At 71.4% G+C, this 56,313-nt stretch carries 49 protein-coding genes, 1 tRNA gene and 2 pseudogenes; 27 read left to right on the forward strand and 25 right to left on the reverse strand.

Features of this window, described 5'->3' with window-relative positions; genetic code table 11:
- Window positions 1–95: 95 nt before the first annotated feature.
- The 4 genes and pseudogenes from ACZ6IM_RS21740 to ACZ6IM_RS21755 form a co-directional block, all read right to left on the reverse strand.
- Window positions 96–563 (reverse strand): annotated as a pseudogene (locus tag ACZ6IM_RS21740) (GntR family transcriptional regulator); the annotation flags it as partial.
- A gap of 8 nt (window positions 564–571) precedes the next feature.
- Window positions 572–796: a hypothetical protein gene (locus ACZ6IM_RS21745; protein WP_053637609.1), complete on the reverse strand. Its 225-nt coding sequence runs from the start codon at window positions 794–796 to the stop codon at window positions 572–574.
- Window positions 797–995: 199 nt separating this feature from the next.
- The gene (locus tag ACZ6IM_RS21750) at window positions 996–1,160 is read right to left on the reverse strand and encodes a hypothetical protein (RefSeq protein WP_469558299.1); all 165 of its coding nucleotides are present in this window, start codon (window positions 1,158–1,160) and stop codon (window positions 996–998) included.
- 159 nt (window positions 1,161–1,319) lie between these two features.
- Window positions 1,320–1,598 (reverse strand): hypothetical protein, encoded by a 279-nt coding sequence (locus ACZ6IM_RS21755; RefSeq protein WP_469558302.1) that lies wholly within the window; start codon window positions 1,596–1,598, stop codon window positions 1,320–1,322.
- 79 nt (window positions 1,599–1,677) lie between these two features.
- On the opposite strand from ACZ6IM_RS21755, the gene ACZ6IM_RS21760 reads away from it, so the two are divergent.
- Together ACZ6IM_RS21760 and ACZ6IM_RS21765 are read left to right on the forward strand one after the other, a co-directional pair.
- Window positions 1,678–2,433 carry a GntR family transcriptional regulator gene (locus tag ACZ6IM_RS21760; protein ID WP_469558304.1) on the forward strand — a complete coding sequence of 252 codons (756 nt, stop codon included), beginning with the start codon at window positions 1,678–1,680 and terminating at the stop codon, window positions 2,431–2,433.
- Window positions 2,434–2,468: 35 nt separating this feature from the next.
- Complete coding sequence (locus tag ACZ6IM_RS21765; RefSeq protein WP_469558307.1) at window positions 2,469–2,816, forward strand: hypothetical protein; 348 nt, start codon at window positions 2,469–2,471, stop codon at window positions 2,814–2,816.
- 153 nt (window positions 2,817–2,969) lie between these two features.
- On the opposite strand, the gene ACZ6IM_RS21770 is transcribed toward ACZ6IM_RS21765, so the two are convergent.
- Both ACZ6IM_RS21770 and ACZ6IM_RS21775 read right to left on the reverse strand, forming a co-directional pair.
- Window positions 2,970–3,056 (reverse strand) — tRNA-Ser (locus tag ACZ6IM_RS21770).
- Between the two features lie 48 nt (window positions 3,057–3,104).
- Entirely contained in the window at window positions 3,105–3,686 is a 582-nt protein-coding gene (locus tag ACZ6IM_RS21775) for a TetR/AcrR family transcriptional regulator (protein ID WP_052836854.1), read from the reverse strand.
- A gap of 71 nt (window positions 3,687–3,757) precedes the next feature.
- Between ACZ6IM_RS21775 and ACZ6IM_RS21780 the strand changes: the two genes are divergently transcribed.
- On the forward strand, window positions 3,758–4,651 hold the full coding sequence (locus ACZ6IM_RS21780) for an NADP-dependent oxidoreductase (RefSeq protein ID WP_052836853.1): 894 nt from the start codon (window positions 3,758–3,760) through the stop codon (window positions 4,649–4,651).
- Between the two features lie 121 nt (window positions 4,652–4,772).
- On the opposite strand, the gene ACZ6IM_RS21785 is transcribed toward ACZ6IM_RS21780, so the two are convergent.
- Complete coding sequence (locus tag ACZ6IM_RS21785; RefSeq protein WP_469558311.1) at window positions 4,773–6,341, reverse strand: S1C family serine protease; 1,569 nt, start codon at window positions 6,339–6,341, stop codon at window positions 4,773–4,775.
- A gap of 262 nt (window positions 6,342–6,603) precedes the next feature.
- Here ACZ6IM_RS21785 and ACZ6IM_RS21790 point away from each other — a divergent pair, with 262 nt between their 5' ends.
- The 3 genes from ACZ6IM_RS21790 (at window position 6,604) to ACZ6IM_RS21800 (ending at window position 9,381) form a co-directional block, all read left to right on the forward strand.
- On the forward strand, window positions 6,604–7,431 hold the full coding sequence (locus ACZ6IM_RS21790) for a glycerophosphodiester phosphodiesterase family protein (protein ID WP_469558314.1): 828 nt from the start codon (window positions 6,604–6,606) through the stop codon (window positions 7,429–7,431).
- Window positions 7,432–7,558: 127 nt separating this feature from the next.
- Window positions 7,559–8,197 (forward strand): ATP-binding protein, encoded by a 639-nt coding sequence (locus tag ACZ6IM_RS21795; protein WP_052836850.1) that lies wholly within the window; start codon window positions 7,559–7,561, stop codon window positions 8,195–8,197.
- A 218-nt stretch (window positions 8,198–8,415) separates the two neighbouring features.
- Window positions 8,416–9,381, forward strand: coding sequence for a DUF5926 family protein (locus ACZ6IM_RS21800; RefSeq protein ID WP_052836849.1), 966 nt, complete (start codon window positions 8,416–8,418; stop codon window positions 9,379–9,381).
- Between the two features lie 245 nt (window positions 9,382–9,626).
- Here ACZ6IM_RS21800 and ACZ6IM_RS21805 read toward each other — a convergent pair whose 3' ends face one another.
- Together ACZ6IM_RS21805 and ACZ6IM_RS21810 are read right to left on the reverse strand one after the other, a co-directional pair.
- The gene (locus ACZ6IM_RS21805; protein WP_469558317.1) at window positions 9,627–10,400 is read right to left on the reverse strand and encodes a hypothetical protein; all 774 of its coding nucleotides are present in this window, start codon (window positions 10,398–10,400) and stop codon (window positions 9,627–9,629) included.
- 55 nt (window positions 10,401–10,455) lie between these two features.
- A complete protein-coding gene (locus ACZ6IM_RS21810; RefSeq protein ID WP_052836847.1) occupies window positions 10,456–11,121 on the reverse strand; it encodes a bifunctional DNA primase/polymerase in 666 nt (221 codons plus the stop codon).
- Between the two features lie 649 nt (window positions 11,122–11,770).
- On the opposite strand from ACZ6IM_RS21810, the gene ACZ6IM_RS21815 reads away from it, so the two are divergent.
- Together ACZ6IM_RS21815 and ACZ6IM_RS21820 are read left to right on the forward strand one after the other, a co-directional pair.
- Entirely contained in the window at window positions 11,771–13,195 is a 1,425-nt protein-coding gene (locus tag ACZ6IM_RS21815) for a PP2C family protein-serine/threonine phosphatase (RefSeq protein WP_469558321.1), read from the forward strand.
- 158 nt (window positions 13,196–13,353) lie between these two features.
- On the forward strand, window positions 13,354–14,829 hold the full coding sequence (locus ACZ6IM_RS21820) for an aminopeptidase P family protein (protein WP_052836931.1): 1,476 nt from the start codon (window positions 13,354–13,356) through the stop codon (window positions 14,827–14,829).
- Between the two features lie 69 nt (window positions 14,830–14,898).
- On the opposite strand, the gene ACZ6IM_RS21825 is transcribed toward ACZ6IM_RS21820, so the two are convergent.
- Complete coding sequence (locus ACZ6IM_RS21825) at window positions 14,899–15,357, reverse strand: ATP-binding protein (protein ID WP_052836845.1); 459 nt, start codon at window positions 15,355–15,357, stop codon at window positions 14,899–14,901.
- Window positions 15,358–15,597: 240 nt separating this feature from the next.
- On the opposite strand from ACZ6IM_RS21825, the gene ACZ6IM_RS21830 reads away from it, so the two are divergent.
- From ACZ6IM_RS21830 to ACZ6IM_RS21870, 9 genes are all read left to right on the forward strand, one after another.
- Window positions 15,598–16,434 carry a hypothetical protein gene (locus tag ACZ6IM_RS21830; protein WP_052836844.1) on the forward strand — a complete coding sequence of 279 codons (837 nt, stop codon included), beginning with the start codon at window positions 15,598–15,600 and terminating at the stop codon, window positions 16,432–16,434.
- A gap of 133 nt (window positions 16,435–16,567) precedes the next feature.
- Window positions 16,568–17,329 carry a YcnI family copper-binding membrane protein gene (locus ACZ6IM_RS21835; RefSeq protein WP_469558326.1) on the forward strand — a complete coding sequence of 254 codons (762 nt, stop codon included), beginning with the start codon at window positions 16,568–16,570 and terminating at the stop codon, window positions 17,327–17,329.
- 132 nt (window positions 17,330–17,461) lie between these two features.
- Complete coding sequence (locus tag ACZ6IM_RS21840) at window positions 17,462–18,112, forward strand: SCO family protein (protein WP_052836842.1); 651 nt, start codon at window positions 17,462–17,464, stop codon at window positions 18,110–18,112.
- A gap of 23 nt (window positions 18,113–18,135) precedes the next feature.
- On the forward strand, window positions 18,136–18,633 hold the full coding sequence (locus ACZ6IM_RS21845; RefSeq protein WP_469558329.1) for a copper chaperone PCu(A)C: 498 nt from the start codon (window positions 18,136–18,138) through the stop codon (window positions 18,631–18,633).
- Window positions 18,634–18,646: 13 nt separating this feature from the next.
- A complete protein-coding gene (locus tag ACZ6IM_RS21850; RefSeq protein WP_469558332.1) occupies window positions 18,647–20,731 on the forward strand; it encodes a copper resistance CopC/CopD family protein in 2,085 nt (694 codons plus the stop codon).
- A gap of 8 nt (window positions 20,732–20,739) precedes the next feature.
- Window positions 20,740–22,071, forward strand: a complete 1,332-nt coding sequence (efeB, locus tag ACZ6IM_RS21855) for an iron uptake transporter deferrochelatase/peroxidase subunit (RefSeq protein WP_052836839.1) — start codon at window positions 20,740–20,742, stop codon at window positions 22,069–22,071.
- Window positions 22,072–22,151: 80 nt separating this feature from the next.
- On the forward strand, window positions 22,152–23,084 hold the full coding sequence (gene pheA, locus ACZ6IM_RS21860; RefSeq protein WP_052836838.1) for a prephenate dehydratase: 933 nt from the start codon (window positions 22,152–22,154) through the stop codon (window positions 23,082–23,084).
- A gap of 522 nt (window positions 23,085–23,606) precedes the next feature.
- A complete protein-coding gene (serS, locus tag ACZ6IM_RS21865) occupies window positions 23,607–24,884 on the forward strand; it encodes a serine--tRNA ligase (RefSeq protein ID WP_052836837.1) in 1,278 nt (425 codons plus the stop codon).
- Window positions 24,881–25,723: an HAD family hydrolase gene (locus ACZ6IM_RS21870; RefSeq protein WP_052836836.1), complete on the forward strand. Its 843-nt coding sequence runs from the start codon at window positions 24,881–24,883 to the stop codon at window positions 25,721–25,723. The genes serS and ACZ6IM_RS21870 overlap by 4 nt, the downstream gene beginning before the upstream one ends.
- Before the next feature lie 218 nt (window positions 25,724–25,941).
- On the opposite strand, the gene ACZ6IM_RS21875 is transcribed toward ACZ6IM_RS21870, so the two are convergent.
- Genes ACZ6IM_RS21875 through ACZ6IM_RS21890 form a run of 4 tightly spaced genes read right to left on the reverse strand, consistent with a single transcriptional unit; the run spans window position 25,942 to window position 29,442 of the window.
- Entirely contained in the window at window positions 25,942–26,661 is a 720-nt protein-coding gene (locus tag ACZ6IM_RS21875; protein ID WP_052836835.1) for an ABC transporter permease, read from the reverse strand.
- A 12-nt stretch (window positions 26,662–26,673) separates the two neighbouring features.
- Complete coding sequence (locus tag ACZ6IM_RS21880; protein WP_052836834.1) at window positions 26,674–27,585, reverse strand: ABC transporter ATP-binding protein; 912 nt, start codon at window positions 27,583–27,585, stop codon at window positions 26,674–26,676.
- Entirely contained in the window at window positions 27,582–28,490 is a 909-nt protein-coding gene (locus ACZ6IM_RS21885) for a hypothetical protein (protein ID WP_052836833.1), read from the reverse strand. Before ACZ6IM_RS21885 ends, ACZ6IM_RS21880 begins: the two co-directional genes overlap by 4 nt.
- The gene (locus ACZ6IM_RS21890; protein WP_052836930.1) at window positions 28,480–29,442 is read right to left on the reverse strand and encodes an ATP-binding cassette domain-containing protein; all 963 of its coding nucleotides are present in this window, start codon (window positions 29,440–29,442) and stop codon (window positions 28,480–28,482) included. Before ACZ6IM_RS21890 ends, ACZ6IM_RS21885 begins: the two co-directional genes overlap by 11 nt.
- 309 nt (window positions 29,443–29,751) lie before the next feature.
- Between ACZ6IM_RS21890 and ACZ6IM_RS21895 the strand changes: the two are divergent.
- The 6 genes and pseudogenes from ACZ6IM_RS21895 to ACZ6IM_RS21920 form a co-directional block, all read left to right on the forward strand.
- Window positions 29,752–29,844, forward strand: a pseudogene (locus ACZ6IM_RS21895) (M24 family metallopeptidase); the annotation flags it as partial.
- Window positions 29,841–31,598 carry an SDR family oxidoreductase gene (locus tag ACZ6IM_RS21900; protein WP_469558340.1) on the forward strand — a complete coding sequence of 586 codons (1,758 nt, stop codon included), beginning with the start codon at window positions 29,841–29,843 and terminating at the stop codon, window positions 31,596–31,598. The pseudogene ACZ6IM_RS21895 and the gene ACZ6IM_RS21900, both read left to right, overlap by 4 nt.
- A gap of 110 nt (window positions 31,599–31,708) precedes the next feature.
- A complete protein-coding gene (locus tag ACZ6IM_RS21905; protein ID WP_052836831.1) occupies window positions 31,709–32,257 on the forward strand; it encodes an RNA 2'-phosphotransferase in 549 nt (182 codons plus the stop codon).
- Between the two features lie 6 nt (window positions 32,258–32,263).
- Complete coding sequence (locus ACZ6IM_RS21910; protein ID WP_052836830.1) at window positions 32,264–32,722, forward strand: hypothetical protein; 459 nt, start codon at window positions 32,264–32,266, stop codon at window positions 32,720–32,722.
- Between the two features lie 52 nt (window positions 32,723–32,774).
- On the forward strand, window positions 32,775–33,680 hold the full coding sequence (locus ACZ6IM_RS21915; protein ID WP_469558344.1) for an LLM class flavin-dependent oxidoreductase: 906 nt from the start codon (window positions 32,775–32,777) through the stop codon (window positions 33,678–33,680).
- Window positions 33,681–33,766: 86 nt separating this feature from the next.
- Window positions 33,767–34,654, forward strand: coding sequence for a Cof-type HAD-IIB family hydrolase (locus ACZ6IM_RS21920; protein ID WP_052836828.1), 888 nt, complete (start codon window positions 33,767–33,769; stop codon window positions 34,652–34,654).
- Window positions 34,655–34,700: 46 nt separating this feature from the next.
- Here ACZ6IM_RS21920 and ACZ6IM_RS21925 read toward each other — a convergent pair whose 3' ends face one another.
- The 6 genes from ACZ6IM_RS21925 to hisC all read right to left on the reverse strand — a co-directional run bounded on the left by ACZ6IM_RS21925 (window position 34,701) and on the right by hisC (window position 45,126).
- Window positions 34,701–35,750, reverse strand: coding sequence for a M23 family metallopeptidase (locus ACZ6IM_RS21925; RefSeq protein ID WP_052836827.1), 1,050 nt, complete (start codon window positions 35,748–35,750; stop codon window positions 34,701–34,703).
- Window positions 35,751–35,873: 123 nt separating this feature from the next.
- Entirely contained in the window at window positions 35,874–37,556 is a 1,683-nt protein-coding gene (locus ACZ6IM_RS21930) for a GAF domain-containing sensor histidine kinase (RefSeq protein WP_052836826.1), read from the reverse strand.
- Between the two features lie 81 nt (window positions 37,557–37,637).
- Entirely contained in the window at window positions 37,638–41,156 is a 3,519-nt protein-coding gene (gene cydD / locus ACZ6IM_RS21935) for a thiol reductant ABC exporter subunit CydD (protein WP_469558348.1), read from the reverse strand.
- Window positions 41,157–41,225: 69 nt separating this feature from the next.
- Window positions 41,226–42,230, reverse strand: a complete 1,005-nt coding sequence (gene cydB, locus ACZ6IM_RS21940) for a cytochrome d ubiquinol oxidase subunit II (protein ID WP_052836824.1) — start codon at window positions 42,228–42,230, stop codon at window positions 41,226–41,228.
- A gap of 20 nt (window positions 42,231–42,250) precedes the next feature.
- Window positions 42,251–43,756, reverse strand: coding sequence for a cytochrome ubiquinol oxidase subunit I (locus tag ACZ6IM_RS21945; RefSeq protein ID WP_469558353.1), 1,506 nt, complete (start codon window positions 43,754–43,756; stop codon window positions 42,251–42,253).
- A gap of 290 nt (window positions 43,757–44,046) precedes the next feature.
- On the reverse strand, window positions 44,047–45,126 hold the full coding sequence (hisC, locus tag ACZ6IM_RS21950; RefSeq protein ID WP_469558356.1) for a histidinol-phosphate transaminase: 1,080 nt from the start codon (window positions 45,124–45,126) through the stop codon (window positions 44,047–44,049).
- A 401-nt stretch (window positions 45,127–45,527) separates the two neighbouring features.
- Here hisC and ACZ6IM_RS21955 point away from each other — a divergent pair, with 401 nt between their 5' ends.
- From ACZ6IM_RS21955 to ACZ6IM_RS21965, 3 genes are all read left to right on the forward strand, one after another.
- Window positions 45,528–46,640, forward strand: coding sequence for a LacI family DNA-binding transcriptional regulator (locus ACZ6IM_RS21955; protein ID WP_003975000.1), 1,113 nt, complete (start codon window positions 45,528–45,530; stop codon window positions 46,638–46,640).
- A gap of 393 nt (window positions 46,641–47,033) precedes the next feature.
- Window positions 47,034–48,140, forward strand: a complete 1,107-nt coding sequence (gene sppA, locus ACZ6IM_RS21960; protein ID WP_469558359.1) for a Ser/Thr/Tyr protein phosphatase SppA — start codon at window positions 47,034–47,036, stop codon at window positions 48,138–48,140.
- Window positions 48,141–48,322: 182 nt separating this feature from the next.
- Window positions 48,323–49,195, forward strand: coding sequence for a hypothetical protein (locus tag ACZ6IM_RS21965; RefSeq protein ID WP_052836819.1), 873 nt, complete (start codon window positions 48,323–48,325; stop codon window positions 49,193–49,195).
- A gap of 24 nt (window positions 49,196–49,219) precedes the next feature.
- Here the strand turns inward: ACZ6IM_RS21965 and ACZ6IM_RS21970 are convergent, their stop codons facing one another.
- Window positions 49,220–50,692, reverse strand: coding sequence for a VWA domain-containing protein (locus ACZ6IM_RS21970; protein WP_469558362.1), 1,473 nt, complete (start codon window positions 50,690–50,692; stop codon window positions 49,220–49,222).
- A 78-nt stretch (window positions 50,693–50,770) separates the two neighbouring features.
- Window positions 50,771–52,597, reverse strand: coding sequence for a phosphomethylpyrimidine synthase ThiC (gene thiC, locus ACZ6IM_RS21975; protein ID WP_469558364.1), 1,827 nt, complete (start codon window positions 52,595–52,597; stop codon window positions 50,771–50,773).
- Window positions 52,598–52,850: 253 nt separating this feature from the next.
- Here thiC and ACZ6IM_RS21980 point away from each other — a divergent pair, with 253 nt between their 5' ends.
- Window positions 52,851–54,359 (forward strand): YibE/F family protein, encoded by a 1,509-nt coding sequence (locus ACZ6IM_RS21980; RefSeq protein WP_469558367.1) that lies wholly within the window; start codon window positions 52,851–52,853, stop codon window positions 54,357–54,359.
- Between the two features lie 48 nt (window positions 54,360–54,407).
- On the opposite strand, the gene ACZ6IM_RS21985 is transcribed toward ACZ6IM_RS21980, so the two are convergent.
- The 3 genes from ACZ6IM_RS21985 to ACZ6IM_RS21995 all read right to left on the reverse strand — a co-directional run bounded on the left by ACZ6IM_RS21985 (window position 54,408) and on the right by ACZ6IM_RS21995 (window position 56,201).
- Window positions 54,408–54,845, reverse strand: coding sequence for an SsgA family sporulation/cell division regulator (locus ACZ6IM_RS21985; protein WP_007388906.1), 438 nt, complete (start codon window positions 54,843–54,845; stop codon window positions 54,408–54,410).
- 100 nt (window positions 54,846–54,945) lie between these two features.
- Window positions 54,946–55,671 carry a helix-turn-helix domain-containing protein gene (locus tag ACZ6IM_RS21990; RefSeq protein WP_052836929.1) on the reverse strand — a complete coding sequence of 242 codons (726 nt, stop codon included), beginning with the start codon at window positions 55,669–55,671 and terminating at the stop codon, window positions 54,946–54,948.
- Window positions 55,672–55,988: 317 nt separating this feature from the next.
- Entirely contained in the window at window positions 55,989–56,201 is a 213-nt protein-coding gene (locus ACZ6IM_RS21995; protein WP_007388908.1) for a DUF5326 family protein, read from the reverse strand.
- Window positions 56,202–56,313: the final 112 nt, after the last annotated feature.

Below are 56,313 nucleotides of genomic sequence, written 5' to 3' on the forward strand. Positions count from 1 at the left end.
ATCCACGGCCGAGTCGTCACACAACACGAACGGCCAGATCATCACATCGGTCACGCCCGACCAGGGCACCCCAACAAGATCCTGTTACGAGCTCTTAAGGTCTGGTCACCGAGCGCCGCAGTCGGCGCCAGGTCCCGCGGTACGTAGATGCGGGCCAGGCTGTGTGGAGACTCGCCCTCATAGCTGAGGCGGAGGAATTCGGTCAGTGGGCTTCCGTCGTCCACCTTTAGAAGCGCTGTCAGGTGGCCCCGCGCGGGCAGTTCCGTAATGCGGACCGTCACTCGCAGGTCCGCGTCTGCGGCAGTCCGGGGATCCAGCGTGCCCCATCCGCCGACGTACGTGATTTTGCGCAGCGGGCGGCGGACGAAGTTGCCTTTGCCGTGGATCTTCTCGACGAGGCCTTCTCCTTGGAGAACAGCGAGGGCGCTTCGAAGCGTCGCCGTGCTGACCTTGTACCGGTCGGCCAGGGCGGACTCAGACGGGAGCCGTTCACCGGGTCCGATTCGACCGGTCGTGATCTGGCGTCTCAGGTCGCCAGCGACGACGAGGCGGCGAGACGTCATGGACTGCGTCACCGCCTTCTCGTCATCCGCACGGCGACGAGCCGGGTCCGCCCGTTTATGGTCAGCAGTTCTCCCGACTCGAACAGGAGTTGCTTCGCGCCCTGGGGCAACTGGAAGAGGTCGCTCACCCGGCATGCCCGACCACCGACTTGGATGATGTCGCCGCGCAGAACGGTGGCCGCCGTGATCTCGACGTTGGATGCCAGCGCACCCCCGGGGGCCCAGTTGCTCACCGCTTCACCGCCGGTCGCGTGGAGTGGTCCGGCGCGGGGTGACAGGGGCAGGCGCACGTCTCGTAGATCACCGGCAGGTCAACTGGTGCCACGGATGGCGACGCTTCCGCGCAGGCTGCGTGAGTGCCGACCCGGCATGCGGGCGATCGGTAGGCGGCAGCCGCGGTTTCCGAAACGTGGAGGCGTTGACGAGGAGGCATCAGCGAACACCTGCCAGGACCGAGAACGCCTCCGCCGACAGTCGCGGCGCCACAACCACCGAGCGCTCACGTGCACGCTGCCGCTCCCAGGCCAGCACGTACGGGCGGACGAGCGCGTTGTCCTCGCCCAGGAGCAGGTGAAGGCGGTCAGTGGTGTCCGGCATCCAATCGGGGACGGTCGGCGGTTCTACGGCGAGCGCGGGAGGCGTCGCCAGAGCCGTTCGGGACGGCGTTAAGGCGCGGCGGTGCCTGCCCTTGGGGAAGTGCCGCGCTCTGGCGAGCGAGACGGCACGGCGGATACGGTTGAGCACGCTGCTCAGCTCCTATCGCTGATGGCTCGGTCCCCCGACATCGCCCGTCGTGGGGGCCGCTTTGCGTACGACCGCCCAAAGGGTGCGGCCGTTCAAGCTGGTGGCGTGGAGCCCGAACTGATCGGCCTCCGCCAGGACTGCCAGGACCTCCCGCCATGACTCGGCGGAGAGCGATTCCGGTACCTCCGCCTCGACCGACGTGCACCGGTCGCGCTCTTCCACGCGTGTGGTGAGCCCGACCGCCGATAACCGGGCGGCGATGGCCTCCGCGCTCACTCGGGAAGCGGGCACAGGGAAGCCTCCGTCACTCGGCGATCACTTTGAGTGAAGCTAGTTAACTAGATTAGAGCTAGTGGACTAGATTTTCCATATGCCTGAGCAGCCGCCTTATCTCCGCATCGCCGACGAGCTACGGCAGCGGATCGCGGAGCACGTGTGGGAACCGGGGGACCGGCTTCCCTCCCGCGCGCAGATCGGCCAGGAGTGCGGCGTAGGCGAGAACGTCGTCCGCAGGGCCCAAGAGCTGCTGATCTCGCAAGGCGTGTTGGAGGGCCGAGCCGGTTCGGGCACCTACGTCGCCGAGCCCCGGCAACGCGTGCGCGTCGTGCGGTCGTCGGCGCGCGAGCAGCCCGAAGGGTCGCCGTTCCGGGCGGACATGAAGGCCGTCGGCAGGCAGGGCGACTGGGAGAGCAGAACGGACGCCAAGGTGCCGGCCCCGGCGGAGATCGCCGCCCGACTCGGTATCGCCGAGGACGAGCTGTGCGTCCGGACCGTGTACGAGTTCCTGGCCGACGGCAGGCCCGTGCAGCTCTCGACCAGTTGGGAGCCATACGACCTCACCGCCGGCACTCTCGTTGTCCTCCCCGAGGGAGGACCGCACGCCGGGGCAGGCGTCGTGAATCGGATGGCCGCCATCGAGATCACCGTCAGCCATGCCGTGGAGCAGCCCGAACCCAGGCAGGCGACCGCCGAGGAGGCGTCGCTACTCGGCATTCAGAAGGCCGCGCTCGTCACGCACATCCGGCGGACGTACTACAGCGACGAAGGCCGACCCGTGGAGACGGCAGACATCGTCGTGCCTGCGGCACACTGCGAGATCGTCTACGAGATCCCGATCAGTCGCTGATCGTTCGCCCTACACGGAACGCCGCAACAGGCATCATGACGTGCGTGGGGATCGATGTGGAACTGCACTCGGCTCGGCCAGCGCGCAACTGGAAGAAGGCGCGCCGGACATTCCTGCGAGGGTGCTACGGCCACGGCGACGCGTTGGCCGACGCACTTGGCTCGCTTCACTATCTCGGCGTCCGCGGTCGGCTTCCCGCCGTCGATCCCTACGGGGACACGGTGATGAACGAGCAGGAAGCGGCAGCAGCACTCAGCGAGTTGCCGGGCCTGATCGAGCGGTGTGCCGACGAGCGACAACGCGCGGCACTGGATGATCTCGCGGCGGTACTGGAACAGTGCGTGGCCACCCCGGGCAGCTACGTATGGTTCGCGGGCGACTGAGGGGCAGGTTCCAGGCGCTTATGGCAGTGCCCCCGGCGTGCCCCTTCCGTGCCCGATCGAGCGGGAAACTGCGGGGAAGCACGGTGACGGGCGGGCAGCGTGCAGCACAACGGCCCCGGACCATATGACCTGGTCAGGGGCCGTTCACATGTGCGGTGGGTGTGGGATTTGAACCCACGGTGACATCGCTGCCACGACGGTTTTCAAGACCGTTCCCTTAGGCCGCTCGGGCAACCCACCCCCGCGCCGTCCCGCCTGGGGCGGAGCGGGTACAGCCTACCGGCACCGTCAGTCGCGCGGGGCCGCCTCCCAGGCCGCCTCGATCATCGGGAAGATCTCGTCGAGGGCGGCCTCGGGATCGGCGGCCTCGCGGGACAGCGAGTAGGCGTCGATCACGAACCTCGCGAGGGTGCGGGCGACGGTTCGACTCCGGGTCAGGGCGGGGTCGGCGGCGATGGCCGTGGCCAGGGCCTCCGCGTGGCGCAGGCGGACCGACTCGTCGTACTTCCGCAGGGCGGGAGACGCGTCGATCATGCGCCAGACCGGGGCGGCGCTGTCCGCGGTGCAGTGCCGGACCAGGGCGAGGACCTCGCGGCGCAGCGCGGGGATCAGCGGCTCGTGCGGCGCCCGGTCGGTGACCGCCCGCGTGAGGCGGTGCTCGAAGTCCTCGTCCTGCTCGAAGACCAGGGCCTCTTTCGAGGCGAAGTGGGAGAAGAGGGTGGTGACGGCCACGTCGGCCTCGGCGGCCACGTCACGGATGCCCACCGCGTCGTACCCGCGTTCCAGGAAGAGCCGCAGCGCGGTGTCGGCGATCTTCTGGCGGGTCGCGGCCTTCTTGCGCTCTCGGCGGCCCGTCTGCTGCACGGTCATGAGCCGCAGGCTAGCAGGTACGGAACAATAACCGTTACGAAACACTATCGGTTAGTGCTACGGTCGGCCGCATGAAGAAAGTGAGCTTCGCCGAATTCGGCGGTCCGGACGTGCTGCAGCTGATCGACGCCGAGGAGCCCCACGCGGGGCCCGGCCGCATACGCGTCGCCGTGCGGGCGGCAGGCGTGAACCCCGTCGACTGGAGGGTCAGGGAAGGCCAGGTGCTGGGAGCCCATCCGACCGAGCTGCCCTCCGGGGTCGGGCTGGACGCCGCCGGGGTGGTGGACGAGGTCGGCGAGGGAGTCACCGGGGTCGAGATCGGCGACCGGGTGTTCGGCGAGGGCACCGACACCTACGCCGAGTTCGCCGTGCTCGGGGCGTGGGCCCGGATGCCGGAGGGGCTGACGTTCGAAGAGGCGGCCGGGTACCCCTCCGTCGTGGAGACCGCGCTGCGCATCATCCGCGAGGTCGGCGTGCGGCCCGGGCAGACACTGCTGGTCAGCGGCGCGTCCGGGGGAGTCGGATCGGCGGTGCTGCAGATCGCCCGCGACCGCGGCATCAGGGTGATCGGTACGGCCGGTGCCGCCAACCAGGAGTACCTGCGCGGCCTCGGTGCCGTCGCCACGACGTACGGCGACGGCTGGGTCGAGCGGGTGCGGCGGCTCGGCGCGGTCGACGCGGCTCTCGACCTGGCCGGTTCGGGGGTCGTCCACGAACTCGTCGAGCTGACCGGGAGCCCGGAGCGGGTCGTCACCATCGCCGATCTCGGGGCGCCCGAATTCGGCGTCCGGTTCTCCGGCGTGGCCGGAAGCGTGCCGGCGGCGCTCGCCGAGGCCGTCGATCTGATCTCGCGGGGGAAGCTCCACATCCCGGTCGAGAAGTCGTACTCACTCGCCGATGCCGCGGCGGCGCACATCGACAGCCAGGCCGGTCACACCCGCGGGCGCCGGGTCATCGTCGTCTGAACCGGGTCCCTGAACGGGTCCCTGATCCGCGCCCCCGCGCCCCTGACGCACTTCGCCACCGGGGCTGACCCCGGTGGCGAAGTGGTCGGATCGTGAAGGCGTGCGGGGTGGCGTACGAGGATCAGTCGTCGCCGAGCTTCGAGCCCAGGGTGACCTCGGTCGTGTGCTGCTTGCCGCCGCGCTCATAGGTGACGGTGACCTCGTCGCCGGGCTTGTGGGTCCAGATCTCGCCGATCAGGGTCGGACCGCTGTCGATCACCCGGTCGTCGAGCTTGGTGATGACGTCACCGGGCTTGAGGCCCGCGTCGTCGGCGGGGCCGCCCTTCTCGACCGGGTCGGAGCCGCTGACGCCCTGCTCGGTGAGCTTGGCGCCGTTCGTCGCCTCCTCCAGGGAGACGGAGGCCCCAATCTTGGCGTACACCGGCTTGCCGGTCTTGATCAGCTGCTGGGCGACGAACTTCGCCTGGTTGACCGGGATCGCGAAGCCCAGGCCGATCGAGCCGGCCTGACCGGTGCCGAAGCTGCCGTTGCTGGAGGACTGGATCGCGGAGTTGATGCCGATGACGTTGCCCTGCGCGTCCAGCAGCGGGCCGCCGGAGTTGCCCGGGTTGATCGACGCGTCGGTCTGCAGGGCGCTCATGTAGGACGCCTTGCTGTCGGCGCTGCCGTCGCTGGAGGCCACCGGACGGTTCTTGGCGCTGATGATGCCCGTGGTCACCGTGTTGGACAGGCCGAAGGGGGCGCCGATGGCGATCGTCGAGTCGCCCACGGCGACCTTGTCGGAGTCGCCGAGAGGCAGCGGGTTCAGGTCCGAGGGGGCGTTCTCGAGTTTGATGACCGCGACGTCGTAGCCCTGGGCGTGGCCGACCACCTCGGCGTCGTACTTCTTGCCGTCGGGGAAGGTCGCGCTGAGCTTGCCGCCGTCGACCGCCTCCGCCACCACGTGGTTGTTGGTGACGATGTGGCCTTCCTTGTCGAAGACGAACCCGGTGCCGGTGCCGCCCTCGCCGTTGCTCCCCTCGGCCTGGATGGTGACCGTGCTGGGCAGCGCCTTGGCCGCCACGCCGGCGACGGTGCCCGCCTCGCGCTTGACGGAGCCGCCGGTGTCGGAGGCGGAGACCGTGGTGGAGCCGCCGTCGTCGTTGTTCTTGGCCAGCGTGTAGCCGAGGCCGCCGCCCAGTCCGCCCGCGACCAGCGCGGCGATCAGGACACCGGCGAGCACACCGCCACGTCCGCGGCCCGGCTTCGGCGCGGGCTGCTGGTACGAGGCGCCCCAGCCGCCCGCTCCGCCGCCTGCCCCGTCACCGGAGCCTTCGCCGAAACCGCTGCCACTGCCGTAGCCGTAGCCGTCGTGGCCGCCCCCGCCGTACGTCGGGGTCTGGTCGGCCGGGGTGCCCGGCGGCGGGGGCGGGGGCCACGAGGCGTCGGGAGCCGTGGACCCCTGCGGGACCTCACCGCCCCGAGGCGACGCACCGCCCTGGAATGCCTGCTGCCCCTCAGGTGCCGTGTGGCCCTGGGGCGCGACCGGGCCCTCGGCGGGGGGAGCCGCCGGGGCCTCGGGAGTGGAGGCGGGTGCCTGCTGCGGGGCGGGCGGCGCGGGAGGCTGGGCGGAGGCAGCGGGAGCATCCACCGGCACGGGAGGTGCGGACGGGGCCGGGGGTACCGCGGTGCCCTCGTTCTCGGTGCTCACAGCTTCTCTCCTAGTTCCACGGCTGTTTGTCGCTCATCCTGGTCGCGCTCAGCCACGCTCACGCGCTGCTCCACGGTCCGGCGCGATGCGGATGTGCTGGTGATTCTGTATGCCATCAGCTTTTCCCACGGGCCGTCAGAGCACCATAAGCGGTTGCTGTGGGTCCCCGACCATCCTTTATATAGGTCATCCAAGACTAAACGGACACGTTGTCGTTTCCGCCGATGGCACGTCTACCCGCCCGCGGTGGCACCATGACGCGGTGACCCACGCACGACAGCACCGGATTCAGGTCGTCGCCCACCGCGGCGCCTCCGAGGACGCCCCCGAGCACACCCTGGCCGCGTACCGGAAGGCGATCGAGGACGGGGCGGACGCCCTGGAGTGCGACGTGCGCCTGACCGCCGACGGCCACCTGGTCTGCGTCCACGACTGGCGCGTCAACCGTACGTCGAACGGCCGCGGCGCGGTGTCCGCGCTGGAGCTGGCCGACCTGGCCGCGCTGGACTTCGGGGTCCGCCGCACCCGGGAGTTCTGGCGCACGCGCGACGAGCAGCCCGACTGGGAACACCGGCCCGAGGACCGGGAGGAGACCTCCGTCCTGACCCTGGAGCGACTGCTGCAACTGGTCGCCGACGCGGGACGGCGCGTGGAGCTGGCCATCGAGACCAAGCACCCCACGCGCTGGGCGGGGCAGGTGGAGGAGCGGCTGCTGCTGCTCCTGAAGCGGTTCGGACTCGACGCCCCGTCGGCGGCCGAGGAGTCCCCGGTGCGGGTGATGAGCTTCTCGGCCCGTTCGCTGCACCGGGTGCGGGCGGCCTCGCCGACGCTGCCGACGGTCTATCTGATGCAGTTCGTCTCGCCCCGGCTGCGCGACGGGCGACTGCCCGCGGGTGTCCGGATCGCGGCCCCCTCAATCCGGATCGTGCGCAATCACCCCGCGTACATCGAGCGTCTGAAGCGGGCCGGCCACCAGGTGCACGTGTGGACGGTGAACGAGACCGCCGACGTGGATCTCTGCTCCGACCTGGGCGTCGACGCCATCATCACCAATCGGCCACGGGCGGTCCTGGATCACCTGGGCCGCTGATTCGTCCGTAGATCTTGACCCGGCGGCCCGGCTGCCCCATTCTCCGGTCTCGGCCGCACCGACCAAATCCAGCCAGGCCATTACGGGGAGTGCTCCGGCGCGTTCGGTGCGTGTTCGACCGTGTCGAATGCGTCACCGTGCGGGGACCGGCCGGTTTCCGGCTCAGGGCGATGGGGCATCCACACCGTGGCGTGGGGCGAAGGAGGTCTCGGGGGTGGCGTTGGTGGTGGCACAGGAGGTGCCCACGTCGTCGAGCATGGCCGTGCCCCATGGCCCTGCGGGCGTGGGGGAAGCGAGACACCGCATGCGTGATCAGTTGCGCAGGGGCGGGGTGGCGGAATCGGTCATCGACGACGCTGTACTGGTTCTTTCCGAACTGCTGAGCAATGCGTGCAAGCACGGCCGCCCACTGGGCGACGCCCTGGCCGGGGACGGCGACGTCCGGGCCGCGTGGCAGGTGGACGCGGACGGCCGGCTGCTGGTGGAGGTCACGGACGGCGGCGGCCCGACCCGCCCGGCTCCGGCGACCCCCTCGGTCACCGCGCACGGCGGCCGCGGGCTGAACATCATCACGGCCCTCGCCGACGACTGGGGCGTACGGGACGACGCCCGCGGAGAGGTCACGGTCTGGGTCGTCGTCCACGACGACGTGCACGACCCGGACGCCGGGCACCGGCGCGACGACTTCGCCACCCGGATTTCGGCCCCGGCGGTGTCGGAGATCCCCGGCCTGGACTTCGCGGACGCCTTCGAGGACCTGGGCTGACCCGCACGACGACCCGCACGACGACCCGCTCGGGTCCGGTGGCGGACTCTCTCCGGTCCGGTGGCGGGCTGGCGCCGACCCGGTGACGGACGTACGGGGCCGGGCGCGGCGGCGAGTTCTCCACAGGCGGCCCGTCGTCCACAGGGTCCCGACGGCCGGAGTGGGAACGGCTAGGCTCGCGCCCGTACGAGTAGAGCCGTAACCGGGAGACACCCACGATGGCCAAGAAGCGACCCCAGACGAAGGCCAAGCGGCCCCAGCTCGACGATGCCGAGATCCCGGTCGTCGGCGCTCGCGAGCCCTGCCCCTGCGGCAGCGGCCGCCGGTACAAGGCCTGCCACGGCCGGACCGCCGCGCAGGCCACGACCGCGCTCGTGCAGCGCCCGTTCGAAGGGCTGCCCGGCGAGTGCGACTGGGTGGCGCTGCGGGAGCTGGTGCCGGCGGCCACGGTCGAGCTGACCCTGCGGGACGGCCTGCCCGAGGGCGTCCCCTCCGTCACGCTGGCCACGGTGCTGCCGATGGCCTGGCCGGCCCTGCGCCGCGACGACGGCTCGGTCCTGCTCGGCCTGCAGAACGACACGGCGTCGGGCGACATCAGCCGCGACCTCGCCGACACCCTCGCGCGGGCGCTGACCGCCGACCCGGGCACCCCCGTGCAGGGGCGCCGCGCGCCGGCCGACGGTCCGCGGCTGCAGGACCTGCTCGCCCCCGAGGGCGCGTTCGAGCCGGAGGTGCACTCGGGCTTCGAGTTCTGGGTGCCGGACCCGGAGAACGCCACGCCGGACGTCGCCGCCTCCCTGGAGCGGGCCAACGCCGCGGCCATCCCGACCGTCCGGCTCCAGGGCGTGGACGCCGCCTACTGGTGCGAGACGCCGGACAAGAACCACCTGCGCTGGGTCATGCCGCACGACGAGGAGCGGCTTCTGGACGCTCTTGCCCGGCTGCACGCCGCCGGCCGCTCGTCCCTCGGCGAGGGCACCCGCCTCGTCGGCTCCTTCCGTGCCCACGGGCTCACCGTGCCGGTGTGGGACCTGCCGAGCGAGGTCACCGCTCCGGACATCGAGAAGCCGGCCGCGGAGTTCGCCGAGCGGCTCGCCGAGGCCCTGGCCACGGACGCTCCGCTCACGCACGACGAGCGCCGGGCGCGCGGCGGTCTGACCAACCGGCAGGTCACCCTCAGCTGACGCACAGGCGTGCGGGCCGCCTCCGGCTGACCGACCGGTCAGCCGGAGCGACGGCTCGTGGACGGGTGACTCCGGTCACAACTCCCGGTAGGGACAAGCCAGTCGGTGACCGGAAAACAAGAGATCGAATTTGCTAACCGCCGATCTCTTGTTACCGTTCGAGTAGCCCGGTTGCTGGTGCATCCCCCGTCGCCAGCAACCGGGTCTTTGCATGCGGCCGGTCGGGCACTCACCGCAGTCGTCGGTCAACTCCCCGTCCCCGCATGGGAGTTGCTGTCCCCGCCCTCGTCCTCCGCGCTGCTCCCGGCGCGCAGCAGCAGTGGCCCGTACCCGGCCCGGCGCGCGAACTCCGCGACCGCCGTGTACCCCGCCAGCCCGCCTCCGCCGGCGCCCTCGGTGTCTTCCGGCGGCGTCTCGCAGGTGCCCGGCGCGTCCTCGACGCCCACCGCACAGCTCGCCCGCACGCTGCGCCCTTCGGGTCCCATGAGGCTCAGTACGGACTCGAGCGGGCCGCCGGTGGCGTTGCGGTAGTAGGTCCGGGCCCAGGTCTCCGTCCCCCGGGCCAGGACACAGGTCTGCGCCTCGACGCCCGCGGGCGAGGTGAGTTCGGGGCCGCAGCGCGCGGCCAGTGCGGGGCCGGGTGGCAGCGGCGAACGAGCCGGCGCGACCGCTCCCGTGAAGTGGTCGGCTCCCCCGGACCCGGACTCGAACCCGGACCCGGACTCGAACTTGGGCGCGAATCCGGCCCCCGGCGGCCCCGAGCGGTCCCCCAGCTCCGCCTCGGGCGACGCGGACGCCTTGCCGTCACCGCCCCGCGCGAGGAGCGGCACTGCCGTCGACACCTCGGCGTCCGCGTCGCCCGAGGGCCCCGCGGACGCCACCGCGAACGGCAGTACGACCGCGCACACCACGACACCCGCGAGCCCGTACAGACGGATCCGCCGGAGGTCCGGCCCGCAGCGGCGTGACCCGGCGCGGCACGGCCCGACGGCGCGGTGCTCCCCTGCATGAAGCGGCATGGTCGGACGATAGCGACCGAGGGCGGGCACGGACTCCCGCGCGCGCCGACACCCCCTACAACTCCGGGGCGCTCACGCCCGTACGAGTGAGGGCGTCGACCACCGCGTCCACCACGGCCTCCACGTCGGGCACCCAGGGCGAGGCGGAGCCGGGCAGCGGTGCCCGCTCCCAGCGGACGGCGCCGGCGCCGGTCTCGGACGGGGGCAGCGCGAGATAGCCGCCCTCGCCGTGGAAGCGCAGGGAGCCGGGGACGAAGTCCTTGGCGTAGAGCAGCTCGCCCAGCTGCTCCATGGAGTACGGCCTGACCAGCAGCGCCCAGCGGGTGGGCGAGGCGACGACCGGGCCGAGCCGCAACCCGGCGCGGTCGAGCGCGGTGAGTGCGTGGGCGGCCGGCAGGGCGGGCAGCGAGACGGCGCACGGGGCGCTGCCACCGGTGGCCATGACGATCGGCGCGGCCGGCCGGTTGGTCCACCACCAGCGCACCATGCGCGCGTCGGTGGTCGCCGCGAGGAGGCCGGGGTCGAAGGGATGCGCGCCCGGCACCGTGCACTCGGGGTCGGGGCAGGCGCAGCGTGACCGCGCCCGCGGATCCGCCGCCGCGCCCGGGAGTACGGGCCACTGCCATTGTGTCGCGTAGGTCAGGGCCGCGCCGATCAGCTCAGGCTGCCCGTCGTCGTGCTGGGACAGGAGCCTGCGTCGCCTTCCGAGGATCTCGCGCATGAGCGCTCGTTCCTTTCCGTTGCACGCCTGGCAACACCGTGGTCACTTCACACCATGTGTCGATCTCTTCGCTGTGCGTTGCTGGTGGCGCATCACACCCCTGCCGAGAAAACGTCCCCACGGGGCACGTCTCCGCCAAGGGCAAGGGAAACCCCTGTGGGTCGAGCACTGACTGCGTCCGTGACGGTTCCGGCCACTGCGTCTATCAAAAGCTTGGCGTGGCGCGGGGGTGGCGAAGTCTGGCGTTTTGCCGTCGCGCGTATTTCTCTCCGCCTCCGCCACGGGAGGATGGGGCACGGTCGTCGGTGGATAGGACGCCCGGGTCCGTCGCCAGGTTCCAGGTGGCCCCCAACCACCCCTGGCCTTCTCCGAGTACGTACCCATCACGACCGCTGTGACGCTCCGTGAAGCACCCCCAGTCGACCGCAACAAGGCGTCCTATGGGGCAGTTTCAAGCCAAATTCCTTTTTCCGCAAGGGGGCGGGCAGAAGGCCGCTCACACCCCACGGACACCAGGAATCCCAGCAGGACAATGCTGGACATCCCCTTACGAGTGCGTGTACATGTGGAGACACTGCTAGCGGCGCAGAATGACATGGGGGTTTGCGATGCTTTTGAGCAGTAAGCGCCGGTCGGAAGGCCGGACGCCATGAACGCCCCGCACCCTGCGAAAGTGGCCGGAATCGATTCAACGGTCCCGTCCCCCGCACACACTGTCGCGTCCGCCGCTACAGGCACCACCCAGGCGGCCGGTCCTCCCGCTACGGACGCCGCGGCCGCCTCGGGCACCGCGTGTGCCCCCGGGGCCCTGCTCCAGGACCGGCTGGCCGGCTGGGTCTCGGACCTCACGACCCTGCACGAACTGACCGAACGCCTGGTCCGTACGGACACCCTCGCCGACGGCCTCCAGGAAGTGCTGCACGCCGGAGCCGCCCTGGTCGGCGCGCGGCGCGGGCTCGTCGCGCTGGAACCGGCCGACGGACTCGGCCCCGGCACCACCGTCGGCCTCGGCCTCGCCCGCGCCGACCTCGGCCACATCGAGACCGTGCCCCGAAGTGCCCTGTCCTACGGGCGGATCCTGGACGGACTGCCGGTCGCGGAGGACGGCATCGCGGAACCCGACCTGCTGGCCGAGAAGTCCCTCGACCCCCGCCACCGCGAGGTCGCCGCCCGCCTCGGCTACGCCGCCAGCTACACGCTCCCCCTGTCCGCCGAGGGCACCGGACGCCTGGGTGCCGCCGTCTGGTTCTACGACGAACCCGCGGAACCGGGTGAACGGCAGCGCCACCTCGCCGGCCTGTACATCCGGTACGCCGCCCAGCACCTGGCCCGTCTCCTGGAGGTCGAGCGCACCCGCGCGGCCATGGCGACGATGGCCGAGGAACTGCTGCCCTCCCGCCTGCCCCGGGTGCCCGGCGTGCAGGTGGCCGCCCGGCACCGCACCGGTCCGCCGGGGGGCGGCGACTGGTACGACGCCCTGCCGCTGCCGGACGCCGCGCTCGGCCTCGCCGTCGGATCCGTCACCGGATCGGGTCCCAGCGCGGTCGCCGCGATGGGACGGCTGCGTGCCTCGCTGCGGGCGTACGCCGTGATGGAGGGCGAGGACCCGGTCGCCGTCCTGTCCGACCTGGAGCTGCTGCTGCGGCTCACCGAACCGGCCCGCTCGGCCACCGCGCTGTTCGGCTACTGCGAACCCGCGCTGCGCCGGATCACATTGGCCGGCGCCGGACACAGCCCGCCCCTGCTGATCGGTCAGCGGCGCACGGAGTTCGTCGAGACCTCCGTCTCCGCGCCGCTCGGCATGCTCGCCTGCTGGGAGGCGCCCAGCGTGGAGTTGCAGGCCGAGCCGGGAGAGACGGTTCTGCTCTACACCGACGGGCTGCTGCACCGCACCGGTGACCCGGCCGACCGCGCCTTCGCCCGGCTGCACGCGGCGGCGGCCGGCGTCCCCCGGGCCGCACGGCAGGACCCGGACGCGGTCGTCGAGCACGTCCTGCGCACCGTGCTGCCCGACGGGAAGGCGGAGGCGCACTCCGAGGAGGACGTCGTTCTGCTGGCGGTCAGGTTCGAATGACGGTTTCCGCCGGCGCATCCGGATAACGGACATTCACGCCGGGTCTGCACCGGACAACGGACGGTAGCGCCTCCATGTAACAGGCCCTTCGGCCCTGGGCCCCCTTCCGTACGACCGTACGATGGGGGGTGGTCCAGTGCCGTACTAGGAGGATGACCGTGGCGGATGAGCTCACCCCGGAGATCTCGGAGAACCCGGAGAACCCGGACGAGTCCGAAGAGCCGATCAAGCAGCGCAAGAACGGCCTGTACCCGGGCGTGTCCGACGAGCTGGCCGAGAACATGAAGTCCGGCTGGGCCGACACCGAGCTGCGCGACCTGGAGCCGATCCCCCAGGCCGCCGAGACCGCCGCCCGCCGTGCCGCCCTGTCCGCCCGCTTCCCCGGCGAACGCCTGGTGATCCCCGCGGGCAACCTCAAGACCCGCTCCAACGACACGGAGTACCCCTTCCGCGCCTCCGTCGAGTACACGTACCTGACCGGCAACCAGACCGAGGACGGCGTCCTGGTCCTGGAGCCCAGGGGCGACGGCCACACCGCGACGATCTACCTCCTGCCCCGTTCCGACCGCGAGAACGGCGAGTTCTGGCTCGACGGCCAGGGCGAGCTGTGGGTCGGCCGCCGCCACTCCCTCACCGAGGCGGAGAAGCGGTACGGCATCCCCGCCTCCGACGTCCGCGAGCTGGCCGGGAGCCTGCGCGAGGCCACCGGTCCGGTGCGCGTCGTGCGCGGTTACGACGCCGGCGTCGAGGCGGCCCTCACCGACAAGGTCACCGCCGAGCGCGACGAGGAGCTGCGCGTCTTCCTCTCCGAGGCCCGCCTGGTCAAGGACGAGTTCGAGATCGGCGAACTGCAGAAGGCCGTCGACTCCACCGTGCGCGGCTTCGAGGACGTCGTGAAGGTCCTCGACAAGGCCGAGGCGACCAGCGAGCGCTACATCGAGGGCACCTTCTTCCTCCGCGCGCGCGTCGAGGGCAACGACGTCGGCTACGGCTCCATCTGCGCCGCGGGCCCGCACGCCTGCACCCTGCACTGGGTCCGCAACGACGGCCCGGTCCGCTCCGGCGACCTGCTGCTGCTCGACGCGGGCGTGGAGACGCACACGTACTACACCGCCGACGTGACGCGCACGCTGCCGATCAACGGCACGTACAGCGAACTGCAGAAGAAGATCTACGACGCCGTGTACGACGCCCAGGAGGCCGGCATCGCGGCGGTGAAGCCGGGCGCCAAGTACCGCGACTTCCACGACGCGTCCCAGCGGGTGCTGGCCGAGCGGCTCGTCGAGTGGGGCCTGGTCGAGGGCCCCGTCGAGCGGGTGCTGGAGCTGGGCCTGCAGCGCCGATGGACACTGCACGGCACCGGTCACATGCTGGGCCTGGACGTCCACGACTGCGCCGCCGCGCGCGTGGAGTCCTACGTCGACGGCACGCTGGAGCCCGGCATGGTGCTCACCGTCGAGCCGGGCCTGTACTTCCAGGCCGACGACCTGACCGTGCCCGAGGAGTACCGGGGCATCGGCGTGCGCATCGAGGACGACATCCTCGTCACCGCCGACGGCAACCGGAACCTGTCCGCCGGGCTGCCGCGCCGGTCGGACGAGGTCGAGGAGTGGATGGCCGCGCTGAAGGGCTGATCCGCACCTGGCGTTCGACGGCCGGGCACCTTGCGGGTGCCCGGCCGTCGGCGTGTCCGGACCCTGACGTCACACCGCCACCAGCGGGGCGTTCTCGCGCCACTTGAGGACCTTGTCGAAGCTCACGACGGCACCGGCCCGCCCCGGCGTACTGCCGATGTGGACGTGGTCGGCGAGCTCCCGGATGAGACACAGACCGCGCCCGCTCTCCGCCTGGGGCGCCGGGCGGACCACGCCCTGCCCGCCCGGAGCGGCGGCGGGAAAACCGGGGCCCGTGTCCGAGACCTCGATGCGGCAGCGCTCGCCGTCCAGGTAGGCCGTGACGCGGTACGCCTCGCCGGGGCCGCCGGACCCGTGGTCCCCGCCGTGCTCCACGGCGTTGGCGCAGGCCTCGCTCAGCGCGACGGAGAGGTCGAAGGAGATGTCGGGATCGACGCCCGCGGTCTCCATGGTGCCGATCAGCAGGCGGCGGGCCAGGGGCACGCTCGCAGCCTCGCGCCGCAAATGGAGTGACCACCAGATGCTCATGCTCCAGCCTCCCGGCCGCGGCTCGACATACCGATACGTATTGCCCCTCACACCCGTGCGTAAGCGCGCCGTGCCCGTGACACCGCTCATCTGGCGGATGCGTCGCCCTCTTCGGCCGGTGTATGCGGGGCGACTCGTACCAGAAGGTGATCTTCCGCCTGTTCCTCGCCTTCCGGTCGTACGGCATCTTGTGGACCTGCCGTACGGCGGGCGGACCGTGAGTGCGATGATGAGCCCGCCATGACTGCCCCCCACCCGCCAACGGCGCGCTCCGGGAACGACCTCCGGATGCTGCGGGCCGCGGTGTTCGCCGCGGTCTGCGTCGTGCTGGCCGCGGCGGGGCACACCCTCGCCTCCTGCGCCGCCGTTCCGCTGTGGTCGCTGGGCGCGGGATTCCTCGGGGCGGTCCTGGTCGTCGTGCCGCTCGCCGGTCGCCGGCGCTCGCTGCCCGGCATCGTGACGCTGCTCGCCCTCGGACAGACCGCGCTGCACGCCCTGTTCGGGCTGGGCCAGCACGGCACCGTCGCCACCCCGGTGACGGCGTCCGGCGGCGGGGCGGGCGCGCTGTCCGACGCCTCCCTCGTCCAGCAGGCCGCACGGCTGGTCTGCGGGACCACCGCGGCGGCGATCAGCCCGGCCCAGGCCGAGCGGATCCTCACCGACGCGCGGATCGCCCCGGACGTCCACACCGGCGCGGCGCACCACCCGGCCGACGCGCTGTCCACCGCCGGCACCTCCGCCTCGCTGCTGCCGTCGCTGCCGATGCTGCTCGGTCACCTCCTCGCCGCCCTGGCCGCCGGCTGGCTGCTGCGGCGCGGGGACCTGGCCCTGGCCCGGCTCGTCGAACTGTCGGCGCACTCGGCCCAGTCCATGGCCGAGGCGGCGTTCGTACGCGCCCTGCGCGCGGCGCTCTCCCTGGTGCGCGCCCTGCACGCCGGGCTGGCCGGCGCTCCCGGTACGGGTCCGCGTCGGCCGCGCCCCGCCCTGTGGGTGCCGCCCCGGCCCCGTACCACCGCGCTCCAGCACACGGTCATCAGGCGCGGCCCGCCGAGTGACGCGTTCGCCCTCGCCGCCTGACACGACGCGACCGCCGTCCCGCTTCCGGGAGGGGCCGCCGTCGTGCGGCACGCGCGCGTGTGCGCGCACCCCTCCTGTCACTCGGCACCGGCTGCTCGGCACCGGTGTCCACACGAAGCGGAGTACTCCGTCCATGAAGGCTTCCCGTATCGCCGCCGCCGGCGCCGTGTCCGGTCTCGCCGTCCTCGCCCTGTCCGCCCCCGCCTTCGCGCACGTCAGCGTGCAGCCGGAGGGCGCGGCCGCCAAGGGCGGTTACGCGGTCGTCGACTTCAAGGTCCCCAACGAGCGGGACAACGCCTCCACCACCAAGCTGGAGGTCAGCTTCCCGGCCGACCACCCGCTGGCGTCCGTCATGCCGCAGCCGGTGCCCGGCTGGAAGGCCGAGGTCACCAAGGCCAAGCCGGCCAAGCCGCTGGAGTCGCACGGCAAGCAGATCACCGAGGTCGTCACCAAGGTGACCTGGACCGCCGACGGCAAGGGTGTCGAGCCCGGCTACTTCCAGAAGTTCCCGGTCTCCATCGGCGCGCTGCCCGAGGACGCCGACCAGTTGGTGTTCAAGGCGATCCAGACGTACTCCAACAAGGAGGTCGTGCGCTGGATCGAGGTGCCGCAGGAGGGCCAGGAGGAGCCCGAGACCCCGGCGCCCGTGCTCGCGCTGTCCGCCGCCGAGGACGACGCCCACGGCGCGGCGGGCTCTTCGGACGCGAAGGCCGACGACGCCGGGGCGGACGCGCAGAACACCGCCGCCGACGCCTCCTCGTCGGACTCCGGCTCCGGTGACGGCAGTGACACCACCGCCCGGGTCCTCGGCATCGTCGGCATCGTCGTCGGCGCGGCGGGCGTCGGGTACGGCGTGCTGGCCGGCCGTCGGCGCGACTCCGGCGCGACGGCGTAGCGACGCCGCGCCGGTGCGTCGGCAGCACCTCGCCGGCGCATCCTCTCGTCCGGTGCGCGCCGGACCCGGTCCGTCGGTTCTCCGACGGCCCCCGGCGCGCACCGGAGCACCTCACATCTGGGACATTTTTCTATGCGCAAGAAGACGTACGCCCTGGCCGCCCTGCTCGCGGCCGTCTCCCTGACGCTGTCCGCATGCGGCAGCGACGCCGACAGCGACAAGCCCGTGACCGTGGTCTCCGAGGACAACAGCCAGCAGGCCGCCACCGTCCTCGACAAGCCCTTCGAGAAGCCCGACCTGGTCCTCACCGACACCCAGGGCAAGAAGTACGACCTCCGCGAGCAGACCGCCGGCAAGCCCACGCTGATCTACTTCGGCTACACCCACTGCCCCGACGTCTGCCCGCTGACCATGAACAACATCGCCGTGGCCAAGAAGCAGCTCCCCCAGGCGGAGCAGGACAAGCTCCGCGTCGTGTTCGTCAGCACCGACCCGGAGCGCGACACCCCGGCCGCGCTCGGCAAGTGGCTCAAGGGCATCGACCCGCAGATCGTCGGTCTGACCGGCGAGTTCGACACCATCCAGGCCGGCGCCCGCACCCTCGGCATCTCGATCGATCCGCCGACCAAGGACAAGGACGGCAAGATCGTCTCGACCCACGGCACCCAGGTCGTCGCCTTCTCCCCGAAGTCCGACGCGGGCTACGTCCTGTACGGCGAGGACGCCACGGTCGACGACTACACCAAGGACCTCCCCAAGCTCATCAAGGGGGAGAACCCGTGAGGCGGCCCGCGGGAGAGCGGCTCGTGAGGCGCCGCCCCGACCTCGCCGCCGTCGCGGTGATCGGCGCCCTGGCCCTCGCGGGCTGCGGCGGCTCGGACTCCGACCCGGACTCCGCGGCCTCCGGCGCCGACCTCTCGGTCGACGCCGCCTACATACCGCAGCCCGTCTCCGACTCCATGGCGGCCGGGTTCCTCACGATCACCAACGAGGGCGACGCCGCGGACGAACTGACCTCCGTCACCAGTGAGGACGGCGAGGTCACCGTGCACGAGACCGTCGGCGGGGCCATGAAGGAGGTCGACCGCCTCGAGGTGCCCGCCCACGGTCAACTCGTGTTCAAGAGCGGCGGAAACCACCTGATGTTCGAGAAGCTGAAGCACCAGCCGAAGCAGGGACAGTCCGTCGCCGTCGAACTGCACTTCGCCCACTCCGACCCCGTCACGGTCAAGCTGCCCGTGAAGGCGGCCACCTACCAGCCCACCACCGGACACTCCGGGCACTCCGAAGACTCCGGACACTGAGGGAGGGACCACCTTGACGCAGACCATCGCCCCGCGCGTCCGGACCCTGGTGCTGCTGCTCCTGACCGCGGCCTGCGTGCTGCTGGCCGGCGCCGGACCGGCCTCCGCGCACGCCGCGCTCACCGGCAGCGACCCCCGGGAGGGGGCGGTGGTCGACAGGGCTCCGGCCCAGGTGTCGCTCACCTTCTCCGAGTCGGTCTCCATGGACGACGACTCACTGCGCGTCCTCGATCCCAAGGGCAAGCGCGTCGACGACGGCGAACCGTCCGGCACGGGCGGCACGACGTACTCCGTGAAACTGCACGCCGGGCTGCCCGACGGCACCTACACGGTGACCTACCAGGTCGTCTCCGCCGACAGCCACCCGGTCTCCGGCGCCTACACCTTCTCGGTCGGCGCTCCCTCCGAGACCTCGGTCAGTGTCTCCGGACAGGGGGCGGGCGGCGGATTGGTCGGCGGTCTGTACGGCGTCGGACGATACGTGTCGTACGCCGCCTTCGCCGTCCTGGTGGGCGGTGCCGCCTTTGTCCTCGCCTGCTGGCCGCGGGGCTCCGGGGTGCGCGTCGTCCAGCGGTTCGTCGTCTCCGGCTGGCTCGCGCTGACCGCCGCCACCCTCCTGCTCCTCCTGCTGCGCGGCTCCTACACCGGTTCCGGGAAGGTCGCCGACGTCTTCGACCTGGGCCTGCTCGGCGAGGTGCTGCAGACCAAGTCCGGCGCCGCGTTGGTCTCCCGGCTGCTGCTGCTGGCGGCGGCCGCACTGTTCATCGCCGTGCTCTTCGGCGCGTACGACAAACGGGAGGACGAGGAGAAGCGGGACCTCACCTTCGGGCTCGCGGTCGGCGGGAGCGTCGTGGCGGTGGGTCTCGCGGCGACCTGGGCGATGTCCGAGCACGCCTCCGTCGGCCTCCAGGCGGGCCTCGCCATGCCGGTCGACGTCGCCCACCTGATCGCCGTCGCCACCTGGCTCGGTGGGCTCACCGCGCTGCTGGTCGCCCTGTACCGCGGCCCGGCGGACACACCGGTCCCCGCCCTCGCCGTACGCCGGTTCTCGCGCGTCGCCTTCGGCAGCGTGATCGCGCTGGTGGTGACCGGCACCTACCAGTCCTGGCGCCAGCTCGGTTCCTGGACGGCCTTCACCGACACCCGGTACGGACAGCTGCTCCTCGTGAAGATCGGGCTCGTGGCGGTGCTCGTCGGTGTCGCCTACTTCTCGCGCCGGTGGACGGCACAGCTGGCAAAGGCGGCGCCCGCCGTGGCCGGGGCCGCGCGGGGCGCGGAGAAGGCGTCCGGGAAAGCCGCCGGGAAGGCTGCCGCCAAGGCGGCCGCCCAGACGGCAGGAGCCGGGAAGGCGTCCGCGAAGAGTTCCGGGGAGGGGTCCGGGAAGGGGTCCGCGAAGAGTTCCGGAGAGGGGTCCGGGAAGGGGTCCGCGAAGAGTTCCGGAGAGGGGTCCGGGAAGGGGTCCGCGAACGCGAAGGTCGCCGAGAAGGCGTCCGGCGCGGCGAAGGACTCCGCCGGCTCCCGGCGAGCCGCCCAGCTCGCCCGGCAGCGCGCCGCCGTGGACGCCGCCCGGCAGAAGCGGCAGCGGGACGCCGATCCGCACCGCTTCGGACTGCGCCGCTCCGTGCTCGCCGAGGCGGGCGTCGCCGTGGTCCTGCTCGTGGTGACCACCGTGCTGACCCAGACCGAGCCGGGCCGCACCGAGGAGGAAGCCAAGGCCGCCGGCGCGTCTTCCGTCACCGGCTCCGCCTCCTCCACCGGCGCGGTGACGCTGGACATGCCCTTCGACACCGGCAGCCAGAACGGCAAGGGCGTCCTACGGGTCGAACTCGACCCGGCCCGGGTCGGCGCCAACGACATGCACCTCTACGTCGAGCGGCCGGACGGGACCGCGTTCGACATCCCCGAGGTGAAGGTGGCCCTCACCCAGAAGGCAAAGGACGTCGGACCCCTGCCCGTCGTCCCCGACCACATCACCACCGGCCACTGGTCGGCGAGCGGAGTACAGATCCCGATGGCCGGTGACTGGGAAGTCGCCGTCACCGTGCGCACCTCCGACATCGACCAAGTCACCCTCTCCAAGAACGCTCAGATCGGCTGAACCGCACCATGGCTGACCAGTCCATCCCGCAGGCCCGGGACCACGAGGCGACCCGGTCCGGCGGACCCGGACCGCTCGACTCCGACGGCACCGCCACGCCCGGGGGCATCTCCCGGCGGCGACTGCTCGGCACCGCCGGTGCCACCGGGCTCGTCCTCGGCGCGGCGGGCGCCGCCGCCGGCTACGCCGCCGCACCCTCCTCCGCCGCCACTCCGCTCACCTCGCTCGGCAGCGAGCAGGCGATGTTTCACGGGAAACATCAGCCCGGCATCACCACGCCGCTGCAGGCCCGCGGCCACCTCATCGCCTTCGACCTCGTGGCGGGTGCCGGCCGCAAGGAGGCCGCCGCGCTGCTGCGCCGCTGGTCCGACACGGCCCGGCGGCTGATGGCGGGCGAGCCGGCCGGAACCCGTGACACGGACGTGGCCCGGGACGCCGGCCCCTCCTCGCTGACCGTCACCTTCGGCTTCGGCCACAGCTTCTTCGGCCGGACCGGGCTGGAGAAGCAGCGCCCGGTCGCGCTCGACCCGCTCCCCGACTTCTCCTCCGACCACCTCGACAAGAACCGCAGCAACGGCGACCTGTGGGTGCAGATCGGCGCCGACGACGCCCTGGTGGCATTCCACGCCCTGCGCGCGATCCAGCGGGACGCCGGGGCGGCCGCGCGTATCCGCTGGCAGATGAACGGCTTCAACCGTTCGCCCGGCGCCACCGCCCATCCCATGACGACCCGCAACCTCATGGGCCAGGTCGACGGCACCCGCAACCCGAAGCCCGCCGAGGCCGACTTCGCCGAGCGGATCTTCGTGCCGGAGGAGCCCCAGGCCGGGAACGGCTCCCCGGCCTGGATGGCTAACGGCTCCTACGTCGTCGTACGCCGCATCCGCATGCTCCTCGACGACTGGGAGAAACTCTCCCTCAAGGCCCAGGAGGACGTCATCGGGCGTCGCAAGTCCGACGGGGCACCGCTGTCCGGTGGGAGTGACGCCACCGAGACGACGGAGATGGACCTGGAGAAGACGGACGGCTCCAGAAAGCTCGTCGTTCCGATCAACGCCCACGCCCGCATCACCCGTCCCGACCAGAACGGCGGCGCGGCCATGGTCCGCCGGCCCTTCTCGTACCACGACGGCTTCGACGCCGACGGTGTCCCGGACGCCGGACTGCTCTTCATCTGCTGGCAGGCCGATCCGCTGCGCGGCTTCGTGCCCGTGCAGCGCAAGCTGGACCGGGGCGACGCGCTGTCCCCGTTCATCCGGCACGAGGCGAGCGGCCTGTTCGCGGTCCCGGGCGGGGCGTCCGAGGGAGGGTACGTGGGACAGCGGCTGCTGGAAGGGTGAAACCGGCGACGCGTCACCCCCGGGAGGGGCGCGGCGAGACGCGTGGGCCGGGTGTCCCCCGGGCCCATTAGGGTGAGGACATGCCAGCCAGTTACGCGTATCTCGGCCCTGAAGGCACCTTCACCGAAGTCGCCCTGCGCACCCTCCCGGAGACGGCGACCCGGGAACTGGTCCCGTACGTCTCCGTGCAGTCCGCGCTCGACGCGGTGCGCACCGGCGAGGCCGAGGCCGCCTTCGTGCCGATCGAGAACTCCGTCGAGGGGGGCATCACCACCACCCTCGACGAGCTGGTCGCCGGCCAGCCGCTGATGATCTACCGCGAGGTGCTGCTCTCCATCACCTTCGCGCTGCTGGTCCGCCCCGGCACCAAGCTGTCGGACATCAAGACGGTCACCGCCCACCCGGCCGCGCAGCCCCAGGTCCGCAACTGGATCAAGGCGCACCTCCCCGACGTCGCCTGGGAATCGGCCGCCTCCAACGCGGACGGCGCCCGCCTGGTGCAGGAGGGGCGGTACGACGCCGCGTTCGCCGGTGAGTTCGCCGCGGAGCGCTACGGCCTCGAGGTGCTGGAGGCCGACATCCACGACGCGGAGAACGCCCAGACGCGCTTCGTGCTGGTGGGCCGCCCGGCCCGGCCCGCGGCACCGACCGGGGCGGACAAGACGTCCGTCGTGCTCTGGCAGCGCGACGACCACCCCGGTGGCCTGCGTGATCTGCTGGGCGAGTTCGCCACCCGGGGCATCAACCTGATGCTGCTGCAGTCCCGTCCCACCGGTGCCGGCATCGGGAACTACTGCTTCTGCATCGACGCCGAGGGGCACATCTCCGACCGCAGGGTGGCCGACGCGCTGATGGGCCTGAAGCGGGCCTGCCTCCAGGTGCGCTACCTCGGGTCGTACCCCCGCGCGGAGGTCGAGCCCGCGGACGTGGACGCGCTGCGGCCGGGCACCTCGGACGAGGCGTTCGTGGCGGCGGCGGACTGGGTGGCACGCTGCCAGGACGGCCGGTTCTGACCGTCGGCTCCGACCGCCGGGCCTATCTGCTGATTTTCGTTGTCCACAGAAGTTATCCACAGGTCCGCTTCTCGACCTGGGGACAAGTCGACAACGAAGCGACATTCGGTCGACAAATCCCCCTACAGTGCCGTACTTCACCCACAGAGGCCCAGGTCACCCTTCGTCCACCTGTTTCTTGCACCCCATCCTCCGGAGTGACACCGAGTGTCCCGTTTCCACTCGAAAGTGGGGGCATGGAGGGTTTGGACCGCCCGCCTCCAGGAATTGAGAATGATCAATTCCATGCATCCACAGATCTTTCGCACACCCTGTGGATAACTTTCCCGGACTGTGGATTCCTGTGGACAGTCGTGCCCCAAGTCCCGTTCCCCACAAGGAAATCCGGTCAACCCGGTGCCCATGCAGCACCCCCTTCCGGGGAGGCCGCAACGTTTCCTTGACCCGTGGAACGGAACGCGAGGCCCGCGTACCGCAATAGCGGGTCGAGAGACGACACCACGCACCGGTAGCCTTGACCGCGTGATTGACCTTCGCCTGCTCCGTGAGGACCCCGACCGTGTGCGCGCCTCGCAGCGCGCCCGTGGAGAGGACGTCGCGCTCGTCGACTCCCTCCTGTCCGCCGACGAACGGCGCAGGTCGTCCGGCGTCCGTTTCGACGAGCTGCGCGCCGAGCAGAAGGGCCTCGGCAAGCTGATCGGCAAGGCCGCCGGGGACGAGAAGACCGAGCTCCTCAAGCGGGCCGAGCAGCTGAAGACCGAGGTCAAGGCCGCCGACACCGAGCGCGACGTGGCCGACGCCGAGACGCAGGAGCTGCTCCAGCGCCTCGGCAACCTCGTCCACCCCGACGTGCCCGTCGGCGGCGAGGAGGACTTCGTCACGCTGGAGACGCACGGCACGCACCGCGACTTCGCCGCCGAGGGCTTCGAGCCCAGGGACCACCTGGAGCTGGGCCAGCTGCTCGGCGCCATCGACGTGGAGCGCGGCGCCAAGGTCTCCGGCTCGCGCTTCTACTTCCTGACCGGTGTCGGCGCCCTCCTGGAGCTCGCCCTGGTCAACGCGGCGATCGCGCAGGCCACGGCGGCCGGCTTCACGCCGATGCTGACGCCCGCGCTGGTGCGCCCGCAGTCGATGGCCGGCACCGGTTTCCTCGGCCAGGCCGCCCAGGACGTCTACCACCTCGACAAGGACGACCTGTACCTGGTCGGCACGTCCGAGGTGCCGCTCGCCGCGTACCACATGGACGAGATCCTGGACGCCGAGCGCCTGCCGCTGCGCTACGCCGGCTTCTCGCCCTGCTTCCGCCGTGAGGCGGGCTCGCACGGCAAGGACACCCGGGGCATCTTCCGCGTACACCAGTTCGACAAGGTCGAGATGTTCTCCTACGTCCTCCCCGAGGACTCGCAGGCCGAGCACCAGCGCCTGCTGGAGTGGGAGAAGCAGTGGCTGACGTCGCTGGAGCTGCCGTTCCGGGTGATCGACGTGGCCTCGGCCGACCTGGGCTCCTCGGCCGCGCGCAAGTACGACTGCGAGGCGTGGATCCCGACCCAGGGCAAGTACCGCGAGCTGACCTCGACCTCGGACTGCACCGAGTTCCAGTCCCGGCGGCTGTCGATCCGCGTCCGCGAGGGCAAGAAGGTGCGTCCGCTGGCCACGCTGAACGGCACGCTGTGCGCCGTGCCGCGCACGATCGTGGCGATCCTGGAGAACCACCAGCAGGCCGACGGTTCGGTCCGCGTCCCCGAGGTGCTGCGCCCGTACCTGGGCGGCCGGGAGGTCCTGGAGCCGGTGGCCAAGTGACTGACACCGGCACCGCCGCGGTCCCCGGCACCGGATCCGCCGGGGGCTTCCCTTACCGGCTGATCGCGACCGACCTCGACGGCACGCTGCTGCGCGGCGACGACACGATCTCGCAGCGCACCCGCGACGCGCTCGCCGCGGCCACCGCGGCGGGCGCCGCCCACATCGTGGTCACCGGACGGGCGGTGCCGTGGACCCGGCACATCCTGGACGACCTCGGCTACGACGGGCTGGCCGTCTGCGGTCAGGGCGCGCAGGTCTACCACGCCGGGGAGCACCGGCTGCTGACCTCCGTGACCCTGGACCGGCAGCTGGCCGGGGTGGCTCTGGCCAAGATCGAGGCGGAGACCGGCCCGCTGTACCTGGCGGCCAGCCGGGACGGCCTGGAGGGCGACGTGCTGGTCGGCCCGGGCTACGCGGTCGGGGGCAAGCTGCCGGCCGTTCCCTTCACCGACGCCTCGGACCTGTGGTCCGCGCCGCTGAACAAGATCTACATCCAGCATCCGACGCTGTCCGACGACGAGCTGGCCGAGGCGGCCCGGCGCGCCGCGGGCGGCTTCGTCACGGTCGTCATGGCCGGAGCGGGCGTCGTCGAGCTGCTGCCGCTGGGACTGTCCAAGGCCACGGGTCTGTCGCTGGCGGCCCGCCGGCTCGGTCTGAAGGCGGCGGACACGATCGCCTTCGGCGACATGCCCAACGACATCCCGATGTTCGGCTGGGCGGCCCGGGGCGTGGCGATGGCCAACGCCCACGAGGAGCTGAAGGCGGTGGCCGACGAGGTGACGTCCTCCAACGACGAGGACGGCATCGCGGTGGTCCTGGAGCGGCTGGCAGCCTGATACCGGGCCGGAGCGCTTCGGCTTCACCCCCGGCGGCGCACGGTCCGGACGGCGTCGGCGTCCCCGTCGGTCGGCCCACGCAGGGCATCCCGCGTGCTCGAAGCGGCCTCCCGTAGCGCCGTCGCCGTCCGGCCTCGTGCATCCCCCACAGTGCCGTCACGGGAAGCCGGGCGCCACCGATTAAAAGGGACGTACGCCGCGTTACCGGCGGCTCGCGGTCACTCCTCCCCGGCCATCGTCAGCGACCGCAGCTTCTGGCCGGCGTACCAGGTGGCGAGCACGGTCACCGCGACGAGCAGCACCGTCGCGGTCGGCAGGCCGACGTCGGAGGTCACCAGGTTCCCGTCGGCGACCTTCTGCGCCACCGACAGCGACCACTGCTGGACGCTCAGCGTCCTGGCCCCCGGCACCAGGGAGCCGAACAGGGCCTCCCAGACCAGGGCGTAGACGAGCCCGAAGACCACCGCATGCCGGGACACCGTGCCCAGCAGCAGGAACAGCGCGGCGTAGGCGATGGAGGCGACCAGCGCGGCGATCGTGTAGGCGACAGCGACCTGCTGGCCGTTGCCGTTCAGGATCAGGCCGGCGAGCAGCGTGGGCACCGCGGAGAAGACCATCGTCACGGCTATGGCGACGATCAGCTTGGTGAAGATGATCGTCGGCCGCTTGATCGGCTTGGACAGCAGGTACACCACCGAGCCGTCGTCGATCTCCGGGCCGATGGCGCCGGTGCCGGCGATGACGCCGATGATCGGCACCATGGTGGCGAGGGCGAACCCGCCCAGCACGTCGACCGAGGTCTGGTCGTCGGCTCCGGCGAGCGCGCGCACCGCGACGGCGATGACGAGCAGCAGCAGGGGGAGCGCGCCCAGGATGAGGGCCCGGCGGCGGCCGAGCAGGGCCCGGTAGGTGAGCCGGGCGACTGTGGGGTCGTACATTCTTTCGGCCTCCTACGCCGCGACGAGATACGAGAAGACGGACTCGAGGGACTCGTCGGACGGCGAGACCGTGAGCAGCCGGATGCCGTGGTCGCGGGCGACCTTCGGCAGCAGGGCCGTGAACCGGCCGAAGTCGACGGCCTGGATGCGCAGGGCGCCCTCGGCGAGGTCGACCTCGATGCCGGACGTCGAGGGGTCGGCGATCAGCGCCGCCGCGAGGGCCCGGTCGTCGCTGGAACGCACCAGGTAGCGGTGTGGCCGGTCGGTCATCAGGCGGCGGATCTTGCGGAAGTCGCCGCTGGCCGCGTGGCGTCCGGCCACGATGACCTCGATGTGCCAGGCCAGTTGTTCGACCTCTTCGAGGATGTGCGAGGAGAACAGCACGGTGCGGCCCTCGTCGCCCATGCGCCGCAGCAGGTCCATCAGCTGCATGCGCTGACGGGGGTCCATGCCGTTGAACGGCTCGTCGAGCAGGAGCAGCGACGGCTGGTGGACGAGGGCGGAGGCCATCTTCACGCGCTGGCGCATGCCCTTGGAGTACGTGGCGATCTTGCGGTCCTGGGCGTAGGCCATCTCCACGGTGGCGAGGGCCTCGTCGGCCGCCTTGGCGCCCAGGCCGTGCAGCTCGGCGTTGGCGAGAACGAACTCGCGGCCGGTGAGGAAGTCGTACATCGCCTCCCGCTCGGGGACGATGCCGATGTGCTTGTAGATGCCCTCGTTGCGCCAGACCGGCAGGCCGTCGAGGGTGACGCTGCCGGTGGAGGGGGCGAGGAAGCCGCCCATCATGTTGATGAGGGTGGACTTCCCCGCGCCGTTCGGGCCGAGCAGGCCGGTGACACCGGGGCCGATCGTCATGGTGATGTCGTTGACGGCGACCACGTTGCCGAACCAGCGGGAGACGTGGTCGATGTTCAGCGTGGTCACAGTCCCACCTTCTTGTAGCGGCGCATCAGCAGGCCGTAGCACCCGGCGATCAGGCCGAGGGTGACGAGGACGTAGACGGCGCCCTCACCGTTGCTCGGGCCGACCCCGCCGGGGAAGGCCGAGGTGGCACCCAGGAAGGCGGACTGCACCCCGTCGATGAGGGTGATCGGCGAGAACAGGCCTATCCAGGAGACGGCTCCGGAGCTGCTCTGGACGTCCGCGATGGCCTGGAGCGTGGAGACCGCGCCGTAGGTGATGGTCAGGACGGCGATGACGGCCGCGATACCGAAGCCGCGGCGCGGGGTGACCGAGGCCACGACCAGGCCGAGGCCGGCGAAGAGCAGGGAGAGCAGAGCCACGGAGACCAGTCCCTGGGCGAACCCCTTGGTCTGGTCCGCGAAGTCGAGTTTGGCGAGCAGCGCACCCACGTAGAGCACCAGCAGCGGTGCGGCGGTGAGGATGAACAGGGCGGAGGCCAGCGACGCGTACTTGGCGCGCACGTAGTCGGAGGTCTCGATCGGCCGCGAGAAGTACAGCGGCACGGTCTTGAAGCGCAGGTCGCGCGAGACGGACTGGGGGGCCTGGGCCGCGACGTAGAGGCTGATGACGGCCTGCAGGACGATCGCGTAGCGCGTGTAGTCCAGGGGCAGGTCGTTGGCCTTGGTGGCGACGGCGACCGCGACCATGATGGCCGCCGGGAGGCACATCACCACGAACAGCAGCATCGGCAGCACCTTCGACTTGGCCGAGCGGCCGAGGCCGTAGGCGCCGCGCAGGGACTGCGAGTACAGCGAGCGGCGGGCGTAGGCGCGGCCGAGGCGGGGGCCGTCGTAGCTGCGGTAGCCGATGTTGTGGATGCGGGTCTGGTCACCCGGGACCGTGGCTGTGGGCTGTTCAGCTGCCATGGCCGACCGCCTCCTTCCGTGCTGCGTCGCTGTCGGTGAAGACCTCCGAGATGTGGTGCCGGCGCTGCTCCATGCGGACCAGGCCGAGGCCGAGGTCGGCTATGACGTCGCGGACCAGGTCATAGGTCTCCTCGCCCGCCGAGGTGAGCAGCAGGACGTGGCCTGCGCCGGGCAGGCCGCTGCCGTCCTGGACGGTGACCCCGCGCGCGTCGAGCGCGTCGCGCACCGCGCGGGTGCCGTCGGGGTGTTCGTCGGTGTCGGTGACCTCGATCGCGAGGGTCGTGGTGGTCTGGGTGAAGTCCGTGGTGGAGCTGGAGCGCAGCAGCTTGCCGCCGTCCACCACGACGACGTGGTCGCAGGTGCGCTCCAGCTCGCCCAGCAGGTGCGAGGTGACCAGGACGGAGATGCCGAAGTCGGTGTGGATGCGGCGGATGAGGCCGAGCATCTCGTCGCGGCCGACCGGGTCGAGGCCGTTGGTCGGTTCGTCGAGGAAGACCAGCTGGGGGTCGTGGACGAGGGCCTGCGCGAGCTTCACGCGCTGCTTCATGCCCGTGGAGTAGCCGCCGATGGGGCGGTAGCGCTCCTCGTACAGGCCGACGTGGCGCAGGGTGTCGGCCGTGCGCTCGCGAGCGGCGGTGGGCGGCAGGCCGGACATGCGTGCCATGTGGACGACGAACTCGGTGGCCGAGACGTCGGGTGGCAGGCAGTCGTGCTCCGGCATGTAGCCGACCCGCTCGCGGATGTCGGCGCCCTTGGTGGCGACATCGAGTCCGAGCACTTCGGCCCGGCCCTCGGTGGCGGGAGACAGACCCAGCAGGATCTTGATCAGGGTGGATTTGCCGGCGCCGTTGGCACCGACGAGTCCGGTCACACCGGGTCCGACGTCCACGGAGAGCCGGTCGAGCGCGGTCACCCGGGGGAACCGCTTGCTCAGGCTTTCGGTCGCGATCACAGTCACACCCATGACAGTAGTGACGCCCGCCACTGCGGTCGTCAGACCGCGGGGCCGTCTTGGCGTCAGTCTCGAGTAGTACGGGCCCGTAGGGGATGCCGTACCTGAGGGCCACGGCGTGGCTTTCCGGGCCGCGCCCACCACCCTATTGACGACTGGTCTAACAACTGGGAGATTCGGCGGCGTCACGTTACGGGCGAGTATCACGGCCGGCGCGGACCGCGCCGGGACGGCGGAACGGGGGTGGCACGGCATGGGTGGCACGACGACGGTGGCGGCCGGACTCCGCACGGAACCGCGCGGGTCGCGGTGGTCGTGACCGGCTCCGCGCATCCCGGGGCGAGTGCCTTCTGGCTGGACGACGATCTGCCGCACCCGCGGCGCTGGGCGGAGGAGACATGACGGTGCTGGACGGCGCACGGGAGCGCCGGGTGCGTTCGGGCGAGGTCGAACTGTGCGTGGCCGAGCTGGGCGATCCGCGGCGGCCCACGGTCGTCCTGGTGCACGGCTACCCGGACAGCAAGGAGGTCTGGTCCGAGGTCGCCGCCCGCCTGGCCGACGCCTTCCACGTGGTCCTCTACGACGTCCGCGGTCACGGCCGGTCCACCGCGCCGAGCCCGCTGCGGGGCGGGTTCACGCTGGAGAAGCTGACGGACGACTTCCTGGCGGTGGCCGACGCGGTCAGTCCGGACCGGCCCGTGCACCTGGTCGGCCACGACTGGGGCTCGGTGCAGTCCTGGGAGTTCGTCACGGTCAAGCGCACCGAGGGCCGCATCGCCTCCTTCACCTCGATGTCAGGCCCCTCCCTCGATCACTTCGGGCACTGGATCAACAAGCGTCTCAGGCAGCCCACCCCGCGCCGGGTCGGACAGCTCCTCGGCCAGGGCGCCAAGTCCTGGTACGTCTATCTGCTGCACACCCCCGTGCTCCCGGAGCTGGCCTGGCGCGGCCCCCTGGGCAAGCGCTGGCCGGGCATCCTGAAGCGCGTCGAGAAGGTGCCCGGCGGCGACTACCCGACCGCCTCCCTCCCGTCGGACGCGGCGCACGGGGCCTGGCTGTACCGGGACAACGTGCGGCCCCGGCTGCGCAGGCCACGCGAGGACGCCTACGCGCACGCCCCCGTGCAGCTCATCACGCCCCTCGGCGACGCGTTCCTGTCGGAGCGGCTCTACGACGGCCTGGAGCTGTGGGCGCCGCAGCTCACCCGGCGCACACTGCCCGCGAAGCACTGGGTGCCGCGCACCCGGCCGGACCGGCTGGCGGACTGGATCACGGAGTTCGTCACCGCCACCGAGGACGGCCGCTCCGGGTCCGGGGCGAACGGGAAGCACGCGGACCGCTTCGGCGGGCAGCTGGTCCTGGTCACCGGTGCGGGCAACGGCATCGGACGGGCGACGGCGTTCGCCTTCGCCGAGGCCGGCGCGCGCGTGGTGGCCGTCGACCGGGACGCCGAGGCCGCCGCCCGGACCGCGGAGCAGTCCCGGCTGATCGGCGCTCCGGCCGCCTGGGCGGAAACCGTCGACGTCTCCGACGGGCAGGCGATGGAGAAGCTGGCGGCCAGGGTCGCCGCCGAGTACGGCGTGGTGGACGTGCTCGTGAACAACGCCGGGATCGGCCTGTCGGGCTCCTTCTTCGACACCACGCCGGAGGACTGGAAGAAGGTCCTCGACGTCAACCTGTGGGGCGTGATCCACGGCTGCCGTCTGTTCGGCCGGCAGATGGCCGAGCGCGGACAGGGCGGCCACATCGTCAACACCGCGTCGGCGGCGGCCTTCCAGCCCTCCAGGGCGCTGCCCGCCTACGGCACCTCCAAGGCGGCCGTGCTGATGCTGAGCGAGTGCCTGCGCGCCGAGCTGGCCGGTCAGGGGATCGGTGTCACGGCGATCTGCCCCGGCCTGGTCAACACTGGCATCACCGCCACCGCGCACTTCGTGGGGGTGGACGCCGAGGAGGAGAAGCGCCGGCAGCGGCGCACCGCCCGGTTGTACGCGGCGCGCAACTACCCGCCGGAGAAGGTGGCGGACGCGCTCCTGGAGGCGGTGGTGCACAACAGGGCGGTGGTCCCGGTGACGCCGGAGGCACGCGGCGCTCGTCTCATGTACCGCTTCGCGCCACGGGTACTGCGGCGCCTCGCCAGGGTGAAGCCGCCTCTGTAGTTTCCACAGAGACCCCCAACCATCCTGTGGATAACTGGACTTGACTGTGGATCAAACCTCGTCGGCTAAATCGATCGCGTGATGCCCGTCTCACTGTGCAGGCTGGTGCCATGCACAGAGAACGCTCGGTGAAGGTGTCCAAGTACCTGTCGAAGCATCTGCGCCACCAGCCGGAGAGGATCGGGCTCACGCTCGACGAGGGGGGCTGGGTCGAGATCGACGCGCTGATCGCCGCGGCGGCCGCGCACGGCTTCCGCTTCACCCGCGAGGAGCTCGACCACGTGGTCACCACCAACGACAAGCGGCGCTTCGCGGTCGAGGGCACCCGTATCCGGGCCAGCCAGGGCCACAGTGTCGACGTGGATCTCCAGCTGCCCGCGGCGTCCCCGCCGCCGTACCTGTACCACGGAACCGTGGCCCGGCACCTGGAAGCCATCCGCGCCGAGGGCCTGCGGCCGATGAACCGGCACGACGTGCACCTCTCCGCGGACCGCGAGACCGCGACCCGGGTCGGAGCCCGCCGCGGCAGGCCGGTCGTGCTCCCGGTGGACGCCGCCGCCATGCACCGCGACGGACATGTCTTCCACATCAGCGCGAACGGGGTCTGGCTGACGCGGCACGTGCCGTCCCGCTATCTGCGCTTTCCCGCTCCGCACTGACGCAGCATGATCGAAGGCATGGAGCACCTGCCCACCACCCAGTCCGCCGTCACCGCCCTCCGCGCCCTCGCCGAGGAGTACGCGGTGGAGATCGAGGTCACCGACGACATCGGCGCCGACCAGACCTCCCGCCACATGAGCGCGGGCGTGGGGGTGACCACCGACACGGACGGCTCCCTCCCGCACGAGGCGTTCGTCGAGTTCGGCGGCGTTCCCCGGGTGAGCGTGCGGCTCTTCCACGAGGGCGATGCCCTGGTCACCGTCGAGAACGTGGAGTTTCCCGATGTCGAACGTGACGAGGTGCCCGCGTTCCTGCGCTCCGTCTTCGGTGGCCTCGCCTACGTCCACGGGCGACGTTTCCCGCCCGGGTACCGCCTGATCGTGCCGTTGCCGGGCGACCGGGCCCACAAGGAGCACGTGTCGATGCTCCTCCTCACCCCGTGGCTGAGCAGCCGCGTACGGTGACGCCGGCGGCTGTTTCACGTGAAACCGGGGGCGGCCGCATAGGCTCGGAGGCATGAGTCTGCGCCTGAGCACCGTGATCCTCCCGTACCGCCGCTGGCACGAAGGCGGCCGTTCGACCTGGACGCGGGCCGAGCAGCTCGGCTTCCACACCGCGTACACCTACGACCACCTCTCCTGGCGCAGCTTCCGGGACGGACCGTGGTTCGGTGCCGTACCGACCCTCACCGCCGCAGCGGCCGTGACCGAGCGGCTGCGTCTGGGCACCCTGGTCACCTCGCCGAACTTCCGGCACCCGGTGACGCTGGCCAAGGAGCTGATCTCCCTCGACGACGTCTCCGGCGGTCGGATCACCCTCGGCATAGGAGCGGGCGGCACCGGCTTCGACGCGACGGCGCTGGGCCAGGAGCCGTGGACGCCGCGCGAGCGTGCGGACCGGTTCGGCGAGTTCCTGCCGTTGCTCGACCGGCTGCTGACCGAGGACGCCGTGTCGTACGAGGGAGACTTCTACTCGGCCCACGAGGCGCGCAACATCCCGGGCTGTGTACAGCGGCCCCGGCTGCCCTTCGCGGTGGCGGCGACCGGTCCGCGGGGTCTGGCGCTCGCCGCTCGGCACGGTCAGGCGTGGGTGACCACCGGTGACCCGAAGCTGTTCGAGAACGGCACCCCCGAGCAGTCGGACCGGGCGCTGCGGCGGCAGGGCGACCGGCTGGCCGACGCCTGTGCCGCGATCGGCCGGGACGTGGGCGAGCTGGACCGGGTCCTGCTCACCGGCTTCACACCGGAGCGCAGTCGCCCGCTGGAGTCCGTGGACGCGTTCGTGGACTTCGCCGGACGCCACCGGGACCTGGGCTTCACCGAGCTTGTCGTCCACTGGCCGATCCCGGGCTCGGACTTCGCCGCGGACGAGAAGCTCTTCGAGCGGATCGCGATGGAGGCGCCGGCGCAGCTGAAGGAATGAGAGCACGGAACCGGACGGTGCCGGGGTGGCGGACGCGAGAGCCGTAGCTCACAGATGTGCGGACCCTCGCACGGGCGTGCACGCATATGCGTGACAATGACCGGGTGACCTCAGCGACCCGACAGCCCGAGCCCCCGGCCGCCGCCACTCGCCCGCGGCTCATCGCCACCGACCTCGACGGCACCCTGCTGCGCGACGACAAGTCGGTCTCCCCGCGCACGGTCGCCGCGCTGGCCGCCGCGGAGAAGGCGGGCATCGAGGTCTTCTTCGTCACCGGCCGCCCCGCCCGCTGGATGGACGTGGTCAGCGCGCACGTCCACGGGCACGGCCTCGCCATCTGCGGCAACGGCGCCGCCGTGGTCGACCTGCACGGCGGCCCCGGCAGGCACAGGTTCGTCAAGGTCCGCGAGCTGCCGCAGGAGAACGCGCTGGACGCCGTGCGGCTGCTGCGGGAGGCGGCGCCCGGCACGGTCTACGCGGTCGAGCAGACGTACGGCTTCCACCAGGAACCGGCGTACCCGAAACTGCACATGGAGGACCCCGACGCTCTCCTGCCCGCCGAGGAGATCCTGGCGCCGGGCGGTCGTGCCGCTGCCGAGCCCGTCCTGAAGATTCTGGCCTTCCATCCCGAGCTGGACCCCGACGGCTTCCTCACACTGGCCCGTCTCGCCCTCGGCGATCGCGCCAACGTCACCCGGTCCAGCCCCAGCGCCCTGCTGGAGATCAGCGGACCCGAGGTCTCCAAGGCCAGCACGCTCGCCCTGTGCTGCGCGGAGCGCGGCATCTCGCACGAGGAGGTCGTGGCCTTCGGCGACATGCCGAACGACGTCGAGATGCTCACCTGGGCGGGCCGGTCGTACGCGATGGGCAACGCCCACCCGGACGTGATCGCCGCCGCCTCGGGGCGGACCGTCGCCAACAACGACGACGGAGTGGCGGTCGTGATCGAGCGGATGCTGGCGGACCTGCCCTGATCTCCGCCTCCGCGGGGCACCCGGCCCCGCGGCCCGACCAGCGCCGTCACAGCGGCACTCCGTGCTGCGACAGCCACGGCACCGGGTCCAGCGCCGAGCCCATCTCCGGGGTGACCCGTACCTCGAAGTGCAGGTGGGGTCCGGTGGAGTTGCCGGTGCTGCCGGACTGGCCGATCCACTGCCCGGCCCGGATCCGGTCGCCCTGGTCGACGGCTGCGGCGGCGAGATGGGCGTACTGCGTGTAGTAGCCGCCCGGGTGCTCGATGACGACCTGGATGCCGAAGGCCCCGCCGCAGGACACCTTCAGGACCCGGCCCGTGCCGACCGAGCGCACCGGTGTCCCGACCGGCACCGCGAAGTCCTGGCCGGTGTGCCGGTTCGCCCACCGCGATCCGCCGCTGCCGAAGGACGCCGACAGTTCGTAGGTCTCGACCGGGGCCACCCAGGACGGGCCGACGGGCACGTCCGGCTGGTCGAGGCGGACCGCGCCCGGGCACGAGCCGGCCGCGACGGAGGAGTCCGCCTGTCCCTCCAGCCGTGACCGCGCCACCTCCAGCTTGCCCTCGATCTTCTTCTTCAGTTTCACCAGGCCGGCGTTGCGCTTCTCCAGGGCCTGCCAGGCCGCCTGCGCCTTGGCTTCCTCCGCGGCCAGCCGGGCCTCCGCCCGCAGGTTCGCGCCGATGGCCCGGTCCACGGCGAGGTTCGCGCGCGAGACCGCGCGCTGACCGCGCATCAGCTCCTCCGGGTCGTCGGCGAGGAGCATCCGCGCGGTGAGCGGGAGCCCGCCGCCGTCTCGGTACTGGGCACGGGCGATGCGGCCCAGGTCCTCGTGCATGGCGTCGATCTTCCGTCGTTGCCCGTCGAGCCGCCGCTCGTACTCCAGGGCCTTCGACCGTTGCGCCTCGGCCTCCCGCCGGCCGTCCTCGTACTGGCGGGTGGCGTTCGCCGCGTCCTCGTACAGGCGCGCCACCTGCGGGCCGAGACCCGTGCCGGGCCCGTCGTTGCCGTCCCTGCCGTCGGTGGGGCGGGCTCCCAGCACGGCGAGCGCGCACAGCAACACCGGAACGAGCAACGGGCGTCGGCGAGGTGAGCGCATGTCAGCGATCGTGGACCCGCGCGGGTCCCGCGGTCTCGTTCAGGTCGTACGAGTGGGGGACCCGTTGCTGCACACGGCTCAGCGCGGCTGCTGCACACGGGGCATCACGGGCGTCGGCAGCGCTCAGTAGGGCGCTTCCCACAGCACCGTCGTGCCACCGCCGTCCGCCCCGATGCCCGGCCCGAGCCGGCTGGTGCCGCCCACGCTCTCGGCGCGGCGCTCCAGGTTGTGCAGGCCGCTGCGCCGGCCGCCCTCGGGGATGCCGACGCCGTCGTCCGCGACGGTCAGGCGGACGCCGGGGCGGCCGTCCGGCAGGGTGGCCGTCGCGTCCACGACCACCTCGATCCGGCCTGCGTGGGCGTGCCGGAAGGCGTTGGACAGGGTCTCGCGCAGTGCGGCGATGAGATTCTTGCCGGTCACGTCGCCGACGGCGGTGTCGACCGGACCGACGAAGCGGTGCGTGGGCGTGAAGCCCAACGGGACGGCGGCCATGCTGATCTCGCGCAGTACGCGGGTGCGCAGTCCCGTGGGCGCCTCGGCCGGCTGCTGGAGCGCGAAGATCGCCGAACGGATCTCCTGGATCGTCACGTCGAGTTCGTCGACCGCCCCGCCGACCCCGTCGCGCACCTCGGGCACGGCCGAGCCGCGCTGGGCGCTCTCCAGCATCATCCCCGTCGCGAAGAGCCGCTGGATGACGAGATCGTGCAGGTCACGGGCGATCCGGTCCCGGTCCTCGTACACGGCGAGCCGCTCCCGGTCGCGCTGGGCCTCGGCCATCGTGAGCGCCAGCGCCGCCTGCGAGGCGAACCGGTCGCCGAGCGCCCGCTCCGTCCGGGTGAACGGACGGTCCCCCCGGGCACGGGGCATGACGAGGCACCCGAGGACCTTTTCGTCCCGGCACAGCGGCAACAGCATGACCGGCCCGTAGGAGCGCGCAGGTCCGTCTTCCAGGCGGGGATCGGTGGCGGCGTCGTCCACGAACACGGGCCGTCCGGCGAGCACTTCCCTCACGATGGCGTTCTCCGGCGGGATGACCGCCCCGAGGGCGTCCGAGAGGCGCGGCGCGTCGACGGCCACGATCTCCAGGCCGCCCCCGTCGGCCGGCAGCAGCACGATCCCGGCGGCCGCCCCGGAGAGGCGACGGGCCTGCTCGGCGACGGTCTGCAGGGCGTCGTCGGTGTCGCCGCCGGCCAGCAGTGCGGTGGTGACGGCGACCGATCCGTCGATCCACCGCTCCCGCTGCTGGGCCGCCTCGTGAAGTCGCGCGTTGCCGATGGCGATACCGGCCTCCGTGGCCAGGACCCGGACCATGGCGAGGTCGTAGTCGTTGAAGGGCTCACCCGCGTGTTTGTCGGTCAGGTAGAGGTTGCCGAAGATCTCGCCCTGCACGCGGATGGGGACGCCGAGGAAGCTGCGCATCGGCGGGTGGTGGTCGGGAAAGCCGCACGAGCGCGGGTCCTCGGTCAGGTCGGTCAGCCGGACCGGCTCCGGATCACGGATGAGCGCGCCGAGCAGGCCCTTGCGGCCGTCCGGCAGGTGGCCGACGCACCGGGCGGTCGCCTCGTCGACGCCGTGGTGTACGAAGTCGGCAAGGCCCTCGCCGTCCTGGTCCACGACGCCGATGGCCGCGTACCGGGCGTGCGCCAGATCGGCGGCCGTCTCGCAGATCCGGTTCAGCGTGGCGTGCAGTCCCAGTCCGCTGCCGACGGAGCGCATGGCGTCCAGCAGTTTCGGCACCCGGGCCAGCAGCTCGGCCGAGGTCCCCTCATGGGGCGGCGGGGAGCCGGGGGGCGGCGCTGGGGACATGACCCGAGCCTAATGAGACCTTTTTGTTCAGGAAAGTCGGTTTACCGAAAACTTTCGCGGACTCGTGGCCGGGCCGTCCGGTCACCGTGCCCCCACCAGCAGTTCCGCCGCCGCCTCCCGTCCGGCCATCTCCCGCAGCGGTCCCGGCACGGCCGCCAGCTCCGCGTACGTACCGCGCTGCACGACCCGGCCGCGGTCCAGGACGATCACCTCGTCCACGGCCCGCAGTCCCGCCAGCCGGTGGGTAATCAGCAGGCTCGTACGGCCCTCGGTGGCGGCCAGCAGATCGGCGGTGAGCGCGTCGGCGGTCGGCAGGTCGAGATGCTCGGCGGGCTCGTCGAGGACGAGGACGGGGAAGTCGGCGAGCAGCGCCCGGGCCAGCGCCAGCCGCTGGCGCTGGCCACCGGAGAGCCGGGCCCCGTACTCACCGACCAGCGTGTCCAGGCCGTCGGGCAGACTGTCGGCCCACTCCAGCAGCCGGGCCCGCGCCAGCGCGTCGCGCAGTTCGCCCTCGGTGGCGTCCTTCCTGGCCAGCAGCACATTCTCGCGGACCGAGCTGTCGAAGAGGTGCGCGTCCTGGGCACACAGTCCGACGAGCCGCCGTACGTCGTCGCCGGCCAGGGCGTAGGCGTCGACACCGGCCAGCGTGTAGGAGCCCGCGTCCGGGTCGAGGAAGCGGAGCAGCACCTGGGCCAGGGTCGTCTTGCCGGACCCGGACGCTCCGACCACGGCGACGCGGCGTCCCTGTGCCAGCGTCAGGTCCAGGTCCGCCAGCGCGTCCCTGTCCTGCCCAGCATGGCGCGCGGCCAGCCCCTTGAGGACCACCGGGAACGGCGAGGCGGGTGCCGGCCGGGGCACCTCGGGCTCGCGCACCGGCTCCGGGGCGTCGAGCACCTCGTACACACGCTCGGCGCTCCTGCGCACGCGCTGCCGGTACTGCACGGCGAGCGGCAGTCCGAGTACGGCCTCGAAGGCGGCCAGCGGCGTGAGGACGACGACGGCCACGGCCACGCCGGCGAGCCGGCCGTCGGCGGCGGCCTGGACCGCGACGAGGGCGGCGGCCGCGACGGTCAGGCCGGAGACGAGCGCGGTGAGCCCGTCGCCCAGCGCGGTGGCGGTGGCGGCCCGCGAGGCGATCCGGGTGAGGGTGCCGTCGGCCCGCCGCGCCTCGGCGGCACGGCCGGGCAGGGCTCCGGCGACGGTCAGCTCGGCGGTGCCGGTGAGCAGCTCCGTGACGCGGGTGGCCAGTTCACCCCTGGCGGGGGCGAGCCTGCGCTCGGCCCGCCGGGCCACGGCCGCGGTGACCAGCGGGACACCGGCCCCGGCGGCGAGCAGGCCGACCGCGAGCACGACGCCCGCCTCCGGCAGCAGCCAGGCCGTGAAACCGACCGAGGCGACGGAGACGATCAGCGCGCTGCCGGCGGGCAGCAGCCAGCGCAGCCAGTAGTCCTGCAAGGCGTCGACGTCGGCGACGAGCCGGGTCAGCAGGTCGCCGCGGCGGCTGCTGCGCAGTCCCACCGGGGCCAGCCGCTCCAGCCGCCGGTACACGGCGACCCGCGTGTCGGCCAGCATCCGCAGCACGGCGTCGTGCGACACGAGCCGCTCCGCGTAGCGGAACACCGCCCGCCCGATCCCGAAGGCGCGCGTCGCCGTCACGGCCACCATCAGGTACAGCACCGGCGGCTGCTCGGAGGCCCGCGAGATGAGGTATCCGGAGGTCGCCATCAGGCCCACGGCACTGCCCAGCGCCAGACCGCTGAGCAGCAGCGCGAGGCCGAGCCGCCCGCGCCGGGACCGGGACATGGCACGGACCCGGGACAGCACGCCTCCGCGCGCGTGCGCGGCGGACTCGGCCGGCCGGGCGGGCACAGCGGCCGGTTCGTCGAGGGCACCCGGAGCGGGGGTGCGAGGGCTCGCCTCCCCGGCGACCGGCAGCCCGCCGGTGCGGTCGGGCACGGCGACCGTTGCCGGCGCGTCCAGCCGCACCACCCGGTCGGCCACCTCCAGCAGTGCCGGGCGGTGCACCACCAGCAGGACCGTCCGCCCCTTCGCCAGCCTGCGCACGGCGGCCACGACCTCGGCCTCGGTGGCCCCGTCCAAGGCCGCCGTCGGCTCGTCGAGCAGCAGCACCGGCCGGTCCGCGAGAAACGCCCTGGCCAGCGCCAGCCGCTGCCGCTGCCCGGCGGACAGGCCGGTACCGCCCTCCCCCAGGACCGTCGCCGTGCCCTCGGGGAGCGCGTCCACGAACTCCAGCGCTCCCGCCTCCCGCAGGGCCCGGCGGAGGTCGGTGTCGCCGGCGTCCGGCCGGGCCAGCCGTACGTTCTCCGCGATGGTGCCGGCGAACAGGTGCGGGTGCTGCGGCACCCACGCGACGCGGGCGTGCCACTGCGCCACGTCGAGGGAGGAGAGGTCGGCTCCCCCGACCAGGACCCGTCCCCCGGTCGGGGGGACGAAGCCGAGCAGGGCGTGCAGGAGCGTCGACTTGCCCGCCCCGCTGGGGCCGACGAGCGCGACCGTCTCCCCGGGCTCGACGGTCAGGTTCACGTCCGTCACGGCCGCCGTGTCGCGCCCGGGGTAGCGGACCGTCACGTTCTCGAAGGCCAGGGCGCCGTCCGCCGGAACCGGCCCGGTCCCCGACGCCGGTACGGGACGCTCCAGCACCGAGAAGATGTCCTCGGCGGCGGCGAGACCCTCGGCCGCCGCGTGGTACTGCGCCCCCACCTGCCGCAACGGCAGATAGGCCTCGGGTGCGAGGACCAGCACCACCAGGCCGTCGTACAGGGCCATGTCCCCGTGGACCAGGCGCATGCCGATGGTGACGGCGACGAGCGCCACGGACAGGGTGGCGAGCAGTTCCAGCGCGAAGGACGACAGGAAGGCGATCCGCAGGGTCCGCAGGGTCGCCCGGCGGTACTCGCCGGTGATGCGTTTGATCGACTCGGCTTGGGCCTTGGCCCGGCCGAAGACCTTCAGCGTCGGCAGCCCGGCGACCACGTCCAGGAAGTGTCCGGACAGTCGTGACAGCAGCCGCCACTGGCGGTCCATCCGGGACTGGGTGGCCCAGCCGATCAGCATCATGAAGACCGGGATGAGGGGCAGGGTGCCGACGATGATGGCCGCCGAGACCCAGTCCTCGGTGACGATGCGGGCCAGTACCGCCACCGGCACGACCACCGCGAGACCCAGTTGCGGCAGATAGCGCGAGAAGTAGTCGTCGAGGGCGTCGACGCCCCGGGTGGCGAGGGCGACCAGCGAGCCGGTCCGCTGTCCGCCCAGCCAGCCGGGGCCGAGCGCGGTGGCCCGCTCCAGCAGCCGGCCCCGCAGCTCCGACTTCACCGCCGCGCTCGCCCGGTGCGCGGCCAGTTCGGTGAGCCAGCCGACCAGCGCCCGGCCGCAGGCGACGGCCGCCAGGAGCAGCAGCGGCGTACGGAGTCCGGCGGCCGTCGTGCCGTGCTGGAAGGCGCCGACCACCACCTCGGCGACGAGCATCGCCTGCGCGACGAGCAGTCCGGCTCCGACGGCGCCCAGGGCGACGACCGCCGCCAGGAAGATCCGGGTGGCGCGCGCGTACCGCAGAAGACGTGGATCGATGGGTTTCACGTGAAACAGGCCCTCCTGCGAGGTGGGTGCGTTTCCCCGCGTTTCACGTGAAACGCACCCCCGCTGGACTCAGTGCGCGGCGTCGGCGAGGTGCTGGGTGCCGATGCGCTTGCGGAACACCCAGTACGTCCAGCCCTGGTAGAGCAGGACGACCGGTGTGGCGATCACGGCCAGCCAGGTCATGATCTTGAGCGTGTAGGCGCTGGACGAGGCGTTGGTGACGGTGAGACTCCAGTCCGCGTTCAGCGTGGACGGCATGACGTTCGGGAAGAGCGTCAGGAAGAGCATCGCTACGGCGGCCACGATGGTGACGCCGGACAGGGTGAACGACCAGCCCTCACGCCCGGCCTGGTTCGCCATCAGCGCGGCGACCAGGGCGGCGACGGCCACCACGAGGGCGACCAGGCTCTTGGCGTCCCCGCTGTCGGCCTGCGTCCAGAGCAGGAAGGCCAGCGCCAGCACGGCCGTGACCAGACCGACCCGCAGCGCCAGGGTCCGCGCCCGCTCACGGATCTCGCCGACGGTCTTGAGCGCCGTGAACACGGTGCCGTGGAAGGTGAACAGGGTCAGCGTCACCAGGCCCCCGAGAAGGGCGTACGGGTTGAGCAGGTCCCAGACCGAGCCGACGTACTCCAGGTCCCGGTCGATCTCCACGCCGTGAACGATGTTGCCGAAGGCCACGCCCCACAGGAAAGCGGGGATCAGCGAGGTCCAGAAGATCGCCGTCTCCCAGTTGCGCTGCCACTTCTCCTCGGGCCGCTTCACGCGGTACTCGAAGGCGACGCCCCGGACGATCAGGCAGACCAGGATGACCAGGAGCGGGAGGTAGAAACCGGAGAAGAGCGTGGCGTACCACTCGGGGAAGGCGGCGAAGGTGGCCCCGCCGGCCGTGAGCAGCCACACCTCGTTGCCGTCCCACACGGGGCCGATGGTGTTGATCAGGACCCGCTTCTCGGCCCGGTTCCGGGCGAGCAGCTTGGTCAGGACACCGACCCCGAAGTCGAAGCCCTCCAGGAAGAAGTAGCCGGTCCACAGGACGGCGATCAGAACGAACCAGACGTCGTGCAGTTCCATGACTGTGCAGCTCCCTCGGCCTAGTACGAGAAGGCCATCGGCTTGTCGGCGTCACGGGCGTCGCCGCCGATCTTCGTGGGCGGATTGAGGTCGGCCTCGGTCAGCTCGGGCGGTCCCGCCTTCACGTACTTCGCCAGGAGCTTGACCTCGATGACGGCCAGCACGGCGTACAGCAGGGTGAAGACGGACATCGAGATGATGACCTCGGCGGTGGAGACGCCGGGGGAGACCGCGTCGCGGGTCTGCATCACGCCGTAGACCACCCAGGGCTGGCGGCCCATCTCCGTGAAGATCCAGCCCCAGGAGTTGGCGATCAGCGGGAAGGCCATCGTCCACAGCGCCAGCAGCCAGTACATCCGGGTGAGCTTCGCCCCGAGCGGCTTCTTCAGCAGCACCAGCCGCGGGACCTCGTCCTCCCCGGTGCGCAGGGCCGGTGGCAGCAGGAACCGCTTCCGCGTCAGCCACAGGCCCAGCAGGCCGAGCGAGAAGGACGCCATGCCGAAGCCGATCATCCAGCGGAAGCCCCAGTAGGCGACGGGGACGATGGGCTTGTAGTCACCGGGGCCGAACTGCTCCTGGAGGGCCTTGTTGGTGTCGTTGATGCCGGGCACGTAGGACTCGAAGTCGCTGTGTGCGAGGAAGGACAGCAGGCCGGGGATCTCCAGGGCCACCTTGTTGTGTCCCTTGTCGACGTCCCCGTAGGCGAACACCGAGAAGGGAGCCGGCTGCTCGCCGTCCCACAGGGCCTCGGCGGCGGCCATCTTCATCGGCTGCTGCTCGTACATGACCTTGCCGAGGGTGTCGCCGCTGACCGCGGTGAGCAGGCCGCCGACCGCCAGGGTCACCAGGCCGAGCCGGAGCGAGGTCCGCATCACCGGGATGTGCTTCTTGCGCATCAGGTGGAACGCGGCGATACCGACCATGAAGGCGCCGCCCGTGAGGAAGGCTGCCGAGAAGCTGTGGAAGACCTGGTTGAGGGTGGTGTTCTGGGTGAGGACCTGCCAGAAGTCGGTGAGCTCGGCGCGGCCCTTCTCCTCGTTGATCCGGTAGCCGACGGGGTGCTGCATCCAGGAGTTGGCCGCGAGGATGAAGTACGCCGACAGCAGAGTGCCGATCGAGACCATCCAGATGCAGGCCAGGTGGATCTTCTTGGGGAGCTTGTCCCAGCCGAAGATCCACAGCCCGATGAAGGTGGACTCGAAGAAGAAGGCGATCAGCGCCTCGAAGGCGAGCGGAGCGCCGAAGACATCACCGACGAAGCGGGAGTAGTCGGACCAGTTCATGCCGAACTGGAACTCCTGCACGATGCCGGTGACGACACCCATCGCGATGTTGATCAGGAAGAGCTTGCCCCAGAACTTGGTCGCCCTGAGGTACTTCTCCTTCTCCGTGCGGACCCAGGCGGTCTGCAGTCCGGCCGTCAGAGCGGCCAGCGAGATCGTCAGCGGGACGAACAGGAAGTGGTAGACGGTCGTGATGCCGAACTGCCATCGCGCCAGCGTCTCCGGCGCCAGAGCCAGGTCCACGTCGTCACTCTCCTCACATCGCCACACCGCCGTGGTCAGCGGCGGTTTGAGCGCGTTTGTCACACCCAACGCGGGCGCAATCGGGACACGCTTGTGAACGCGTTCACATTCACAAGCAATTATGACCTACTGCTTTTCGACACCGGAAGGGGGGTCCCCTGTGACGTCAACCCCTTCGCCGGATCTTCGGCAGACCGTTGGGTCCGAGGGCCGGGAGCCGTGCTCCCGGCATGCGAAATCGCGGGACGGCGCCTGCCGTCCCGCGATGTGTCGTCCCGTCCCGGTGAGGGCTACAGCTCCTTGCGGAACTCCTCGGACACCTTCAGGAAGATGTCGTTCGCCTCGCTCTCCCCGACCGTCACGCGCACGCCCTCACCCGCGAAGGGGCGGACGACCACGCCGGCCCGCTCACAGGCGTCCGCGAAGGCGAGCGTGCGCTCCCCCAGCCGCAGCCAGACGAAGTTGGCCTGGGTCTCCGGCACCGTCCAGCCCTGCGCGCGCAGCCCGTCGACCACGCGGGTGCGCTCGCACACCAGCGAGCCGACCCGGCCGATCAGCTCGTCCTCCGCGCGCAGCGAGGCGATCGCCGCCTCCTGCGCGATCTGGCTGACCCCGAAGGGCACCGCCGTCTTGCGCAGCGCCGCCGCCACCGGCTCGTGGGCGATCGCGAACCCGACCCGCAGACCTGCCAGACCGTAGGCCTTGGAGAAGGTGCGCAGGACGCAGACGTTGGGCCGCTCACGGTAGAACTCGACGCCGTCCGGGACCTCCGCGTCGCGGATGAACTCGCGGTAGGCCTCGTCGAGGACCACCAGCACATCGCTCGGCACCCGGTCCAGGAACCGCTCCAGCTCGGCCCGCCGCACCACCGTGCCCGTGGGGTTGTTGGGGTTGCAGACGAAGATCAGCCGGGTCCGGTCGGTGATGGCGTCCGCCATCGCGTCCAGGTCGTGCTCCTCGCCCGGGGTCAGCGGCACCTGCACGGACGTCGCCCCGCTGATCTGCGTGATGATCGGGTACGCCTCGAAGGAGCGCCAGGCGTAGATCACCTCGTCGCCGGGGCCCGAGGTCGCCTGGATCAGCTGCTGGGCCACACCGACCGACCCGGTGCCGGTGGCCAGGTGGGCCAGGGGCACCCCGAAGCGGTCCGACAGCTCACTCATCAGCGATGTGCAGGCCATGTCCGGGTACCGGTTGAAGGAGGCTGCGGCGGCCGTCACCGTCTCCATCACGCCCGGCAGGGGCGGATAGGGGTTCTCGTTGGAGGACAGCTTGTAGGCCACCGGGCCCTCGGCCGCGGCGGGCTTGCCCGGCTTGTAGGTGGGAATCCCCTCCAGCTCGGCACGCAGCTTGGGGCTCTTCTCGCTCACCGCAGTCCTCCTCGTGGCCACCACCGGCATCGAATACTCCTCACCCTATGAGGATTCGCCGCCGCTGCGTATAGGGGGGAGCAGACCTCGTCCGTCACACTGGCATCAAGGGCATCAGGGCACGAAGGCGCACGATTCGGGGGGCGCGCCGCACATATATCTACGCGCCGGTGGCTCGCGCCGTGGCGCGCATCCCTCGTGCAGGTGAGTTGAGACCTCTTCGCAACATCCGCCACCCCGCAGGCCCTCACTGGTCAACACGTCAGGTAATGGGGTGGGTCGGTCCAACTGGCTTGCTTTCCAAGGGCGTTCGGCATAAATGATCATGCAGAAACGTGACTGTCAACGCGTGCATATGCGTCCGCACTACCCCACCCCATGAGCCCTACTATCGGCTCGCCATGACAGCAGCAGGGAAGCACCAGGTGAGCCGCGCGGAAACCTCACGTCGAGGCAGCCGGCCGGGCCGGGCGGGCATCAGGGACGTGGCCGCCGCCGCCGGAGTGTCCATCACTACCGTCTCCGACGCCCTCAACGGCAAGGGCCGACTCCCGGATGCCACCCGGCGCCATGTGCGCGAGGTCGCCGACCGGCTGGGCTACCGGCCCTCGGCCGCCGCCCGCACGCTCCGCACCGGCAAGTCCGGACTCATCGGCCTGACCGTGACGACGTACGGGGATGAACCTTTCACCTTCACCGAGTTCGCGTACTTCGCCGAGATGGCGCGCGCCGCCACCTCCGCCGCGCTCGCCCGCGGCTACGCCCTCGTCATCCTCCCGGCGACCTCCCGTCACGACGTGTGGTCCAACGTCGCGCTCGACGGCACGGTCGTCATCGACCCCTCGGACCACGACCCGGTCGTCAGCGAACTGGTCCGCCAGGGCCTGCCCGTCGTCTCCGACGGCCGACCGGCCGGCTCGCTGCCGGTCACCGCCTGGGTCGACAACGACCACGAGGCGGCCGTACTCGGCATCCTCGACCACCTCGCCGACGCCGGCGCCCGCAGGATCGGCCTGCTCACCGGCACCACCACGGACACGTACACCCACCTGTCGACCACCGCCTACCTGCGCTGGTGCGAGCGCGTGGGCCAGGACCCGGTCTACGAGGCCTATCCGGCGCACGACCCGTGCGCCGGCGCGGTCGCCGCCGACCGGCTGCTCGCCCGTCCGGACCGGCCCGACGCCGTCTACGGCCTGTTCGACCCGAACGGCACCGACCTGCTCGCCGCCGCCCGCCGCTACGGGCTGCGCGTCCCCGAGGACCTGCTGCTGGTCTGCTGCAGCGAGTCCACGGTGTACGCCAGCACCGAGCCGCCCATCACGACCCTGTCGCTGAAACCCCGCCGCATCGGCACCGCCGTGATCCAGGTCCTCATCGACGCGATCGAGGGGCTGCACTCCGACCAGCCGGTCGAGCAGGTGATACCGACCGAACTGATCGTGCGCACGTCGTCGCAGCGGCGCCCGCCGCGTACGACGGTCAGTCCGCCGCGGTCGCCGGAGGGCGAGTAGGGCGGGCCCGGGGCGCACGTGCGGGACCGGGGGCCGTACGTACGCCCCCCGGCCGGCGGGCCCCGAGCGGCGGCACACCGCGCGGCGGCACGTCCCGGTCGGAGCGGGGCGCGCGGAGGGGTGGCCAAGGGCGACGACGCGCAACGACCGCACCGCGGAACGACGCGAAACAGGGCGGCGAAGACCACACCCGCCACGTCCGGAACACGGGTGGCCCACGGTCACGGACGGGCGAAGCCAGGCCCAATCGGGGCGAAAGCCGCACCGAACCGGAGTCCTGTCCTGATTCACCACCCCTGGGTCATCACACAGCGCGATCCGCATTCCTATGATGGGCCCACACACCGCGGGCCGCTGCGACCAGGCAGTCCGAAGCGGTGCAGATGCGGCGCGATGGTGGAGGGGTCGATGACTCAGGGGGCCGGTCAGGGACCCGAGGTGGAGCGGACGGCGACGGTACGCGACTTCCGGGTACCCGCGTACGTCCACGAGACCGCTCCGTACGCTGCCCCCGGCACGCACGTGAGTGAGTCCGCGCCGCCCTCCGAGGAGGGGCTCGAGGAGGCCCTGCCCGAGGGCTACACACCCACTCAGCGCGATCTGCCCATCATCCGTCGGGGTGACACGGTTCAGGTCGCGGTCGACCCCGTACCGGCCGCGGTGCAGCAGCCGGCCACCGGCCAGGGCCCCCTGTTCGTCGTCGGCGACGTGCACGGCTACCTCGACGAACTGTTGGCCGCGCTGCGGGAGAAGGGCCTCGTCGACGAGGCCGGCCAGTGGTGCGCGGGCACCTCCCGGCTGTGGTTCCTCGGCGACTTCACCGACCGGGGACCGGACGGCATCGGCGTCATCGACCTGGTGATGCGACTGTCCGCCGAGGCCGCCGCGGCCGGCGGCTACTGCAAGGCGCTGATGGGCAACCACGAACTGCTGCTGCTCGGCGCCAAGCGGTTCGGCGACACACCCGTCAACTCCGGGGCGGGCACCGCCACCTTCCAGGCCGCCTGGCTGCTGAACGGCGGCCAGAAGACCGACATGGACCGCCTGCAGGACCACCACCTGCAGTGGATGGCCCGCCTCGACGCCATGGAAGAGGTCGACGGCCACCTCCTGGTCCACTCGGACGCCACCACCTACCTCGACTACGGCCGCTCCATCGAAGAGGTCAACGACACCGTCCGCGAGACGCTCACGCGCAATGACGCGGAGGAGGTGTGGGACCTGTTCCGCAAGTTCACCAAGCGCTTCTCCTTCCGCGACGAGGGCGGCGCCGACGCCGTGCGCTCACTGCTGGACACGTACGGCGGCACCCGGATCGTCCACGGCCACAGCCCCATCCCCTACCTGCTGGGCGAAGTCGGCTCCGAGGACGGCGAGGACGACACCCGTACCGTGGTCGAGGGACCGCACGTCTACGCGGACGGCCTGGCCATCGCCATGGACGGCGGCGTGACCATGGCCGGAAAGCTGCTGGTCCAGCAACTGCCGCTGGACGCCTGACCCTTCACCGGACGGCGTTTGCGGCGGTGCCGTCCGTACAGAGCGGCACCCAATTTCTGGAAACCCCCTGTCACCCTCCACCGTCACCGCTCTACCATCGGCTTATCCGTAGCAGGCTCCCCTCCGTTTCTGCCCGACGGCTCGTTGACATGCGAGCCCCAAGCCCTACGGAGCATCGGGGGATGCACATGAACAGCGTTCCGCAGCACCTGTCGAACGAGGACCGCCCAGACTACGAGCGGATCCTCGACGAGGCGCTGCGCTCCGCACCACACCGCCCGGAGCTGGCCGCTGTCGGTCAGCGGCTCAACTCCGAACAACTGCGCACCATGGCACTCAACGCCACCGCCCTCATCACGGCGGCGGCCACGACCGAGTACCAGCACTATGTGAAGGTCCGCGAGGAACTGCGCCACCCGGCGCCCTCGGGACCGTCGTCCGCCACGCGCGAATCCGGCTCCGAGGAGCAGGGCACAGGCGCGGGGGGACTCGCCGCCACCATGGGCGAGATGGCCGAGGCGACCGGCGCGGGGGCCGTCGCCGTCGTCGCCGTCCTGGCGCCGGTCCTGGCCGGCACCGCCGCGGCGATATTCCTGCTGGTCGGCTACCTGCTGAAGATGCTCGACCCGGGGCAGACCTTCGCGCAGACCATGCTCACCACGGGATGGGTGTTCGGCGCCGTGACCGCGGTGGCGATCCTCGTCGCCGCGGTGGGGCTGCTGCTCACGGCCCTGCGCAACCGCCCCTCGGCCGAGTCCGGCTTCTACGACGCCCGCGACGAGGAGGTGGCCCGCGCCAGGGATGCCTGGCACGAGGCGCTGCTGGAACGGGGCATCCTGCCCTTCCTGCGGGACGCGCTCAGCGAACCGGGCACGGCGGCACTGCACCGCACGGGACCGGCCACCCCGAGCGGCGGCCGCATGCCGCACCTCGGCTACGGCCGTCCCGGGTTCACGAGTCCCGACGGCGGCCCCGACGCCGGGCCGCGCCCGAGCTACTCGAGCCCGGACTACAGCAGCCCGGACTTCGGTGGCCCGGAACACCGGCCCGAGTAGCCACCGGCACGGGCGGGCAGCGGTTCAGAGGATGCCCGCCCGGCCGGCGGCAGTGATCCAGGACGGGAACTCGGACAGCAGACGGTCGTACAGCTCCGGGTCCGGTACGGTGCCGATGTCGTCGACGGCGAAGAAACCGACGTTGTCGACGCGCCGGCCCGGCAGGGTGTCGAACCGCTCCAGCACCCCGTAGTCGGCCCGCCCGAGCCCCACGAACTGCCAGAAGACAGGCTCCTCCACGGCCTCCCGCAGCTCCCGCTCGATCTCGGCGTTGCGGTAGACACCGCCGTCGGAGAAGAACAGCACCAGGGTGGGGACGGGTGCCGGGTGGTCCCGTACGAAGGCCCGGACCTCTGCGATCACCTTCTGCTCCTCGTTCTGGATGCCGACCGCCCGCATGTCGACCTGGTCGGGGTGCAGACCCTTCTTCCTGCCCCGCCGGAACAGGCTGATCTCCCCGACGCGCACGTGCAGCCGCAGCCACTCGGGCAGCTCGCCCAGGCGCAGGTCCGGCAGGCGCGCCGGGGTGGAGGCGAAGGTCCACGCCTGCATCTCCCCGTCGTCGTCCAACTGCGCCGCGACGGCGGCCATCCGCTCCACTACGTCCGCGACGACGCCCTTGGAGTAGAGGAAGGACATGGACCCGGAAGCGTCCAGTACGAGGATGACGCGTGCGGTGACCCCGGCCGCCCCGTGCTTGCTCAGGCTGACCGCGACCTGCTCCTTGCGCAGGGACAGCCGCTTGCGCATGTCCACGGGCAGGCGGTCCTCGCCCTTGGTGAGACGGGGGCCGGTGGCGGGCGAGGCCGGGGCCGGTGGTGGCACGGGCGTCGCCGGTGGGGTGGGCACCGGGGGAGCTGTCGGCGGGGGCGCCGGAGCAGCCGTCGGCGGGGCGGTGGCCGGGGTCGCGGCCGTCGCCGTCGCCGTCGCCGTCGCCGTCGCCGTCGCCGGGGGAGCGTCCTCGTCCACGGTGATGCCGAAGTCGGTCGCCAGCCCCGCCAGACCGGAGGCGTATCCCTGTCCGACCGCACGGAACTTCCACGTCCCCTGGCGCCGGTACAACTCGCCGCCGACCAGCGCCTTCTCCGTCCCGGCCGTGATGTCGAACCGGGCCAGTTCGGTGCCGGTAGCGGCGTCCAGCAGCCGCAGCGACAGCCCCGGAACCCGGCCGAAGGTGCCGCCGTCCGCCGAGGCGCACAGGACGATGCGTTCGACCGCCGCCTCGACCGACCGCAGATCCACCTCGACGGCATCGGTCGTGACACCCGCGCCGGGGCCGACCCGCTCGCCCAGGTGGCGCACCGTGCCGGATGCGTGGCGGGGCTGGTTGTAGAAGACGAAGTCGCCGTCGTCCCGCACCCGACCGGCCGAGGTGAGCAGCAGCGCGGAGGCGTCGACCTCGGGAACGCCCGGCCCCGCGGACCACACCAGTTCGGCGCGGACCGCGGGGGAGTCGACGGCGACGTTGGCACCCTTGCTCAGGGAGATGGCTGTCATGCGTCCAGTCTGCCGAGCCGGACCCCCGACGGGGAGAGGGCCGACCCCGCGGCTGCCCTGCTCCCCGCGCCCGTGCGCTCAGTCCGCGATCGGCAGGTATACGCGGTTGCCCGCCGCCGCGAACTCCTTCGACTTCTGCGCCATTCCCTCCTCGATCTCGCCCTTGCTGCTCCCGTGCTCCCGGCGAATGTCCTGCGAGATCTTCATCGAGCAGAACTTGGGCCCGCACATCGAGCAGAAGTGGGCCGTCTTGGCGGGCTCGGCCGGCAGTGTCTCGTCGTGGAACTCCCGCGCCGTGTCCGGGTCGAGGGCCAGATTGAACTGGTCCTCCCACCGGAACTCGAACCGGGCGTCCGACAGCGCGTCGTCCCACTCCTGTGCACCTGGGTGACCCTTGGCGAGGTCGGCGGCATGGGCTGCGATCTTGTAGGTGATGACGCCGGTCTTGACGTCGTCACGGTTGGGCAGGCCCAGATGTTCCTTGGGCGTGACGTAGCAGAGCATGGCCGTGCCCCACCAGGCGATCATCGCGGCACCGATGCCGGAGGTGATGTGGTCGTACGCCGGCGCGACGTCCGTCGTCAGCGGGCCGAGCGTATAGAACGGAGCTTCATCGCAGATCTCCTGCTGAAGGTCGATGTTCTCCTTGATCTTGTGCATCGGGACATGTCCCGGGCCCTCGATCATGGTCTGTACGTTGCAACGCTTGGCGATCCGGTTGAGTTCCCCGAGGGTGCGCAACTCGGCGAACTGCGCTTCGTCGTTGGCGTCCGCGATCGACCCCGGACGCAGGCCGTCACCGAGGGAGTACGTGACGTCGTAGGCGGCGAGGATCTCGCAGAGTTCCTCGAAGTTCTCGTACAGGAACGACTCCTTGTGGTGCGCCAGGCACCACGCCGCCATGATCGATCCGCCGCGCGAGACGATGCCGGTCTTGCGGTTCGCGGTCAGCGGTACGTACGCCAGGCGCACGCCCGCGTGGACCGTCATGTAGTCCACACCCTGCTCGGCCTGCTCGATCACGGTGTCCTTGTAGACCTCCCAGGTCAGCTCCTCGGCCCGGCTGTCGACCTTCTCCAGGGCCTGGTAGAGCGGCACGGTCCCGATGGGGACGGGGGAGTCGCGCAGGACCCACTCGCGGGTGGTGTGGATGTTGCGGCCGGTGGACAGGTCCATGACCGTGTCGGCGCCCCACCGGGTCGCCCAGGTCATCTTGTCGACCTCCTCCTCGATGGAGGACGTCACCGCCGAGTTGCCGATGTTGGCGTTGACCTTCACCAGGAACCGCTTGCCGATGATCATCGGCTCGATCTCGGGGTGGTTGACGTTGGCGGGCAGCACGGCACGTCCCGCGGCGATCTCCTCACGGACCACCTCCGGCGAGACGTTCTCCCGGACGGCCACGTACTCCATCTCCGGAGTGACCTCGCCCCGGCGCGCGTACGCGAGCTGCGTCACCGCGTTGCCGTCCCTGCCGCGGCGCGGCTGGCGCGGGCGTCCGGGGAAGACGGCGTCGAGGTTGCGCAGGCCGCCGCGCGGCGAGGTGTGCTTGATTCCGTCGTCCTCGGGACGGACGGGACGGCCCGCGTACTCCTCGGTGTCGCCGCGGGCGACGATCCAGTTCTCCCGCAGCGGGGCGAGACCCCGGCGGACATCGGTGTCGACGAGTGGATCGGTGTACGGGCCCGAGGTGTCGTACAGCGTGACCGACTGCCCGTTGGTGAGGTGCACCTGACGGACCGGCACCCGCAGATCGGGGCGCGAGCCCTCGACGTACGCCTTGTGCCAGCCGATGGACTTCCCGGCCTCCGTGGTCTCCGCGGCGCCCTCCTGAGCGGAGTCCTGCGTGGACTTCTGTGCGGAGTTCTGTGCGGAGGCAGGCGTGCGTGCGTCCTTGATGGTCATGAGACCTACTCCCTACGCCGGCATTACCCGGTAACAGGTTCGGCGGTCGACGCAGCGGATTCCGTCTGGCGGCGCTTCGTGGGATACATCACCCGACTTCGGTGACGTTTCCCGTGAAACATCGCTGGGACGGAGGTCAGCGCCCTCTCAGCCCGGTGCTCCGAGCTCCCGCGTGTACAAAGGTGGCTCCACGCTAACGCCCATTCGGGCGCGGTGAACAGAGGGCCCCCTTTGTTCTTGCGATGATCGGGCGGTGACCACACCGCAGCATCCCTCCTTCCCGCCGCACCGGCCCCGCCGCGGACCGAACGCCGAAGAGGGCGACGGCCGGGCAGCCGGCCACGTCCCCGTCGTCGCCCATGGCGCGAACGACGGCAGATCCGAGGCTGGTCACGGCCCCGGCGCGGGCGGCGGGCACGGTGCGGGAAGCGGGGACGGCGCGGGCGGCGGGCACGGGCACTCGCACGCACACGGACCGGCGGCCCCCGTCTCCCGGCACCTGCGCAAGGTCATCGCCGCGATCCTGATCCCCTTCGCCGCGGCCGTGCTGGTCGGACTCGCGGTGCTGTGGCCGGGCGGCGCACCACCGCACGAACGCACCGGGGTCGGCTTCGACCGCCAGACACAGCAGGCCACCGTCACCAAGGTGGTCGAGCTGAGCTGCCAGTCCGTCAACGCCTCGGGCGGCACCCCGACCGGCGAGACGTCCACCGCCGAGGGCTCCTCGGCGGTGCAGCAGGCGAAGGGCGAGTGCAAGCGGGCGACCATCCGCGTCGACACCGGCGACGACAAGGGCCGTACCTTCGAGGAGATCGTGCAGCCGGACCAGTCACGGCAGTTGCACGAGGGCCAGGAGGTGGTGGTCGCCTACGAGCCCTCCGCCCCCAAGGACCTGCAGTACTCGGTGACCGACATCAACCGCCGGCTCCCCCTGGCGCTGCTCGCGGGCATCTTCGCCCTCGCCGTCGTGGTCGTCGGACGGCTGCGCGGGCTCATGGCACTGGTGTCGCTGGCCATCAGCTTCCTGCTGCTGAACTTCTTCATCCTGCCCGCCATCCTCCAGGGCTCGAACCCCTTGGTCGTGGCGGTGATCGGATCCAGCGCCATCATGCTGATCGCGTTGTACCTGTGCCACGGGCTGTCGGCCCGCACGTCCGTGGCGGTGCTCGGCACCTTGATCTCGCTGTTGCTGATCGGCGTGCTCGGGTCGCTCTTCATCGGCTGGGCCGCGCTCACCGGCAACACGGACGACAACACCGGCCTCATCCACGGTCTGTACCCGTCGATCGACATGAGCGGTCTGCTGCTCGCCGGGGTCATCATCGGTTCGCTCGGTGTTCTCGACGACGTGACGGTCACCCAGACGTCGGCGGTCTGGGAACTGCACGAGGCCAACCCGACGATGGGCTGGCGCGGCCTCTACCGCGCGGGCATCCGCATCGGCCGCGACCACATCGCCTCGGTCGTGAACACGCTCGTCCTGGCCTACGCGGGCGCCGCGCTGCCCCTGCTGCTGCTGTTCTCGATCGCGCAGAGCGGGGTGGGGACGGTCGCCAACAGCGAACTGGTCGCGGAGGAGATCGTGCGGACGCTGGTCGGCTCGATCGGCCTGGTGGCGTCCGTGCCGGTCACCACGGCCCTCGCCGCCCTGGTCGTGGCGGCGGACCGGCCGGCCGAAGGAATGGCCCGGGCGGGGGCCACGGCCGCCGCGGGTCCGGGTGCCCCCGCACGTAGTGGGCGAGGCCGTCGCCGTAAGCGCTGAGGCGCCCGGCGAAGCGTTACGCCACCGCCCCGGAACTGCCGTAACGGTTCAGCCCGCGCTCTGTTCCTCCGCCAGGATGCGATCCAGGGCTTCGTCGAGGTGGCTGTCGAAGTCGGCGAGCGCGCCCTCCTGTCCGAGGGGCACCAGCTTGTCGGTGCGGTCGAGGAAGGCCACGAGGGGCGCGGCCGAGGAACGGAACAGTGCCTGGTCGCTGCCGACCTGAAGGCGGATCAGCACCTCGGCCAGCGGCTCGGGGTCGACCGGTGCGATCCGCACATCACCGTCTCCGCACGGCCGGCCCACCCCGTCGACCAGCAGCTCCCGGCCGAAAGCCCAGGTCACCGGCGCGTCTCCGGGCAGATGGAAGGTCAGACGTACGGCATAGGGATCCCGGGTCTCGTAGCGCAGCTCCACCGGGATGCGGAAAGAGAGCTCCTCGGACACGAGAAAGCTCATCATGACCTCTGCCTGTACGGACTCGCCCATTCGCCTACCCCGTCATTCGCCGTCGACTGTCCGGGAATCAAACCTCTAACACTGGTGGCATCTTGCTCAACGTACACACCAGATCACAAGGAGTGAGTTTTCAGATACTGATAGAGAGCGCGAGCGAGCCCAGACGCCGCCCCACTTCGTGCTGCAGGCGCTGGGCCGCGGGCAGCAGCCGGCCCGCCTGGTGGAGGGGTAGTGAGATGGCCATCGTGGCGGCCGTGGTGCCGACGGTGATCGGGATCGCCGCGCAGACCGTGCCCAGCGCGTACTCCTGACGCTCGATCACCGGGGTCATGCGGCGCATGCGTTCCAGTCGCCTCAGCAGGCTGTGGCCGTCACGCACCGTGTACGGCGTGATCGGCTGCACCGGGTAGCGGTCCAGGTGGTCACGGCGGGCGTCGTCGTCGAGCTGGGACAGCAGGCACTGCCCGATGGCGTGCGCGTGCCCGGTCTCGCGGAAGTCCGCCCACTCCTCGACCGCCGGATTGCCCGGGGTGTCGGAGACGCACATCACCTCGATCTCGCCGTCCCGGTACATGGCGTAGTACACGGGTACACCGATCGCGTCCCGCCAGCGCGCCATGGTGTCCACCACCGTGCTGCGACGTTTCTGCTCGGCCCCGCTGCTGCTCAGCCGCTCGGCGGCCTCGCCGAGGAAGAACAGCCCCTTGTCCCGGCGCAGATAGCCCTCGTGCACCAGCGTGCGCAGCAGGTGGTACGCCGTGGGCAGGGCCAGCCCCGTCTCGCGGGCCAGTTGCTTGGCCGGGGCTCCGTACCGGTGCTCGGCGACGCACTCCAGCAGGCGCATCGCCCGCTGCACGGAGCCGATCAGGGTCGCGGAAGGCGGGTCGGCGGAGGACTGTGCGGTGGGTGTCCCGGGCGTCGAGCAGGGCTGCACGGGAAGGGCGTGCAGCTGAGCGAATGCGGTGTCAGCCGTGGCCAAGGGTCACTCCCGGAACGCGAGGTGGCAGCCGTGCGGAGAACACGGGTGGGGGTGTGCGCCGTTCGCGAGGTCGCCCCCGCCTGGAGTTCCGGACTCTAACCGCCGGTCACCGCTCACCGACGGCCCGTCCGGGAAACTTCCCTCGCCCGAGGGAACCGGTGGTTCCTGTTACCGCCACCGGTGTCCCACGGCTCTCACCAGTCGCTGCGCGACGACGAGCTCGACATGAACTTGCGTACGACGTAGATCAGTCCGCCGACGAGCGCGACGAAGACCAGCAGCTTGAACAGCAGTCCGATCACGAACCCGACCACGCTGGCGATCAGTCCGCCGAACACGACCAGGGCGATGACCGGCACCGCGATCCACTTCACCCACCACGGCAGTCCCGTGAAGATCTCTCGCATCGCCCTTGCCCTTACCTTTCGGGGAGTCCTGGGAAGTCCTCTGACGTCCTGCACTCGACGCTACAGCCGCGAACGCCACGGCAGGGGCCCCGCATCCCCTGTCTCCCCCTGA

Source organism: Streptomyces sp. NPDC042336 (assembly GCF_055581985.1).

Excerpts from the sequence above, each read along its gene's own strand:
- ACZ6IM_RS21750 (WP_469558299.1), bottom strand. The coding sequence starts at position 1,160 with ATGCCGGACACCACTGACCGCCTTCACCTGCTCCTGGGCGAGGACAAC.
- ACZ6IM_RS21760 (WP_469558304.1), top strand. The coding sequence starts at position 1,678 with ATGCCTGAGCAGCCGCCTTATCTCCGCATCGCCGACGAGCTACGGCAG.
- ACZ6IM_RS21765 (WP_469558307.1), top strand. The coding sequence starts at position 2,469 with ATGACGTGCGTGGGGATCGATGTGGAACTGCACTCGGCTCGGCCAGCG.
- ACZ6IM_RS21775 (WP_052836854.1), bottom strand. The coding sequence starts at position 3,686 with ATGACCGTGCAGCAGACGGGCCGCCGAGAGCGCAAGAAGGCCGCGACC.
- ACZ6IM_RS21780 (WP_052836853.1), top strand. The coding sequence starts at position 3,758 with ATGAAGAAAGTGAGCTTCGCCGAATTCGGCGGTCCGGACGTGCTGCAG.
- ACZ6IM_RS21795 (WP_052836850.1), top strand. The coding sequence starts at position 7,559 with ATGCGTCACCGTGCGGGGACCGGCCGGTTTCCGGCTCAGGGCGATGGG.
- ACZ6IM_RS21800 (WP_052836849.1), top strand. The coding sequence starts at position 8,416 with ATGGCCAAGAAGCGACCCCAGACGAAGGCCAAGCGGCCCCAGCTCGAC.
- ACZ6IM_RS21805 (WP_469558317.1), bottom strand. The coding sequence starts at position 10,400 with ATGCCGCTTCATGCAGGGGAGCACCGCGCCGTCGGGCCGTGCCGCGCC.
- ACZ6IM_RS21810 (WP_052836847.1), bottom strand. The coding sequence starts at position 11,121 with ATGCGCGAGATCCTCGGAAGGCGACGCAGGCTCCTGTCCCAGCACGAC.
- ACZ6IM_RS21815 (WP_469558321.1), top strand. The coding sequence starts at position 11,771 with ATGAACGCCCCGCACCCTGCGAAAGTGGCCGGAATCGATTCAACGGTC.
- ACZ6IM_RS21825 (WP_052836845.1), bottom strand. The coding sequence starts at position 15,357 with ATGAGCATCTGGTGGTCACTCCATTTGCGGCGCGAGGCTGCGAGCGTG.
- ACZ6IM_RS21830 (WP_052836844.1), top strand. The coding sequence starts at position 15,598 with ATGACTGCCCCCCACCCGCCAACGGCGCGCTCCGGGAACGACCTCCGG.
- ACZ6IM_RS21835 (WP_469558326.1), top strand. The coding sequence starts at position 16,568 with ATGAAGGCTTCCCGTATCGCCGCCGCCGGCGCCGTGTCCGGTCTCGCC.
- ACZ6IM_RS21840 (WP_052836842.1), top strand. The coding sequence starts at position 17,462 with ATGCGCAAGAAGACGTACGCCCTGGCCGCCCTGCTCGCGGCCGTCTCC.
- efeB (WP_052836839.1), top strand. The coding sequence starts at position 20,740 with ATGGCTGACCAGTCCATCCCGCAGGCCCGGGACCACGAGGCGACCCGG.
- pheA (WP_052836838.1), top strand. The coding sequence starts at position 22,152 with ATGCCAGCCAGTTACGCGTATCTCGGCCCTGAAGGCACCTTCACCGAA.
- ACZ6IM_RS21875 (WP_052836835.1), bottom strand. The coding sequence starts at position 26,661 with ATGTACGACCCCACAGTCGCCCGGCTCACCTACCGGGCCCTGCTCGGC.
- ACZ6IM_RS21885 (WP_052836833.1), bottom strand. The coding sequence starts at position 28,490 with ATGGCAGCTGAACAGCCCACAGCCACGGTCCCGGGTGACCAGACCCGC.
- ACZ6IM_RS21900 (WP_469558340.1), top strand. The coding sequence starts at position 29,841 with ATGACGGTGCTGGACGGCGCACGGGAGCGCCGGGTGCGTTCGGGCGAG.
- ACZ6IM_RS21905 (WP_052836831.1), top strand. The coding sequence starts at position 31,709 with ATGCACAGAGAACGCTCGGTGAAGGTGTCCAAGTACCTGTCGAAGCAT.
- ACZ6IM_RS21910 (WP_052836830.1), top strand. The coding sequence starts at position 32,264 with ATGATCGAAGGCATGGAGCACCTGCCCACCACCCAGTCCGCCGTCACC.
- ACZ6IM_RS21915 (WP_469558344.1), top strand. The coding sequence starts at position 32,775 with ATGAGTCTGCGCCTGAGCACCGTGATCCTCCCGTACCGCCGCTGGCAC.
- ACZ6IM_RS21920 (WP_052836828.1), top strand. The coding sequence starts at position 33,767 with ATGCGTGACAATGACCGGGTGACCTCAGCGACCCGACAGCCCGAGCCC.
- ACZ6IM_RS21925 (WP_052836827.1), bottom strand. The coding sequence starts at position 35,750 with ATGCGCTCACCTCGCCGACGCCCGTTGCTCGTTCCGGTGTTGCTGTGC.
- ACZ6IM_RS21930 (WP_052836826.1), bottom strand. The coding sequence starts at position 37,556 with ATGTCCCCAGCGCCGCCCCCCGGCTCCCCGCCGCCCCATGAGGGGACC.
- cydB (WP_052836824.1), bottom strand. The coding sequence starts at position 42,230 with ATGGAACTGCACGACGTCTGGTTCGTTCTGATCGCCGTCCTGTGGACC.
- ACZ6IM_RS21955 (WP_003975000.1), top strand. The coding sequence starts at position 45,528 with ATGACAGCAGCAGGGAAGCACCAGGTGAGCCGCGCGGAAACCTCACGT.
- sppA (WP_469558359.1), top strand. The coding sequence starts at position 47,034 with ATGGTGGAGGGGTCGATGACTCAGGGGGCCGGTCAGGGACCCGAGGTG.
- ACZ6IM_RS21965 (WP_052836819.1), top strand. The coding sequence starts at position 48,323 with ATGCACATGAACAGCGTTCCGCAGCACCTGTCGAACGAGGACCGCCCA.
- ACZ6IM_RS21970 (WP_469558362.1), bottom strand. The coding sequence starts at position 50,692 with ATGACAGCCATCTCCCTGAGCAAGGGTGCCAACGTCGCCGTCGACTCC.
- thiC (WP_469558364.1), bottom strand. The coding sequence starts at position 52,597 with ATGACCATCAAGGACGCACGCACGCCTGCCTCCGCACAGAACTCCGCA.
- ACZ6IM_RS21985 (WP_007388906.1), bottom strand. The coding sequence starts at position 54,845 with ATGGGCGAGTCCGTACAGGCAGAGGTCATGATGAGCTTTCTCGTGTCC.
- ACZ6IM_RS21995 (WP_007388908.1), bottom strand. The coding sequence starts at position 56,201 with ATGCGAGAGATCTTCACGGGACTGCCGTGGTGGGTGAAGTGGATCGCG.